Origin of the sequence: Geitlerinema sp. CS-897 (assembly GCF_028368005.1) — a bacterium.
GTDB lineage: Bacteria > Cyanobacteriota > Cyanobacteriia > Cyanobacteriales > Geitlerinemataceae > Baaleninema > Baaleninema simplex.
Map to the genome: position 1 here is coordinate 1 of NZ_JAQNCQ010000177.1, position 52,332 is coordinate 52,332.

The 52,332-nt window shown below is 52.1% G+C and carries 39 protein-coding genes and 1 tRNA gene; 26 read left to right on the forward strand and 14 right to left on the reverse strand.

The window, feature by feature from the left end:
* Positions 1-167: 167 nt before the first annotated feature.
* A complete protein-coding gene (locus POG22_RS10925) occupies positions 168-2,462 on the reverse strand; it encodes a putative PEP-binding protein (protein WP_498905234.1) in 2,295 nt (764 codons plus the stop codon).
* A 277-nt stretch (positions 2,463-2,739) separates the two neighbouring features.
* Between POG22_RS10925 and POG22_RS10930 the strand changes: the two genes are divergently transcribed.
* Positions 2,740-3,567, forward strand: coding sequence for a DUF4114 domain-containing protein (locus POG22_RS10930; RefSeq protein ID WP_498905236.1), 828 nt, complete (start codon positions 2,740-2,742; stop codon positions 3,565-3,567).
* Between the two features lie 188 nt (positions 3,568-3,755).
* A complete protein-coding gene (locus POG22_RS10935) occupies positions 3,756-4,430 on the forward strand; it encodes a ComF family protein (protein ID WP_498905238.1) in 675 nt (224 codons plus the stop codon).
* 318 nt (positions 4,431-4,748) lie between these two features.
* Here the strand turns inward: POG22_RS10935 and POG22_RS10940 are convergent, their stop codons facing one another.
* The 4 genes from POG22_RS10940 to POG22_RS10955 all read right to left on the reverse strand — a co-directional run bounded on the left by POG22_RS10940 (position 4,749) and on the right by POG22_RS10955 (position 8,448).
* On the reverse strand, positions 4,749-4,877 hold the full coding sequence (locus tag POG22_RS10940) for a hypothetical protein (RefSeq protein ID WP_498905239.1): 129 nt from the start codon (positions 4,875-4,877) through the stop codon (positions 4,749-4,751).
* 364 nt (positions 4,878-5,241) lie between these two features.
* The gene (locus POG22_RS10945) at positions 5,242-5,712 is read right to left on the reverse strand and encodes an AAA family ATPase (RefSeq protein WP_498905240.1); all 471 of its coding nucleotides are present in this window, start codon (positions 5,710-5,712) and stop codon (positions 5,242-5,244) included.
* 258 nt (positions 5,713-5,970) lie between these two features.
* A complete protein-coding gene (locus POG22_RS10950; RefSeq protein WP_498905242.1) occupies positions 5,971-8,019 on the reverse strand; it encodes an SUMF1/EgtB/PvdO family nonheme iron enzyme in 2,049 nt (682 codons plus the stop codon).
* Between the two features lie 18 nt (positions 8,020-8,037).
* Positions 8,038-8,448: a Pepco domain-containing protein gene (locus POG22_RS10955; RefSeq protein WP_498905244.1), complete on the reverse strand. Its 411-nt coding sequence runs from the start codon at positions 8,446-8,448 to the stop codon at positions 8,038-8,040.
* Positions 8,449-8,835: 387 nt separating this feature from the next.
* On the opposite strand from POG22_RS10955, the gene POG22_RS10960 reads away from it, so the two are divergent.
* The 8 genes from POG22_RS10960 to POG22_RS10995 all read left to right on the forward strand — a co-directional run bounded on the left by POG22_RS10960 (position 8,836) and on the right by POG22_RS10995 (position 19,420).
* Positions 8,836-10,131, forward strand: coding sequence for a YcjF family protein (locus POG22_RS10960; protein WP_498905245.1), 1,296 nt, complete (start codon positions 8,836-8,838; stop codon positions 10,129-10,131).
* Positions 10,132-10,181: 50 nt separating this feature from the next.
* Positions 10,182-10,799: a Uma2 family endonuclease gene (locus tag POG22_RS10965; RefSeq protein WP_498905247.1), complete on the forward strand. Its 618-nt coding sequence runs from the start codon at positions 10,182-10,184 to the stop codon at positions 10,797-10,799.
* 812 nt (positions 10,800-11,611) lie between these two features.
* A complete protein-coding gene (locus POG22_RS10970) occupies positions 11,612-13,705 on the forward strand; it encodes a hybrid sensor histidine kinase/response regulator (RefSeq protein ID WP_498905249.1) in 2,094 nt (697 codons plus the stop codon).
* A 170-nt stretch (positions 13,706-13,875) separates the two neighbouring features.
* Entirely contained in the window at positions 13,876-14,718 is an 843-nt protein-coding gene (lgt, locus tag POG22_RS10975) for a prolipoprotein diacylglyceryl transferase (RefSeq protein ID WP_498905251.1), read from the forward strand.
* Positions 14,719-14,857: 139 nt separating this feature from the next.
* On the forward strand, positions 14,858-16,339 hold the full coding sequence (locus POG22_RS10980) for an ATPase domain-containing protein (RefSeq protein WP_498905253.1): 1,482 nt from the start codon (positions 14,858-14,860) through the stop codon (positions 16,337-16,339).
* A 228-nt stretch (positions 16,340-16,567) separates the two neighbouring features.
* Positions 16,568-17,782, forward strand: a complete 1,215-nt coding sequence (locus tag POG22_RS10985; RefSeq protein ID WP_498905255.1) for an EAL domain-containing protein — start codon at positions 16,568-16,570, stop codon at positions 17,780-17,782.
* Positions 17,783-17,903: 121 nt separating this feature from the next.
* Complete coding sequence (gene der, locus POG22_RS10990) at positions 17,904-19,265, forward strand: ribosome biogenesis GTPase Der (RefSeq protein ID WP_498905257.1); 1,362 nt, start codon at positions 17,904-17,906, stop codon at positions 19,263-19,265.
* Between the two features lie 68 nt (positions 19,266-19,333).
* A tRNA-Ser gene (locus tag POG22_RS10995) sits at positions 19,334-19,420 on the forward strand.
* Positions 19,421-19,652: 232 nt separating this feature from the next.
* Here the strand turns inward: POG22_RS10995 and POG22_RS11000 are convergent.
* Entirely contained in the window at positions 19,653-19,853 is a 201-nt protein-coding gene (locus tag POG22_RS11000; RefSeq protein ID WP_017661045.1) for an RNA-binding S4 domain-containing protein, read from the reverse strand.
* Positions 19,854-19,860: 7 nt separating this feature from the next.
* Positions 19,861-20,649 (reverse strand): carbonic anhydrase, encoded by a 789-nt coding sequence (locus POG22_RS11005; RefSeq protein WP_063714826.1) that lies wholly within the window; start codon positions 20,647-20,649, stop codon positions 19,861-19,863.
* Between the two features lie 211 nt (positions 20,650-20,860).
* On the opposite strand from POG22_RS11005, the gene POG22_RS11010 reads away from it, so the two are divergent.
* The 3 genes from POG22_RS11010 to POG22_RS11020 all read left to right on the forward strand — a co-directional run bounded on the left by POG22_RS11010 (position 20,861) and on the right by POG22_RS11020 (position 27,418).
* Entirely contained in the window at positions 20,861-21,895 is a 1,035-nt protein-coding gene (locus POG22_RS11010; RefSeq protein ID WP_498905259.1) for a DUF4351 domain-containing protein, read from the forward strand.
* Positions 21,896-22,180: 285 nt separating this feature from the next.
* A complete protein-coding gene (locus POG22_RS11015) occupies positions 22,181-26,089 on the forward strand; it encodes a response regulator (RefSeq protein WP_498905262.1) in 3,909 nt (1,302 codons plus the stop codon).
* Between the two features lie 60 nt (positions 26,090-26,149).
* A complete protein-coding gene (locus POG22_RS11020) occupies positions 26,150-27,418 on the forward strand; it encodes a sensor histidine kinase (RefSeq protein ID WP_063714829.1) in 1,269 nt (422 codons plus the stop codon).
* 131 nt (positions 27,419-27,549) lie between these two features.
* Here the strand turns inward: POG22_RS11020 and POG22_RS11025 are convergent, their stop codons facing one another.
* Positions 27,550-27,858 (reverse strand): hypothetical protein, encoded by a 309-nt coding sequence (locus tag POG22_RS11025; RefSeq protein WP_063714830.1) that lies wholly within the window; start codon positions 27,856-27,858, stop codon positions 27,550-27,552.
* Between the two features lie 255 nt (positions 27,859-28,113).
* Positions 28,114-29,340, reverse strand: coding sequence for a hormogonium polysaccharide biosynthesis glycosyltransferase HpsP (gene hpsP, locus POG22_RS11030; protein ID WP_498905263.1), 1,227 nt, complete (start codon positions 29,338-29,340; stop codon positions 28,114-28,116).
* Positions 29,341-29,543: 203 nt separating this feature from the next.
* Between hpsP and POG22_RS11035 the strand changes: the two genes are divergently transcribed.
* The 12 genes from POG22_RS11035 (at position 29,544) to POG22_RS11090 (ending at position 45,015) form a co-directional block, all read left to right on the forward strand.
* On the forward strand, positions 29,544-30,653 hold the full coding sequence (locus POG22_RS11035; RefSeq protein ID WP_223307313.1) for a metallophosphoesterase family protein: 1,110 nt from the start codon (positions 29,544-29,546) through the stop codon (positions 30,651-30,653).
* Between the two features lie 368 nt (positions 30,654-31,021).
* A complete protein-coding gene (locus POG22_RS11040) occupies positions 31,022-32,332 on the forward strand; it encodes a S8 family peptidase (RefSeq protein ID WP_498905264.1) in 1,311 nt (436 codons plus the stop codon).
* 15 nt (positions 32,333-32,347) lie between these two features.
* Entirely contained in the window at positions 32,348-33,286 is a 939-nt protein-coding gene (locus tag POG22_RS11045) for a hypothetical protein (protein WP_150128175.1), read from the forward strand.
* 89 nt (positions 33,287-33,375) lie between these two features.
* Entirely contained in the window at positions 33,376-35,109 is a 1,734-nt protein-coding gene (locus tag POG22_RS11050) for a hypothetical protein (protein ID WP_063714835.1), read from the forward strand.
* Between the two features lie 37 nt (positions 35,110-35,146).
* On the forward strand, positions 35,147-36,184 hold the full coding sequence (locus POG22_RS11055; protein WP_063714836.1) for a hypothetical protein: 1,038 nt from the start codon (positions 35,147-35,149) through the stop codon (positions 36,182-36,184).
* 77 nt (positions 36,185-36,261) lie between these two features.
* Positions 36,262-38,247, forward strand: a complete 1,986-nt coding sequence (locus POG22_RS11060; protein WP_498905266.1) for a hypothetical protein — start codon at positions 36,262-36,264, stop codon at positions 38,245-38,247.
* Between the two features lie 15 nt (positions 38,248-38,262).
* Positions 38,263-39,558, forward strand: a complete 1,296-nt coding sequence (locus POG22_RS11065) for a hypothetical protein (protein WP_150128176.1) — start codon at positions 38,263-38,265, stop codon at positions 39,556-39,558.
* 8 nt (positions 39,559-39,566) lie between these two features.
* The gene (locus POG22_RS11070) at positions 39,567-39,869 is read left to right on the forward strand and encodes a hypothetical protein (protein ID WP_150128177.1); all 303 of its coding nucleotides are present in this window, start codon (positions 39,567-39,569) and stop codon (positions 39,867-39,869) included.
* Positions 39,859-40,599 (forward strand): hypothetical protein, encoded by a 741-nt coding sequence (locus POG22_RS11075; protein ID WP_063714840.1) that lies wholly within the window; start codon positions 39,859-39,861, stop codon positions 40,597-40,599. The genes POG22_RS11070 and POG22_RS11075 overlap by 11 nt, the downstream gene beginning before the upstream one ends.
* Positions 40,600-40,639: 40 nt before the next feature.
* Positions 40,640-41,923, forward strand: a complete 1,284-nt coding sequence (locus POG22_RS11080; protein ID WP_498905268.1) for a hypothetical protein — start codon at positions 40,640-40,642, stop codon at positions 41,921-41,923.
* 91 nt (positions 41,924-42,014) lie between these two features.
* Positions 42,015-43,355 (forward strand): hypothetical protein, encoded by a 1,341-nt coding sequence (locus tag POG22_RS11085; protein ID WP_498905269.1) that lies wholly within the window; start codon positions 42,015-42,017, stop codon positions 43,353-43,355.
* Between the two features lie 58 nt (positions 43,356-43,413).
* Positions 43,414-45,015 carry a hypothetical protein gene (locus POG22_RS11090; RefSeq protein WP_498905271.1) on the forward strand — a complete coding sequence of 534 codons (1,602 nt, stop codon included), beginning with the start codon at positions 43,414-43,416 and terminating at the stop codon, positions 45,013-45,015.
* 319 nt (positions 45,016-45,334) lie between these two features.
* On the opposite strand, the gene POG22_RS11095 is transcribed toward POG22_RS11090, so the two are convergent.
* From POG22_RS11095 to POG22_RS11110, 4 genes are all read right to left on the reverse strand, one after another.
* A complete protein-coding gene (locus POG22_RS11095) occupies positions 45,335-46,291 on the reverse strand; it encodes a putative 2-dehydropantoate 2-reductase (protein ID WP_498905272.1) in 957 nt (318 codons plus the stop codon).
* Positions 46,292-46,297: 6 nt separating this feature from the next.
* Positions 46,298-46,915, reverse strand: coding sequence for a hypothetical protein (locus tag POG22_RS11100; protein WP_498905274.1), 618 nt, complete (start codon positions 46,913-46,915; stop codon positions 46,298-46,300).
* A 493-nt stretch (positions 46,916-47,408) separates the two neighbouring features.
* Complete coding sequence (locus POG22_RS11105; protein WP_202804404.1) at positions 47,409-47,675, reverse strand: hypothetical protein; 267 nt, start codon at positions 47,673-47,675, stop codon at positions 47,409-47,411.
* Positions 47,676-47,722: 47 nt separating this feature from the next.
* Positions 47,723-49,984: an HAD family hydrolase gene (locus tag POG22_RS11110; RefSeq protein WP_498905275.1), complete on the reverse strand. Its 2,262-nt coding sequence runs from the start codon at positions 49,982-49,984 to the stop codon at positions 47,723-47,725.
* Positions 49,985-50,500: 516 nt separating this feature from the next.
* Here POG22_RS11110 and POG22_RS11115 point away from each other — a divergent pair.
* Complete coding sequence (locus POG22_RS11115) at positions 50,501-51,091, forward strand: hypothetical protein (RefSeq protein WP_063716087.1); 591 nt, start codon at positions 50,501-50,503, stop codon at positions 51,089-51,091.
* A 31-nt stretch (positions 51,092-51,122) separates the two neighbouring features.
* Here POG22_RS11115 and POG22_RS11120 read toward each other — a convergent pair whose 3' ends face one another.
* The gene (locus tag POG22_RS11120) at positions 51,123-52,067 is read right to left on the reverse strand and encodes a spermine/spermidine synthase domain-containing protein (RefSeq protein ID WP_063716088.1); all 945 of its coding nucleotides are present in this window, start codon (positions 52,065-52,067) and stop codon (positions 51,123-51,125) included.
* Between the last annotated feature and the right edge of the window lie 265 nt (positions 52,068-52,332).

The window sequence follows — 52,332 nt, forward strand, 5'->3', positions numbered from 1 at the left end:
CTGGAGACTGGTGACTGGTGACTGGAGACTGTTTTCACTGTTCCCTGTTAACTGTCTTCACTGGAGACTGGAGACTGGAGACTGGAGACTGTTTTCACTGTTCCCTGTTAACTGTCTTCACTGGAGACTGGAGACTGGAGACTGGTGACTGAAACACTGTTCACTGCTCACTGTTGACTGTTCGCTGTAAAAGCTAAGTCTAACAACACCCGTCGTTCGGCGCGGACGATGGCGTCGTGCGATCGCGCGATCGCGTCGCGGCGTACTGAAATTCCGGTAACGCCACAGCGAACGAAACGCTCGAGAACGTCGGGTTCGACCGAAACAGTATCGGCACAAACCGTACAGGGAATTCCCAAGCGGCGAGCTGTTTTGGCCAACTGAGCGATCGCCTTCAACACCGCCGGACGGCGCAACTCGAACGACTGCGCCATCGAACTGTCTTCGCGATCGACTCCTAATAGTAACTGTGTCAGATCGTTGGTGCCGATGGCAATTCCCGAGACGCCCGCCTCGACGTAGGCATCTAACAAAAACAGCACGGACGGTACTTCCGCCATGATCCAACATTGAAACGCCGGTCGATCGGTCAACCCAACGCGATCGCAACGTTGGCGACAAAACCGAAATTCCTCGAGCGATCGCACGAACGGTAACATCAACTGTACGTTGGTACATCCCGCTTCCCAGACCCGTGCCAGTGCTGCTAACTCGCAATCGAACGCTCTGGGATCTTTCACGTAGGCGAGAGTTCCTCGGAGACCCAAAGGCGACCCCGCCATACTATCGAACGTCCGATAGTACACCGGACGCGGGGCGAAGGCTCGCGCGAATTCTAACATTCCTTCCGTCAAGCGATCGACCAATGCCGCAGTCCGACCGTCGCGCACCCACTGTACTGGGGAATCGCCGTTTAGTACTTCGACTGCCATCAACTCCGATCGCACGAGTCCTACGCCGTCAACGAGTCTCATCGCCTCAGACGATATCGTTTTCACAGAACTCGGCTGGCTCAACATCACCATTAACTGCGTTCCCCGTACCTCAGACCGTTCTGCCAACGGCGGTACGGAGGGTTTCAGTGTATCCGAGATAGGGATTCGGACGTCCGAGGTTAACTCACCGCAATCGCCGTCGAGACGCATCGATCGCCCCGTTTGCAGTCGATCGGTAGCAGCCGTCACGCCAACGATCGCCGGAATTCCCAACTCTCGAGCTAAAATTGCGCCGTGACTGGTCAAACTTCCCGTTTCAGTCACTAACCCCACAGCTTGCTTTAACAAGGGAAAATCCGTCGGTTCCAAACTCGACACGACGATAATGCGATCGGGAGGAGGTACGATCTGAGTTCGATTGGAGGAGCGCACCACGAAAACAGGCGCGATCGCTTGTCCCGAGGAGGCGGGAAGACCTCGCAGCGTCAGCAGATCGGCTGTCGAATCTGGGGGACTGGCCGCTGGCGACGACTTCGGTTCTTGGGCTATTTCGACCGTCCAATCGTCTCGCCAGAGCCGTTCGTCAGGATAAACTTGGCTCAAATACAGTTCCGTTCCGTTTTCAGTCTGTACGAACTGCCATTGAGCCGAAAACGAGCGATCGAAGGTTTCGCAGAGTTTGCGTCCCCAATGCTTTAAGGTGTCGAGTTGCGCGTCGTCGAGAACGGCCTCGCGTTGTCGTTCGGGGGGAATGCCGACGACTCGCACTTCTGCCGTTGCCGGATCGAAGTCGTAGCGACAGAGGCGAACTCCCACCCGTCGCACGATCGGGGTGTCGCGATCGCTAGCGAGACGGTAGAGATCGGGAACGACGACCCCTTCGACGAGGCTCTCGATCTGTCCCGAGGTGGCAGCGATATCGAAGCCAGTTTTGCCACCGCGTAGAACACCCGTGACCGCGATGCGATCGAGCGGTTGTACGAGAACTGAGAGATAGAGGCGATCGAGGGAAATGCGAGACTGTTGCCAGCATAGGAGACTGCGGGCCCGAAACAGTTCGGCCCAGGTGCGTTTCAAGGCGAGGGCGATCGAGGAGGGGTCGTTGAGGCTCGTTTGGCTGTCGAGGAAGTCAGCATAGTCGAAGCTGTTGCGATCGCCGTCTATATATAAGGAGGGGTACAAAACGACTCCCGCACTCGAGAGGGAGGAGACCGCCTCAGTCAGTCGATCGAACCAGGGGGCGGGGAGTTCGGCCGCGAGGAGGGCTTCGCGAATTTGTCGGGCGATCGATTGCAGTTGGTGGGCGTCGTCAGCTTGTAAGTGAAGTGCTGTGTGAGAAATTTCAGCCAAAAGCGGATTATTCCAGGTGTTACTTTGCCAAAATTCTCGAAAAACGCGCGATGAAACCACAATTCCCCATAAAACGGGGTAATTTTCCCGTGCGAGTTGCCCCAAATAAAACCCACGCTCTCCGATCCAAGGGGATTCGATCGCATCAAATCGATCGATAGGAAACACTTCTGTCACGATACTTTGCGCCCCTCAATCGCACTATACCCGGATTTTATCGTTCTCAGCGAGCTGACGCGACAAACCGACCCACCTCTCGAAGATACGGCGATCGATGTTCCCCAGCGCGAGCGAGTTTTGAGAACTCTACATATTATCGGTAAAAAAACGGTACTTATTTAAAGAAGACGTGAAGTTTTACGTGAAAGTACCCAGTGGTTTGAAGAAAATGTCTATACTAAACACAAGGAAATAACCAAGTATATTTACGTAAAATCAAGGCAAGGGCAACCGTATGAAGATGCATTTTTCCAGCAACACCTTAACGGCGGCCGCGGGTACTGCACTCTTGCTCGGAAGTGCGATGTTGAGTTCGTCACCCGCATCCGCCGTAACCTTTGGCACGTCGCTCGATTGCGACCCCGCTTTATCGGGCGATCCCCTCGATCAAACCTGTTCGTTGCAAAGTCTGCTCGACGACATCACAGTGAGTGGTGGCATCGATACAACGAACGATACGGGATTCGAGTACTTCACCAACACCGCCACCGGTGGCTCGCTCGCTCGCTTTATGTTTGAAGTCGCGGGATTTGCCTCCGGTAACAAGTTTGGACTGTTCAACAAAGACGGCGTTAAAGCCGAACTGTTCGACGGTTCGAACGACGACGCCGATCGCGCGATCGTCGATTTCCTCGACAATGGCGATATCTCGATTTCGACGAAAGCCTTCGATCCCATCGGCTCGACGGTCGATAACCTCATTTCCGATTTTGGCAACGTCTTCGGATTCTATCTCGAAAACCCCGCCGGACATACGTTCTTCTCCGATGCGTCTCTCAACTTTGACGGACGACAACACAGTGCGATTTATCAAGGCGATAACTCGACGGTCTTAGATTTACCTGGCGTTCAGCCCGGTGTTTTTACGGATAACGAATTTATCATCGCCTTTGAAGACTTACCTGAAGGACATCCTTACGAAGATTTCGACTATAACGATCTCGTCGTCATGATGGAATCGATCGAACCGACAGATATTCCCGAACCCTCTACGTTACTCGGTTTGGGGGTCGTCGTAGGTGCTGCTCTGGCTACTCGTCGTCGCCAAAGACGTTCTAACTAACCTAGAAAACTATGTTCGTTCGGTTCGAACGAGGGGTTGAAAGCCTGACGATTCTACCGATTTTTTTCTGTATACAAGTGAAGGAGGCGTGCGATCGCCTAGCGAAACTCAGTTTTTCGTCCGGTCGCACGCCTCTTTTATCGTTATTTTTTCTACAATAAAGGTCGTTGCTTCACGTCAGCGAAAAAGTGCGTCTACTCGCTCGATTCCTCGACCTCTTTTTAAATCCCAATTGTCCCCTGTGCGATCGCCCCACAGATCGCGAACTCTGTCCCGCCTGTTTCCAACAACTTCGACACTGTCGCCGCTCTCATCCCCAAAATTTACGGTGTGGGAGCTTACCCGTTTTCGCCTGGGGCAATTACGGCGGAACGCTCAAACGTGCGATCGCCGCTCTCAAGTACGAAAACCACCCCCAACTGGCTCGACCCCTCGGACACCATATCGGACGAGCCTGGCAGAAAAAGCCCCTTCTCTCGGACGTGCAACTTACCGTCGTTCCCGTTCCCATGCACCCCGACAAACAACGCAAACGGGGATTTAACCAAGCCGAACTCCTGGCGCAACACTTCTGCAAGATCGCGCGTTTTCCCTTACAAGCGCGGGGTTTAGCACGAATCAAAAATACTCAAGCCTTGTTCGACCTCAACCCCGAACAACGGCGTCGAACCCTCGATGGCGCGATCGACCTCGGAAAAGCCTTCCGCCGTAGCCCTCCCAAACATCCAGTGTTGCTTTTCGACGACATCTACACCACTGGAACCACCGTCCGCGAAGCGACTCGTACCTTGAACAACGCGGGAATTCCCGTCGTCGGTATAGCCGTTTTGGCCAAAGCAGGCGGGAACGAGGTGAGGCGTTGACAGTCAAAACCGTTAGATTGGACGAGAACCGTGGGTTTCGTCCAATTCCCTCTCCGCCTCGATCCCCCGCTCCCATCTTCCGTTGTCGCAGTTCTCACAACACCCGCTGAATATTGGCGCGATCGGGTTTGGTGCGATCGTTGTTAGCATTGTCGCACAGCAGCCAAATCTGCTCGAAATCCGCCTCTTTGCGAAAAAACGTCGCCATGCCCTGGCGTCTCGTCGCGCACATCTCAACGGTTGTAAAAAGCGATAGCGATCGATCCCGATACAGATTGCAAAATTTCTCGCTTTCGCCATCTCGCTACAGTTCTCGCGTTACTGGGATTTGGGCTTGAATTTCAGCTTAAAACTCGTCGTTCCGGCAATGCCAGCGCCCCACCCCACGATATCCATTTTACTGTTAGCAAACATGGCCGGGGACACTTCCACTTCCGACAGTTCCATCAATTGCAACTCCGCTTTGTTTTACGGCACGATTCAGCGATCGATCCATCTGTCGCACCAACTTCGTTAATTCCTGTTCGAGAATCGCCACGGGGACTTCATGAGATTTCACGGTTCCAGCTTTCGGGGATTCTTCGTCAGTGTCGCCCTCAAAGCTAGAACTGTCTATCCAGCTCGATAACGGAGTCCGTAAAGGACTTAGCCTGGTCAACTCTCGGGCTTTTCAAGCCCGCGCCGTACCCGTTAGGGTCGGCGTCGGGTCGTTGACTGTTGCGTTTCGTCATCGGTGGCGAGTTTCGCGGTTCTCAGGGCTTGTTGAAACAGACAGGGAACGCATTCGGGATGGAGTTTCATTGGTGGTAATTTAGTATGACGAGCTGTCGTTGAAATTGGGGTTTTTGGGGATTTCGCTAATTTTAAAGATATCATCTTGTAGGGTAACGGAGAAGAGGCGATCGAACCCTTCGGAATAGTCGGGAATTTCGAGTTTTTTGTAGGTCGATCGCACGCCGATTTCGGGGATTTTGGCTTTTCCGCTGCGTTGGTTGTTGCGATGTAAGCATTCTGGTAAGGAAGACTCGAAGTAGTAGCCGATAACGCTGAATTTGTAGGCTTTCAGGTGAGGGATATATCGAGCGCGATCGCGTTTTGTGGGGTTGGTGTTGTCGATGACGAGGGGTTGTTTGGCGTCTAAGCAGGCTTCAAATATCAGGTTTTCTCGATGTCGCGTTTTCAGCATATCGAGGTTGATGCGGATGTGGGTGTTAGCGAAGTTTTGGAAGTAAAAGGTCGATTTTCCTGAACCTTGGATTCCTGTAAATATAATTCCTTGCATATAGCAGTCCTAAATCACTTGTGGAGTCTCGATCTAGCTATAGCAAGGGTTTAGGGAGCCGATCTTTCCACGATTCATCTAGGATTGCTATAGATAGATTTTATATCTATAGCAATCCCATTTGATTTGCGGAAAAACACCGGCTGAAAGACTGGGATCCTGTCCCAATCGGGGTTTTCCATGTCTGGGATTTTGCAACTGATTTAGGATTGCTATATTATCTTGAACTCCGAATACCCAATATTTTTTGGTTATGAGTTATATACTCAATAATCTAAAACCAATGAAATTTTTTCTTTGCCTATCATCTCCATATCCACAATCTGCCGATCGACACTGTTCTCGTGCCGCACTCCAAGACCCTCCTCGTAGTATCCAATAATTTTCATTAGCATATATGTATTTGTCTTGACACCATTCTCGAACATTGCCATGCATATCATATAAACCAAATTTATTGGGACAAAAAATACCAACATGAGTAGTTTTCCTTCTACCCCCTTCTCTAGGATTGTTTGGGTTAGGGGAATTTGCATAGCTTGACTCTCCATTATAATTAACATAATCTAGTGTTATAGTTTCTCCGAAGTAAAATGGAGTAGTTGTTCCAGCTCTACAAGCATATTCCCACTCCCTTTCACTAGGCAGCCTATACTCTCTACCTGTTGCTCTAGAAATTCGTTTGCAAAACTCTTGTGTTTCACTCCATAAAACTTGTTCTATTGGTAAATTTTCACCTTTAAAATACGAAATTTCAATATCGAGATCCATGTCAATTTTAGGCATTAATGCTACAGCCTTCCACTGTGCTTGTGTCACGGGATATTTACTCATAAAAAATGGAGGTAAAGTGATATATTCTTGACGCTTGTCACAATTTGAATGCGGAGATATGATATAATCCTCTGGGTTTCCTATTATGATAGAGCCACCGGGAATTTCAACCATTTCCAGTGTGACACCATTCCCCAAATCTTCTGTAAAATATCGGGCTGAGTGTTGCTCTCGCTTCACTTCCTCACCCCGTCGGTTCAGCGTAACCGTTTCAAAGGACCATGACTCTAAACCGCCATCAGGAGAGGGGGTTGGCATGGGTTCGGTTTCCTCTGGAGAGGGTGTTGGTGTCGGTTCTTCCTCTGGCGGAGGAGATTCAGACACGACAGGAACAGGTGTTTCCGTGGGTTTTGGAATAGGTCTTCGAGGAGTCTCTATATCGGGTTCCGACGGCCCAAACATCCCACGACTGGCGAACGCAACTCCCAATCCTACCCCTCCTAAGCTAAGCCACCGTAACACCTGTCTTCTCGGCACGGGTATCCGATCGCTCCAGCTTACCGAGGCGCGAGAACCATAACCCGTTTTCCGAGATCCAGATGTTGACCCTTGAGATGCAGCTTGTCCGCTGTATCCTGTCGCCAAACGTTCGAGGGCTTCGATCGCTTCGATATCGCTTCCCATCGCCGCCGCATTCACCCGAATCCACAACTGCCGTGCCAGCAACCGATCTCGCTTCACTTCAGCTCGAAGTGCTTCCTGTTTCAAGCGATCGATATCTTCCGGTCTAGCGTACCTCGGCAGCAAAATCAAATGAGATTTCAAGAGCGGTTCTGCAATAACATAGGGTCTTTGAGAATACCCCTCGCCTCGATACTCCCTCAACAACTCTGGAACGCGATGCCGGAGATACTCGTTCAAACGCGCCACTGTCGCACATTGTCCCTGAATTCCCAATCCGTCCAACACCGCACGAGTAAACGCCCCTTGTTGCAAGGATTCCAGTTCGTAAGAATACTCGTTGGGACTACAGGAAAAGAGCGTAACAACTCCTGTTTGTCGGGCTTTCTCCTCCGTCTCTTTACCAATTCCCTCTCCCCCTTTATCCGCTTGGTTGCGACAGGCATCGAGGAACAAAATGACGTTATCTGCGCCGCACTCCCGTAGCATATCCGCAACGTAACTTGTCAGGAGTGCCGTCGATTCCACATCTTCACGATCGCCCTCCAACGGCATCAAATAATCCCGTCCCCCGTGGCGCATTCCATGACCGCTGAAGCAAAACCACAGATTATCGCCCGCTCCCATCTTCCGTTGTCGAAGTTCTCGCAACACCCGCCGAATATTGGCGCGATCGGGTTTGGTGCGATCGTTGTTAGCATCGTCGCACAACAGCCAAATCTGCTCGAAGTCCGCCTCGTCGCGAAAAAACGCCGCCATTGCCCGTGCGTCGCATCGCGCACATCTCAACGGTTGTAAAAAGCGATAGCGATCGATCCCGATACAGATTGCAAAATTTCTCGCCTTCGCCATCTCGCTACAGTTCTCGCGTTACTCGGATTTGGGCTTGAATTTCAACTTAAAACTCGTCGTTCCGGCAATGCCAGCGCCCCACCCCACGATATCCACTTTACCGTTAGCAGACATGGCCAGGGACACTTCCACTTCCGACAGTTCTACCGATCGCAACTCCGCTTGTTTTACGGCACGATTCAGCGATCGATCCATCTGTCGCACCAACTTCGTCAATTCCTGTTCGAGAACCGCCACCGGAACTTCATGAGATTTCACGGTTCCAGCTTTCGGGGATTCTTCGTCAGTGTCGCCCTCAAAGTGAGAACTCTCCAGAATACTCGACGCCAAAGCGATCGGATCTTTCGCTCCCGTATAGTTTTCCGCTGTCTCAGCTTCTGGTTCCTGTGCGATCGAATACGCCAACACGCGAATCGTTTCGTCAGACATGGTTTGTTGGGCTAATGTTCGGGCAATTTCCCCCATGATTGCAGATTCGAGAAGACAGATCGTAGGGTGCGTCTTGAAAAATCGGGTGTCGAACCTGAGACCGAGAAATCGTCACGCACCGCCAACGTACGCCGCCCACATACCCGGACAAATCGGGTGTCGAACACCAGACCGAGAAATCGTCACGCACCGCCAACGTACACCGCCCACATACCTCGACAAATCAGGTGTCGAACACCAAACCGAGAAATCGTCACGCACCGCCAACGTACACCGTTCCCAGATCCGGCGTTCCCTATTCCCTTACTCCCCAAAAACGGTTTTCCCCAATTGCAAAGGTCTCCACCCCTTCCTAAAATCAAAGCGATATCGAGTACTTCTCGACCCATGACCGACCCCCAAACCCCCGAACCCGAAACACCCCAATCCACAGAGGACAAAGACACCTCATCCAATCCCGTAGCCAAACTGTGGAACACCACCACCTCGCGGGTCAAACACCTCCACCCCATCGAAACCGTTCGTAAAACCGTCCTCGAGTGGTTCAGCGTCAGCGACGATCGCCTCACGGAAATCCTCGCCAGAGTCCGCGAAGAACTCCCCACCACAGAAGCCTTACTGGTGGGAAAACCGCAATCGGGGAAAAGTTCCATCGTTCGCGGCTTAACCGGCGTTTCCGCTGAAATTGTCGGCCAGGGATTTCGTCCCCACACCCAAAACACCGAACGCTACGCCTACCCCTCGGAAGATTTACCCCTCCTCATCTTCACCGATACTGTGGGATTGGGAGACACCCACCGCGACACGGACGAACTGATTGCAGAACTCATCGGCGACTTGGAACGGGAAACCCATCGCGCCAGGGTGCTGATTCTTACGGTTAAAATCAACGATTTCGCCACCGACACCCTGCGCCAAATCGCCCAGGAGTTGCGCCGCAAATATCCCAACATCCCCTGTTTGCTGGCGGTGACTTGTCTGCACGAACTCTATCCCCCCGCGATGGAGGATCATCCTAAATATCCCCCAGAACTCGAGGCGATCGCCCGTGCGTTTGCTGCGATTCGAGAGGACTTTTCGGGACTGTTCGATCGCGCGGTTCTCATCGACTTCACCTTAGAAGAAGACGGCTACACCCCAGTTTTCTACGGCTTAGACGCCTTCAGTAACAACCTGGCCGAACTCCTCCCGGAAGCGGAATCTCGCGCCATTTACGACCTTCTCGACAAGGGCGCCAGCGAACAAATTGGCAATCTCTATCGAGACGTAGGACGCCGTTACATCCTCGCTTTTTCTCTCATCGCCGCCACCCTCGCCGCCGTTCCCCTCCCCTTCGCCACGATGCCCGTTTTGACGACGCTGCAAGTGTCGATGGTGGGGGTTCTCGGACAGCTTTACGGACAAACGCTTTCGCCGTCGCAAGCCGGAGGCGTCGCCAGTGCGATCGCGGGAGGGTTTCTCGCGCAAATGGTGGGACGAGAGTTAATTAAGTTTATCCCCGGTTTGGGCAGTGCGATCGCGGCATCTTGGGCGGCGGCGTATACGTGGGCGTTAGGTGAGGGGGCTTGCGTGTATTTTGGCGATTTGATGGGCGGTAAAAAACCCGATCCGAAGAAGATTCAAGCGGCGATGAAAGAGGCGTTTGAGTCGGCCAAGCAACGGTTTAAAAAGGTCGATCGTTAGAACTTTCGAGGCAGTCTACAATCGACTTGTGGGGTCGTGGCTGAGAAATAATGACAGAACTGAATTTACTGGCATCTCAACCTTCGCCGCCGAATTACCCCTCGCTGTATCGCTTTGATGTGAGGGCATATCGCCAACTGCTTGAAACTGGGGTGGTGGCGGCGGACGATCGCCTCGAACTGATTCAAGGGACGATTTTAAGAATGTCGCCGATCGGAACGAAGCATCAAGCTTGTGTGGCATTGTTGAATCGGCTGTTTGTGCGTCAACTCGGCGATCGCGCGGTAGTTTGGCCGCAAAATGCGATCGAACTCAGCGATCGCTCTCAACCGCAACCGGATTTGGCATTGTTGAAACCCCGAGAGGATTTCTATAGCGATCGCTATCCCACCCCCGACGATACGGTATTGGTTGTGGAGATCGCAGATAGTACGGTATCGTTCGACCGAGATGTCAAAATGCCGCTGTATGCCTCGGCGGGAATTCCAGAAATGTGGTTGGTGGATTTGACGCGCGGTTGTGTGGAAGTCTATCGAGAACCCAGCGACGTGGGGTATCAGATGAAGCGAACCGCTAGTTTAGACGCGGAAATTGCCCCCGCGACGTTCCCCGATTGTCGGTTAGCTGTGGCTGAGTTTGTCCGCGTGTCGGGGCGATCTTCGAGTTAGGTGAGAGGGCTTGCGTATATTTTGGTAATTTGATGGGGGGGCAAGAAACCCGATCCCCAGAAGATTCGAGCGGCGATGAAAGAGGCGTTCGAGTCGGACAAGCAACGGTTTAAAGACTGTCAGGGATCGGAGCGATCGCTTCTGTTTTTTTGAGAATCTCGCCTTTGAAAACGTTCGTTGTCTGTATAAATATCGTTGAAAACTCGAGCTGTGCTTCTCTATGCGCCTTCAAACGGCTCGATATGCAATTTTTCGATATTTAACAACAAATTTTAATATTTCGTTCGCTCGTGAAATATACAACCCATGTAAAGCTATCGATCGTTGACGTTTGAGCGAGAAACATCTAAAATGAGAAAAACTCACGTTTTAACATTCGTTTGATTTTTCATATTTTTTGAATTTCCTGTAAACTGGTTTGGCGTACGGCGATCGCGATCGCAAAAAATGTCAGAAACCTAACGAAAAATACTTTTCTAAACGATAAAAAACAGAAGTTAGTTTCTTCGCAATTTCGATCGCCCGCTCGACAGATCGAATTCAAGTATGGTTCCATAGAACCTCCCACCGATCGGTTGTCCCGAACCAGACCGGCCGACAGACAAGAATCAGCAAAACTGAGCGACGGTCAGCTCGATGGCGAGGCGGTTTCGTTTTGCCGTCAGAGATAGCACGATCGCGATTGTCGGTTAGATTAGAGATAAAATCGGGGTCTGAGGGCAGCTAGGGGCGATCGGATCGGCTCGAACGATTTCCCCAGCAGAGATCTTCTCCCCGATCGTGCAGGTTTTGGCAAGGTTGGTGTAGACCTTATGTCCCTACAACGCGAAAACGACGAACTGCGTCGAAAAGTTGCAGATCTCGAACGACAACTTCAACGGTTAACCCGTCCGTCTGTCGCTCGATGTTCTCACCAACCCCGAGATTCGAGCGTACCGCCCGAACCTTCCGAGACCCTCTGTCACGAACCGTGCGATCGATGGGATCTCAACGACGCCAACGAAATGGCGTTCGCGACCGATCTCGAGTTTCGCCTCACCTTCCTCAACCCGTTCGGACAAACCCTGCTGCGATGTACGGCCATCTCTTGGCAAGGGCGATCGGTCTTCGACTTCGTTGCCGCAGGCGATCGCGACATAGCCCGCCGCGCCTTCGAGACGATCGCCCCCCACAGCCGACTCAACAGCTTAGAAATACGCCTGCAACCCCTCGTCGGCGATCCGATCGAAGTCGAAATCAACGCCAGCCTACAATACCGCAACGGCCGACCCATCGGCATTCTAGTATTCGTGCGCGACGCGAGCGAACGCAAACAGTTCGAGCGACAGTTGCAACTGTTCCGCCGTGCCATCGACGCCGCGAGCGAAAGTGCCATCCTCGTCGATCGCAACGGTACGATCGTCTACGCCAACGCGGCCACCACCCGAACCTTCGGCTACGACACCAACGCCCTCTGCGGACGAAGTGCCAATCTGTTCTATCCCCCCGACGCCGACACTCACATCGACGACTTACTCCAAAAAGCCCTGCGATGCCATCCCTACGGTTGGACTGGCGAAGCGATCTGCCAACACGATAACGGAACTCGCTTCCCCGCGTTAGTATCCGCTAACGCCGTTCCCGACGACACCGGCCGCGTCAGTCACGTATTCGTCTTGTCTCGCGACATTAGCTGCCAAAAAGCCTCTCAAGTGGCACTGGCCGACAAAAACCACGAACTCGAACGAGCCAGTCAGCTCAAATCGGCGTTTCTGGCCAATATGTCCCACGAACTCCGTACCCCTCTCACCTCAATTTTGGGCTTTGCCAACCTCCTGCTCCAAGAAATCTACGGCGCCCTCAACGACAAACAACACCTTTACCTCGAACGCATTCACGAAAGCGGCGAACACCTCCTGCGACTCATCGGCGATATCCTCGACCTCTCCAAAGTCGAAGCGGGAAAACTCGAACTCGCCTCGAGCCAAGTGCCGATCGCCCACCTCTGTACCGATGCCATCGCCCTCGTCAGCGCACTGGCCTGCTCCCGTCAAATCCGACTCCACACCAACATCGACCCACAAATCGAGACCCTCGAAGGCGACGAACTGCGCCTACGACAAATGCTCGTCAACCTGCTCTCGAACGCGATAAAATTTTCTCATCCCGGCGGCGATGCGGGCATCGACATTCGCTCTCGGGGCGATCGCGTCGAAATGAGCGTTTGGGACGAAGGCATCGGTATTCCCCAAGAGCAACAATCTCTGCTGTTCCAACCCTTCCAACAACTCGACAGTTCCCTCTCTCGCCAACACGAAGGGACGGGGTTGGGTTTAGCTCTCACGCGCAAACTCGCCGAACTCCACGGCGGAACCGTCACCTGTCAGTCTCAACTGGGGAGGGGTAGTCGCTTTACCATCGAGCTGCCCCTTCGCCGACGTTCTAGCCTGTCTAGCCGACAATCTGCCCCGACTTCCACTGACGTTCGCGTTCGAGGGACTTCGAGCCGCTTGCTCCTCGTTGAAGACCACGACGGAAACGCCCTACTGCTCAAAGACATTCTCGAATTTTGGGGGTTCGCCGTCGATCGCGTGAGTTACGGACGCGACGTGCTAGCGTATCTCGAGCGAGTTCGCCCCGACTGCATTCTCATGGACGTTCACCTTCCCGACGCCGACGGCTTGGAACTCACCCGCCACATCAAACGCCATCCCCGCTGGAACACGATTCCCGTGATCGCAACGACGGCTCTGGCAATGGTGGGCGATCGCGATCGCTGTTTGGACGCTGGATGTGACGACTACCTCAGCAAACCCATCGGGTGCGATCGCCTCGCTCGCATCCTCAGTCAATATTTACCGCTGTCCTCAGTTGCGCCGGAAGTCCGCACCGTCTCGCACCCCATCTCTCAACCGCGATCGGAATGACGCCGAACCTCCCGCAACGAACGAACTCCGATCGGCCTCGGAGTTCGTTTTATGATGAAACAGCCCGTTTGCCATCTCGAACGTTTCGCAGCATCCCCAATTTGCGACCTCCCCCGTTCGGGATTTAGCATCTCAGGTTTCCCCTTGTCGTTTTCGCGATATCCACGATCGTGTCTTTATCCCTGCTTGCGTTTACCTTTACTTCCCCCGGCCCGACGTTATTCGAGCTAGGTCCTCTTTCCGTGCGCTGGTACGGCTTCCTCATCGCCAGTGCTGTCCTCATCGGCGTCACCTTAGCCCAGTACCTCGCCCAACGTCGGGGAGTCGATCCCGAACTCATCGGCGACTTCGCCATTTGGGGCGTGTTAGCTGCCATTCCCTTCGCCCGTCTCTACTACGTCCTGTTTCAATGGGACGTTTACAGTCAGCATCCCGAACAAATTATCGCCATTTGGCGCGGCGGCATTGCCATTCACGGAGCAGTCATCGGCGGTATCCTAGCCGGATTGATTTTCTCGCGCCTCAACAAACTCCCCTTTTGGCAACTGGCCGATTTAGTCTCGCCGTCGTTGATTTTAGGTCAGGCGATCGGGCGCTGGGGCAACTTTTTTAACTCCGAAGCCTTTGGAACGCCGACGGATTTACCCTGGAAACTCTATATTTCCCCGGAACGGCGTCCTCAAAACTACATTGATTTCGAGTATTTTCATCCGACGTTTCTCTACGAATCGATTTGGAATCTCTTCGTTTTTGCAGTGTTGATGGTGTTGTTTTTTAGAGGAGAGCGAGAACGCAATCTCAAACCCGGAACGCTGTTTCTAACCTATTTGGCAGCCTATAGTTTCGGTCGGTTTTGGATTGAAGGTTTGCGAACGGATAGTTTGATGCTAGGTCCTTTGCGAATTGCCCAAGTGGTGAGTTTAGTCGGTATTGTTCTGGGAACCCTCGGTCTCGTTTGGCTCTATCGCTTTAATCGCCGTCTTCCGGATATCGTACCGCAAGAATCCGACTGAGCTTCGAGTTTTCTCGTACTTTTCTCGTACAAAGTGTCACACACCCGGACTAACCTCGGTTTTACTGAAATATTCGCGCTAAGCTAGACGCGTAGCTCGAGGAAACAGAAGCAACTTGCTATTCATTTAATATCAGATAATGTCAGAACCGCGCCTTTCAATTGGAATTCCGGGTCTCGATCGCATTCTCCACGGCGGACTGATTCCGGGGGGGGCGTATTTAGTACGAGGGGGACCCGGTTGTGGAAAAACAACTCTCGGCTTGCACTTTTTGCTGGCCGGACAAGCCGACGGCGATCGCCCGCTCTATATTACGTTGGGCGAGTCAGAGGTTCAAATTCGCCGTAACGGAGGTTTGATGGGCTTCGATCTTAGTGGGATCGAGTTTCTCGATCTCAGCCCCCGTCCCGAGTTCTTCACGGAATTTCAAACCTACGATATTTTCTCAACGGCTGAAGTCGAACGCGATCCCATCGCTCGGTCGATCGTCGAACGGATCGAAGCTTTCCAACCTCGTCGTGTTTTCGTCGATTCGATGACGCAATTTCGCTACCTCGCCAGCGACGGATTTCAATTCCGCAAGCAAGTTTTATCGTTTCTGCGATTTTTACAGGAACGGGGCGCGACGGTATTATTTGTATCTGAAAGTAGTTCGGAGTTTCCCGACAACGATTTACAGTTTATGAGCGATGGCATTATCAATCTCGAGTTTCAAGGTCGAGAACGCTTTGTTTCGATTCAAAAGTTCCGGGGTTCGGATTTTCACAGAGGTTCGCATACCCTGAAGTTAAAGGCAAACTGCGGGATTGAGGTATATCCTCGCCTCGTATCTGGCAATTACAGTCAGGAGTTCGTCTCGGAATCGATTCCGTCGGGAATTCCCGAAATTGACGAACTGCTGCACGGAGGAATCGAACGGGGGACGGTGACGATCGTGACCGGACCGAGTGGCGTGGGAAAAACCACGTTAGCCTCGCAGTTTATGAAGGAAGCGGCCGGACGAGGCGAGCGATCGGTGGTGTATTTGTTTGACGAAGCTGAAGAGACGTTTCTCAATCGGTGCGAGTCGATTAATATTCCCGTTCTGGCGATGAAACAGCGTGGGACGCTGTCGGTCGTGTCGATCGAACCGCTCATAGTATCTCCAGACGAGTTTACGGAAATCGTTCGTCGAGAAGTCGAACAGTTGTCAGCACAAATTGTCACGATCGACAGTATTTCTGGATATCGCCTTTCGATTCCATCGGGAGATTTAGTCCGACGCTTACACGTTCTCTGTCAGTACTTGAGAAATATGGGCGTTACAGTTATTTTAGTCAACGAAACAGAAGCGATTACAGGAGATTTTCGTGCGACAGAAATCGGAATTTCTTATATTGCCGATAATATTATATTTTTGAAATATATAGAGATCGAACATGAAATTCGTAAAGCGATCGGTATTCTTAAAAAACGAATGGGAGACTTTGAAAAAATACTCAGAGAATTCCAAGTAACTCGCTATGGAATTAAGGTGGGTAATCCTTTACGGCATCTTCACGGTCTTTTGTCTGGAGAAATTTCTAAAGCTAAACGTAAAACCCGAAAAACGTCATTTCCACAAAATTCAACCGAGTCGTAACAAAAGTTACTAAATAACTTTAAGCTTTGGTGCATTTCACTTTTGTATAATTGTGAGGAGTAATGCTACTTTGTTTTTTGAAGCCTTGCCACAAAAGGATTATGACTGACTCGCATCATTAGAGTACCGCACTACCCAAAATAAAAAACCAAAAGAGATAGGAAATCTATGTAAAATAAAAGGATATCTCTAAATCCCGATCGCTTTTCTTACAAAAACGAGAGAACGATGCCACGAATCTTACTGCTCGTCGATCGCCAAGAAAACCTTCGTTTGTTAGTCGAATGGCTCAGTCCGCGTTACGAAGTTTGCACGTCGCCAGACGACAGTGCGATCGCCCAACGGTTCGACCTTTGTATTGTAGACAGTTTAGCGTTCCAACGGTGCTGGCAACACTTGCAAGCGCGACAGGATCGAGAACATCCGGTGTTCGTCCCGATCGTACTCGTCTCTGCCCGTCCGAAACTTCAGTCTCAACAACCTCAGTTGTGGAAGATCGTCGATGAAATCGTCGTCACGCCGATTCCGAAAACAGAACTCCAGGCGCGAATCGACAGATTGCTTCGCAAACGCCAACAGTCTTTGCAACTGAAACTCGGTTCGATCGAAGGACTCGAAACTCAAGGCTCGCAAGCCGATCGCCTGTTGGTACTGCTAGAGTTAGAAGCGGACTTACACCACGCTATCGAACGCAACGAACTGCAAGCCTACTACCAACCCATTATCGAACTGGCCACCGATCGCCTGGTAGGATTTGAAGCCTTAGTTCGCTGGAAACATCCCCAACGGGGGTTAGTCTCTCCCGTGACGTTTATTCCTCTAGCCGAACGGACGAATCAAATTTTCGAGATCGATCGCTGGATGTTGAAAACCGCCTGCACGCAACTCCAACAGTGGCAATCGCGATCGCCAGACAGACCCACGCTACAAATGGGAGTCAACTTTACCAGTTGTCAGTTTCACGACGAGACGCTCTGCGAAACGATCGCAACCCTTCTCGATCGCCTGAACTTACACCCCCAACAACTCAAACTCGAAATTACCGAACGCAGTCTTCTCGAACCGACAGACACCACGCACGAGCAAATTGCTCGACTGCGATCGCTCGGTGTGGAATTTTATCTCGACGATTTCGGCATCGGCTACTCGTCCTTAAACTATCTCAATTCCTTTCCGGTAGACGGTTTAAAACTCGATCGCTCCTTCATCAACAAAATTGGCATCAACACCAACACCTCCGAAATCGTACAATCGGCGATCGCCTTAGCGTGCAAACTCAACATCGCCGTCGTCGCCGAAGGTATCGAAACGATCGCGCAACAGACACAATTGAGACAGTGGGGATGTCAGTACGGTCAGGGCTATTTATTTTCCAAACCTCTCGACGCTCGGGCGATCGCACCGCTAATCCATCGTTTTTCGGGCGATCGCACCTCTGGCTGACCGTAGTGTTTTCAGCAATTTCTCTATCTTAAAAAAACAGGCTATAATAATGTGTTTGGTGTTGCGATCGCGCAACCCCTCAAACAAAGTTTCCTTTCACAAATATTTCTAGCTCCGCACCATGTCTCTTCCTATAGTTGCCATTATCGGCCGTCCCAACGTCGGCAAATCCACCATCGTCAACCGTCTCGCCGGACGCAAAGAAGCCATCGTCCACGACGAACCCGGAATTACGCGCGATCGCACCTACAAACAAGCCTTTTGGCAAGACCGCGAGTTTCAAGTGGTCGATACCGGCGGTTTAGTCTTCGACGACGACAGCGAATTTCTCCCCGAAATCCGCGAACAAGCGATGTACGCTCTCGCCGAAGCCAGCGTCGCCATTTTCATCGTAGACGGTCAACTGGGGCCCACCTCGGCTGATGCCGAAATCGCCGACTGGTTGCGCCAGCAAAACGTCCCGGTTCTCCTGGCGGTGAACAAATGCGAATCTCCCGAACAGGGACTCATGCAAGCGGCGCAGTTTTGGGAATTGGGACTCGGCGAACCCTACGCCATCTCGGGGATTCACGGAAGCGGACTGGGAGATTTGCTCGATGCAGCGATCGCCTACCTTCCCGCGATCGACGAACTCCCCGAAACTGACGAAATCAAAGTGGCGATCGTCGGTCGTCCCAACGTGGGTAAATCCAGTCTCCTCAACGCCTTCGTCGGACAAACGCGGGCGATCGTCAGTCCCATTTCCGGCACCACCCGCGACACCATCGACACCCTCATCGAACGCAACGACACCCGCTATCGCCTCATCGACACCGCCGGAATCCGCAAAAAGAAAAACGTCGAATACGGGGCGGAATTCTTCAGCATTAACCGCGCCTTCAAAGCCATTCGTCGCGCCGACGTGGTGTTGCTGGTTATCGATGCGATCGACGGCGTGACCGAACAAGACCAAAAACTCATCGGCCGCGTCGTCGATGAAGGTCGCGCCTGCGTCTTAGTGGTGAACAAATGGGACGCCGTGGATAAAGACTCCCATACCATCTACGACTACGATCGCCACCTGGACGATCGCCTCTATTACATGAGTTGGGCCGAACGGGTGTACGTCAGCGCCAAAACCGGCCAGCGAGTTCACAAAATCCTCGATTTGGTGGACGCGGCCGCCTCGGAACACCAACGCCGCGTTGCAACTTCCGTGATTAACGAAGTTCTCGAAGAAGCGATCGCCTGGAAGTCCCCGCCGACGAACCGCCAAGGTCGCCAAGGTAAGATTTACTACGGAACGCAAGTGCGAACCCAACCGCCGACCATTACCTTATTTGTCAACGACCCGAAGCGCTTTAACGACAACTATCGCCGCTACATCGAACGGCAAATCCGCGAACAACTCGGGTTTACCGGAACGCCGATGCGTCTGATTTGGCGCGGGAAGAAAGCGCGAGACGTGGAAGATCGCGGTGTCAACCGTGCGGCGAAGGTGTAGGCAGTGAAGTGATTTTGTCAAGCCCTTGAAAAAAACACCAAATTTGTGCTAGGATGGGGTTCGCACCTGGAGAGGTGGCAGAGCGGTTGAATGCGGCGGACTCGAAATCCGTTATGGGGTCAAACTCATCGGGGGTTCGAATCCCCCCCTCTCCGTTTTACAGTGAACAGTGAAAGGCGCACCGACGATGCGCCTTTTGCAGTTATCCACGTAGGGTGTGTGACGCGGGGGAAGAAATCGGGTCGAAGTCAGGTTAATGTTGTTCCCGCGTCACGCACCGACCCTACAGTTCCACCCGATCGTGAGTTATCCGCGTAGGGTGTGTGACGCGGAGGAAGAAATCGGGTCGAAGTCAGGTTAACGTTGTTCCCGCGTCACGCACCGACCCTACAGTTCCACCTGGTAGCTGCGTCCTTGGGTGAAGACGACATCACCGTCAACGAGTTTTCGTCCTCGTCGCGTTTCGACTTCGCCGTTGACGGCCACTTCCCCGTACTGAATCAGGATTTTGGCTTCGCCGCCGGTGCTGACAGCTCCCATCCATTTTAGGAATTGGTCGAGTTTGATGGTTTTAACTGCATCGGTCATCGTCTTGCTAACCGCCGTAAATTCGAGACGTTTGTTCGGCGGACAGCCAGGGCATTGCCGGATCTTTGCGATGGTCTTCAACGGCTTCGAGTTGGTGCAGTTTGTGCGGCGATAATTCGTCGATCGAATCGGGAAGCGACAAGATACATTGCATCGGCGAGGCTTCGACGTTGGTGTTTTCGTCCGGCATAACGAAGGCGTGGCGCATGGCGTCGTATTCTAAAACGTCTCCCGTTTCGATGTGGTATACCCAGGCGTGAAGGTGCAGCTTCTGTTGGTGCAGCTTGGCGTGAATCACGGGGTAGGTTCGCAGGTTGTCGATTTGCGTCAAGACGTTTTCGGCGATCGCCACGTCGAGGAGGGGTTCGCCTTCGAGGGTCGAATAGTTTTCTTTCAGCAGGCGGCGGGTGGCTTCGGCGTGTTTGAGCCACTCGTACACTAACGGCATTTCTTCTTCTAAGCTACTGCGTTTGAGCAGTCCTTTCATCGCCCCGCAATGGGAATGTCCGCAGACGATAATGTGTTCGATCCCCAAGGCTTGCACGGCGTATTCGACGGCCGCCCCTTCTCCCCCGTTGGCCGCCCCAAAAGGCGGGATAATGTTTCCAGCGTTGCGAATGACGAACAGTTCTCCCACCTGCGCGTTCGTGATCAGGTTGGGGTCGATACGCGAGTCCGAACAAGTGACGAACAGGATACGGGGCTTTTGACCGTGGGAGAGTTCTTCAAACAGCTCGCGGTGGGTGCTGAAGTAGGTCGATTGAAATTCCCGCAGACCTTTGAGGAGTTTTTTCATCGTTGTTCGGGCGCGTGTCAGTCAGAGCTAGGGGTCGGACGAAGGTATTTTATCACTGTTTCCGCCGATTATTTTGGAGATCGATTGGATTTGCTTATCGTTGACTTCACCAACTTTGTCGGTGTCTGGGGGCGATCGTCAATGGATTCGGTATCGATGGGGTCTGCCCTAAAAAATCGTACAATTCTTACAATTCGTACCGAACACTGTCATGAGCGAGCCGAGTACTGAATTCGACAGCCCTTGGAAACAACTGCTCGAAGCCTATTTTGAAGCCTTTATCGCCTTTTTCTTTCCCCAAGCGAGCGATCGCATCGACTGGACGCGCCCCATCGAATTCTTGGACAAAGAACTGCAACAGGTGGTGCGCGATGCCGATTCGGGCAAGCGTTTAGCCGACAAACTGGTGAAGGTCTATCTCGCCGACGGTTCGGAAGCCTGGGTATTGGTTCACGTCGAAATTCAAAGCCAGCCCGAACGGGATTTTGCCGAACGGATGTTTCAATACCACTACCGTATCCGCGATCGCTATTCTCGCCAAGTAGCCAGCTTTGCCGTCTTGGGGGACGATCGCGCTTCTTGGCGCCCCCAAACCTTCGACGACGAACTGTTTGGCTGTCGCATCAGCTTTGTTTTCCCTGTTGTCAAACTACTCGACTATCGATCGCGCTGGCCAGAACTCGAACGCAGCACCAACCCCTTTGCCACTGTGGTCATGGCGCACCTCAAAGCTCAAGAAACCCGCCATAATAGGAGAGAGCGCCAACAATGGAAACTGTCTCTAATTCGGCGGTTGTACGAACTGGGTTACAGCGCCCAAGATATTATCAATCTGTTTCATTTCATTGACTGGTTGATGAGTTTGCCCGAGGCGTTAGAACAGGAATTTTGGCAACAAGTGCGTCAAATCGAGGAGGAAAAGCGTATGCAGTACGTCACCAGTGTCGAACGTCGTGCCAAACAAGAAGGGATTGAGGAAGGCATCCAACAGGGTCTTCAGCAGGGTCTACAACAGGGTCTCCAGCAGGGTCTCCAACAGGGTCTCCAGCAAGAGCTTTCTTTGGTTCTGCGTTTGCTCGAACGTCGCTTGGGAGCGATCGCGCCTGAGTTGGTAGAGCGGGTGCGCCGTTTGCCCCTCGAGGGCGTGGAAGAGTTGGGGGTGAACCTGTTGGACTTTGACAGCGAAGCGGATTTGCGGCACTGGCTCGATACTCAGAGGTTGGGGGCGAGCGATCGCAATATTTGAGCATCGAAGATAGAGGTCGAAACGAACGAGCCATCGCCCACTGTAGTCCCAATTCGATATTGGCGATACGCCCTAGCGATGCGTAACAGCCAACCTGACTTGAGAATTCAGGATCGGAGTGTTAAGCTAAGTAAAGATAAAAAAAGTATTAAGATATTAACTCAACTCAATTTTATTTTAAACAGCCGTTTCGACGCTCTAGCGGCTGTTCTTTAGCCATTTCTGCCATATTTTTTAGATTCAGTGGCTAGAGCGCCATCGTCAAGCGAAAAGAAAGGAGATACGGTGTTTAGCTCTTCTAAGCTGTCTCAAATCGATCTCAAACAACTGTGGCATCGCTGGACGAAGCGCCACCAATCGGGATGGCGTCCTCGCCATCTTCTGGTTTATCTGATTTTAGGGAGTTTAGCCCTCGGCGTCAGTCTGACCGCTTGGCTGAGCTATCAAGTGGTGCGAGAACTCCTCCTCGACAACCTCAAACAAAGCGCTTCGACAGCGCTCCAAGAAGGTGCTAACGAAATCGACGATTGGTTTGCCACCCAAAAAACCTACATCGAAGCAATTTCGAGTACGCCGACGGCACGCAGTCTCGACTGGGAACGAATCCAACCCTATCTCCAACAAGAAACCCAACGCCTCGATAACTTTCTGACTCTATCGCTGGTCTTGCCCGACGGCTCGTTTCGCAACCAGTGGGGACAAACGGGCAGCCTCGCCGATCGCGAACACTTCCAAAAAGCGATCGACGGACAAATTCACGTCAGCAAGCCCCTGATGGCCCGGATCTCCAACATTCCCATTATTGCCGTAAGCGCACCGATTTGGAACGATCCCAACGCGGCTGACCGCCAACCGATCGGCGTGGTGACCGGGGCGATCGAAATCCAGCAGTTCGCGAAAGTCGTCAACCGTCTCAACTACGGCCCGGGCAGCTATGCCTTCGCCATCGACGATCGCGGAGACCCGATCGCCTACCTCGAACCCAAAGAACCCACCTTAACGGGCGAACCGACCCTAAACTACCTCGACAAGGTGGCTGAAGCCGAAGTGCAAATCGCGCGTCAGCTCAAAGATAGCAATCGCAGCATCGAACGCACCGAAATCGACGGTCGAGTCGTCTACGTGGCGCACCAACCCCTCGACGATTGGTCGATCGCCCTGGTCATCCCCCGCGAAAATATCGAAAACCAACTGCGATCGCTCAACATCCTGACGGGCGTTCTCGGGGTCATCCTCACCGTGGCGACCCTCTTAGCCGGACGGCAAATCCAAGACTCCGAACGGACTCGGGCGGGAGCCGCCCGAGAATCGCTCCTCAACAGTCTGACGAGCCGCCTGCACGCCTCCCTCGACCTCGACAAAACCTTACCGCCGACCCTCAAAGAACTCACCGACCTGCTGGTGTTCGATTGTATCGCCTTCGCATGGTACGATCGCCACGACCAAACCCTACAAATCGTTTCTCAATACTGCCAAGTCGAACGTCCCCAGTGGAACGGACAGCTACGATCGATCGATCCCAATACCGATCTCGACGTGCAGTTGCGACAGGGCGAAGCCCTGACCCTCCGGGTCGAACCCTCCGGCGAACTCCTCGAACTGACCCCCGACTGTTACTCGGCCTTTCCCATCCCCACCCGCTTGGGATCGCCGGGATATCTCCTCTGTCGCCACAGCCTCCCCTTCAAACTCAACCGCGAAGAACTCGAACTGATGCGCCGAGTCGTCGCCCAACTCGGCATCGCCGTCAACCAAGCTCACCTGTACGCCGAAACCCAACGGGCGATCGCCTCTCTCGAACGAGAACAACAACAGTTGCGCCAAGTGGTCACGAACGCCCCCGTGGCCATGGCTATGTTCGATGCAGAAATGCGCTACCTGGCCTTTAGCGACAAGTGGATCGACGATTACAACCTCGACGGCGAAAACTTACTCGGCCGCCATCATTACGAAATCTTCCCCGATTTAACCGAAGACCGCAAAAACGACCATCGCCAAGCCCTTTCGGGGCAAGTCATCTCGAATCCCGAAATGGTATGGGAGCGATCGGACGGAAGCCACGTCTACCTGCGATCGGCCATTCACCCCTGGTACTGTCCCGAAGGTAACATCGGCGGTATCATCATCGTGACCGAACGGATCGACGATCTCGTCAACGCTCGCGTGGAAGCCGAACGCGCTGCCCAATTCAAAGCGGACTTTTTGGCCAACATGAGTCACGAAATCCGTACCCCCATGAACGGCGTGCTGGGAATGACCAGTTTGCTGTCCCGTACCGCCCTCAAGCCGCAACAACGGGAGTACGTCCAAGCCATTCAGCGCAGCGCCCAACACCTCCTGACGTTGATTAACGATATTCTCGACTTTTCTAAGCTCGAAGCTGGGGAAATGGAACTCGAGGCGATCGACTTCGACCTCGATCGCCTCATCGAAGACGTTCTCGACGTAATGGCCACCCAAGCCGAAGAAAAAAACTTGGAGTTGGCGACGCTGCTCGATCGCGACGTTCCCCGCCACCTGCGCGGCGATCCGGCACGATTGCGACAAATTCTCTTGAACCTCGTCGGTAACGCCATTAAGTTTACCGCTCAGGGAGAAGTCGTCGTCCAGGCCGCTGTCAAAGACGAAACGCCCGAAGCAGCGACGATTCGCTTTGCCGTGCGCGATACGGGAATCGGGATCTCTAAGGAAGGTCAGACAAAACTGTTCCAGTCGTTTTCCCAAGTCGATACCTCCACCACCCGAGAGTATGGCGGTACGGGGTTGGGACTGGCGATCGCCAAGCAACTGGTGCAGTTGATGGACGGTGAAATCGGCGTCGAAAGCGTTGAAGGTATCGGGTCGATTTTCTGGTTTACCGTACCCCTAGAACTGGCTGACTCGGTACCCTCCTCGGCGTTGCCGATGTTGCCCTTGAATATGAGCCGCTTGCGGTTACTCGTGGCTGCCGACAACGCCACTACCTGCCAGTCCGTAGCCTATTTGGTACAGTCTTGGGGCATGGACGATATTACGAACGTGGGGAACTGCGAAGAGGCTCTCGAGCATCTCGAGAAGGCGGCCCAAACGTCTCGTCCCTTCAATATTTTGATTCTCGACCTACAGCTGTCGGACATCGATCTCGAACATTTCCTCGACACTATCAACAACCGTCCAGCACTGACGAAGACGAAAGTGGTGGTGATGAGCAATATTAAAGACCAGCGTACTGCCGAAGCTCTCCTCGATCGCGGTGCTGCCAGTTACTTTCTCAAACCCGTTCGCGCGTCGCGGCTGTTCGATGCGTTGATCGCGGCGATCGCACCCAAAATCGGGGACAGCGAAGAACTGACCACCTCCAAACCGCCGAAACCCCTCTCTTCTATCGATTTTTCCAACTTAAGGTTGCTCGTCGTCGAAGACCATCCCACCAACCAACAGGTGATTTTGTCTCAACTCGAGGAACTCGGCTGTCACGCTGACTGTGCCTCGAACGGTCAAGAAGCCTTGGAACGATTGGGCAAAACGCAGTACGATATCGTACTGATGGACTGTCAGATGCCCGTTCTCGATGGTTACGCAGCCACCCGCGAACTGCGCCGACGTGAAGGGAACGTGCGGCACACCACGACCATCGCGCTGACCGCTCACGCGATGCCCGCCGATCGCGAGAAGTGCTTGGCGGCCGGAATGGACGATTACATTCCCAAACCCGTGGATTTGGAGGTTCTCGTTAAAACCCTCGAACGCTGGACGGGGAGCGCTCCCCAGAAAGACGATCCCGAACGCGAGACCGATCGCGCGAACGTCCACAACGGAACGTCAGCCAACGCTAATGCAGCGGCCGAGGTCTCGAGTCCCGAAACGCAGGAGTTTCCTCTCGATCTCGATCGCCTGAACAAAGTTTCGCGAGGGAAAGTCAGCTTGCAAAAGCGGTTGCTCGATGCGTTCGTGCAGGCGACGCAAACGGATCTCGAGGAATTTGAGAACGCCTTGGAAGCCAGCGATCGCGATCGCGTTATCGCCAAAGCACATCGCCTGAAAGGAGCCGCAGCCAACGTGGGAGCGCAGGGAATGTCCGACCGGGCCGCTGCGTTGGAAAAGCTGGCGCGAACCGATTGCTTGGGGGAGGCCGGCGCGATCGTCGAGGTGTTGGCCGCCGATCTCGAACGGGTTCGAGCCTTCGTCGCCAGCCAACAGGAAGAAACCTCGTAAGGCGGCACGAGGTCTATCTCAATTGCAGATTGATATTATGCCGCAAGGATCGACTCAGGTATGACACGCATCTTAGCGATCGACGATGAAATCACCACTCAACTTCTATTGCAGGACTTGCTCGAAAGTGAAGGACACGAAGTCTTAATTGCAGAGGACGGACAGCAAGGCTGGGAACTCACCCTTACACATCGTCCGAACTTAATTGTTTGTGATTGGATGATGCCGCAAATCGACGGGTTGGAACTCTGTCGCCGTATTAAGGCAGAACCGGAGTTAGAAGCCGTGTTTTTTATTTTGCTGACAGCTCGAGAAAACCTCGACGATCGCGTTCGAGGTTTGGATGCCGGGGCTGACGATTTTATTTCTAAACCCATCGAAACGGAAGAGTTGCTGGCACGCGTTCGGGCGGGGCTTCGTCTGAACCATCTCAACAACCAATTGAGCCGTTCTTTGCAAGAGTTACAAGCCGCTCAAGCTCAATTGGTTCACAGTGAAAAAATGTCGAGTTTGGGGCGTTTGGTTGCGGGAATCGCCCACGAAATCAACAACCCAATTAGCTTTATCTACGGAAATTTAACTTACGTCAACGAATATACTAGCACGCTATCTTCTTTAGTTCGAGATGTTGCTGAAAATCCCAATTTTTCACGAGAACACTTTCTCGAACAGCTAGAAGATCTCGATATTAACTTTATCGTTAAAGATATTAAAAATGTCGTATCTTCGATGAAAGACGGTGCGGAACGAATTCGAGAAATTGTCGTATCGTTGCAAGAGTTTTCGAGCAACGATCGCGCTGGACTGCAAAAAATTGATGTCTGCCACTCGCTCGATTTAGCTTTATCCATTCTCGAACATCGCTGTCGAGATAAAGTGAGTGACTTTACGCTGGAAATCGTTAAAAATTACGTAGAACTTCCTAAAATTGAAGGCTATGCCAGTTCGCTCAATCAAGTCTTTTTAGGATTGATCGATAACGCGATCGATGCTGTCACAGAAGCTGCAAAAACCCGAGGCGATCGCTGGCAGCCTAAAGTTTTAATTCAAACTTGTCAAACCCAAGACAATTGGGTAGAAGTCATAATTTCAGACAATGGGAACGGCATTCAAGATCGAATTCGAGACAAAATTTTCGATCCGTTTTTTACGACCAAGCCAGTCGGAAAAGGTAAAGGTCTCGGTTTGTCGATCGGCTATCAAATTGTCGTGCAACAGCACGGCGGACAGCTAGAATACCGTTCGCAACCGGAGTTGGGAACTCAATTTTTCGTGCGTCTTCCCCTCAAACCCAACATTGTAGAAGCCAAGCCGATCTCGACGCGTTAAAACACTCTCTCTTCAAGCTCGGACTTCACGATCGCCAGCCGTTTCCCAACGAGCCAACCCCCCGATCGCCTTTGAGAAATTGGGGGGTGTTTTGTACGGACTTTCAGTCGTCACTGAAGTTTTAACCCGGTTTACTTCGGACGTTTGAAATAACAGGCGGTCATTGACTCGTCGCGATCGCGATCGGGAGCGTACAAACACGCGACCATTTCAAACCCCAAATCTCCCAAATCCCGAATCTCTTGTACGAACCGTTCTCCACCCGGATCGGTTTCTTCTGTCGTCGAGACCGAGCGATATTCCCATTTTACCGGTCGCGCTTGCCGGTCGGAAGGCGAAAACTGTGCCGATGCCGGACTGACGAACTGCAACGTCGCCACGAGTCCCAACACCGCCAACGTTACGAGGTTTAACACCACACTCCAATTCCATCGTTTCATCTCGATATTTCTCCTCATCTCTTCGATTGCATCATCTCTCGGTTGGGGCGGTGCGTATCAGTGAAGAGTCTAGAGGGAAGAGGGAAGAGTGAAGACAGGGAAACGTTCACAGTTTCTCCACTGCTCCCTCTTTCCCTTGCGCCCCGGAATTAACACTCTCGACTCTACACTCTGCACTCTACACTGATAAACACGCACCCTTGTATATGGGCGGTGTACATTGGCGGTGCGTGACCGATCGATCGGTCTCACGATCTACACCCCGTTCTTTAAGTCACGCACCCTACGGGTGACGGGTGACGGGTGACGGGTGACTGAACCATAGGCTTCGATCGCCTGCTGCGCGATCGCGTCCCAACTGTAATATTGAGAAGCATAGAGGCGAGCGTTGTTCCCCCGTCTGCGACAATCCTCGAGATCGGACAACGCCTCCGAGAGACCCTCAAATACCGAATCCACCCTACACGACGATATCCATCCCGATTCCGACCCCTGTACCGCTTCCCAAATCTGCACGCGATCGGAAATTAAAACCGGCGTTCCCACCGCCATCGCCTCCGCGACCGCAATTCCGAAATTCTCGTAATAGGAGGGGAGAACGAACAAATCCGCCCCATACAACAACGCCGCTTTTACCTCGCCACCGACGAATCCCGTTACGATCGCCCGGTTTTTCAACGACGACACGACGCGATCGACGATCGTTTTCTCGTATCGAGGATCTTGCGGGTTGCTTCCCGCCAACACGAACTGAAAGTCAACCCCCCTATCCGCCAACCGTTCCAACGCCGGAATCAGTAAATCCAATCCCTTCTTCGGTTCGATGCGGGACATAAACAAGACCAGCGGACGGGTGGGTTCGATTCCCCACTTCTGCAAAATCTCCTCGGCGTTGTCGGGATCGTCTGGCGGCGTCACGCCCAACGGAATTACCCAATCGGTGGTTTTGACCCCAAACCGTTCGGAAATCTTGGCTTCCTCGGGACTGGTGAAGTGAATCGCCGCCGCCTTCGCCAAATTTTCCCGTTCCAGCAACGCCGCGTAAAGTCGTTTGAGTTGCTGTTTCTTCCGTAAATCCGCCGGATCGAGAGTTCCCAGAGGACGCAACACGTAAGGAAGTCCTCGATGTCTCGCCACCCACGCCGAGAAACTACTCAAGGGCGAAAACAAAGCGTGAATGTGGGCGATGTCGTAGTCGCTGGCGTGCGTCCACAGCCACCGCAGCAGCCCCAACGAAAACTTGTAGCGGCGAAACGGCGAACAACGAAAATACAAAACAGTGTAACCGTCTTGCGAAACGGGTTGGTTAAGGGGAACCTCGAGGGGCGGTTGTCCCGCATCGCCGTTAGAGTCGGTGGTAATCACTGTCACTTCAGCCCCCTGACGGGCTAACGCCTCGGAAAACCCGCGAACCATCTGACTCGGACCGCCATATACTAGGGAAATCGAGGGAACGATCTGCAATATCTTTAAATTTTTCATGGGAAACGTTCGATAATTGACGGTTGATAGTCGATCGTGTTTTTCCTGGCTCCCCTATCCCCTTACCTCTTCATCCCCTCAACGATAATCGAAAATTTTGCCGTCGCCTAGAAGCGAGCGATCGAGTCTCGCTACACTGTTGAAGTGGACTGATAAGGCAATCCAACGACGGCCCACTTCAAGAGCGAGCCAAGATATATATAATGCGAAATTTTAGATTTGCGATCGTCAGCGACCTACACATCGCCCTACCTGAGACAGTATGGGACAATCCCAGTCGCTTTCACCTCGTCGAAATTTCCATTCCCGTTTTAGAAACGATTTTCGATCGCCTGCGAGACGCCGATCTCGATTTTCTGCTGATTCCCGGCGATCTCACCCAACACGGCGAACCGGAAAACCACCGTTGGCTGGCTTCCCGACTGGCGAAACTTCCCTATCCGGCGTTTGTCATTCCAGGAAATCACGATGTTCCCGTTCCTGTCGCCGACGATCGCTCCATCGGACTTGGCGATTTCACTCATTATTACGGTGATTTCGGATACGACGATCGCGATCGCCTCTACTATACTCGCGAACTATTGCCGGGGTTGCACCTCATCGGCTTAAATTCCAATCAGTTCGACGCCGAAGGACGACAACTCGGAGTTCTCGACAGTCCACAACTTCAGTGGTTGGAGGAGGTTCTCGACAAACTGCAAAACGAAACGGTGTTGGTGATGGTTCACCACAACATCATCGAACATCTTCCGGGTCAGTCGCAGAACAAACTCGGTCGGCGATATATGTTGGATAACGCCCCAGTTTTACGGGAGATGTTGCGATCGCACAATGTCCAATTGGTGTTTACAGGACATCTCCACGTCCAAGATGTCGCTGGTTTTAATGGCGTTTACGACATCACCACAGGTTCGACAGTGACGTATCCCCATCCCTACCGCATTTTGGAATACTACACCGATCTCCACGGCAATTCTTGGCTGCAAATCGAATCGGGACGAGTCGAAGGTGTGGAAGGATGGAACGATTTACCTCGCATTTCTCGAACTTGGATGGGCGATCGATCGCGTCCGTTCATGTTGCGCTTGCTGACGGGCGAACCCTTAAATTTATCTCAGGAAGAAGCCGAACCCCTCGTTCCCAGTCTTCGTTATTTTTGGGCGAACATCGCCGATGGAGACGCGCAATTCGACTTCGCACATTTTCCCCCGAAACCCCGTCGTTTTTTTGAATCGTTTAGTGCGACGTTAGACGATGGAAGTTTGGCTTTAATTGACAATCACGTCGCGCTCAAACTGGGAGATTGCGGTTAAATTTTCTCGACTCGAACGGTCTTCGAGCGGTTTGGTTCGGTGGGTGTAGTTTGTCTACGAGTTGGCGATCGCCCTCTGGCTCGCTTTATTTTTTGTTAGCTTTTATTAACTTAAATATCGAATCACTGTAAATCGATAAATAAATCAAAACGAATTTTAGCATTTGTGAAGTCTTGATAAGTTTAAATAGTATCCCAAAAGCGATCGAATCTTCAAAACACTGATTGGGCAAGCTTTTCGTCTATTTTTCGATCGAGATCGTCCGAAAAACGAGCATGAAGTTTTGTAGATTAAGTTTAAATATTCCAAACAACTCTTGGCCGTTGGGGACTTTGTTGTGACATCCTAACAACAACCGATCGGGGTAAATGCGTCTGATGAAATGGCACGTTCGGCTCAAACTGAATCGTTCGTTGGCATCAGCCAAGGTTCTTCCTCACTGGCAAGTATTAAGTCCCGACAAGAAATTTCGACCCACGCAGCTGCATCCCGACATCGATGGTATTTTTGCCAAATATCAGCGACCCGTTTGGGTTGCCCGAGAATATACCAGTGCCGATCGCACCTGGAGTCGAGCTGAAATCGACAGCGGCCTCGATCGTATTTACCGCCTCGTTCTCCAACACGATCGATCCGTTCCCCCAGAACTGATCCGCGAGTTACGCCAACTTTCCTTCGTCGAAGCGGCCAGCATTGGAGAGATCGGGTACGCCGATCTCCCCGAAATGCGATCGCGTGCGGCCAGTCTCCAAACCGATTGGCGTTCCCGTAACGCCATCGGCTTACCCGAAGCGCACCAACTGTACGCGCGTGGAGACGCCAGCATTACCGTGGCGGTACTCGATACCGGCATCGATCTCGATCACCCGGAACTGGCAGACGTTCTCGTCCCCGGATACGATTTCGTCAACATCATCGACGGTGCAGGTCAGTTCGTCGGGGACTATCTCGGCTACGACGAAGATCCTGAAGACGAAGTGGGACACGGAACCCACGTCGCCGGAATTATCGCAGCCAAAGGTACGAACATCCCCCCTGGCGTCGTTCCCAACTGCAAAATCCTACCGGTGCGCGTTCTCGGGGCGATGCAAAAGGGGACGAAGCGGGTGGGATCGGGACTCGTCGATAACATCAACTCGGGGATTAAATGGGCGATCGATCGCGGTGCCGATGTCATCAACATGAGCTTGGGGGTTAAAAATTCAGGTGGCGGACTGCCCCATCAAGAAGTGGTGGACTACGCCCAACGCAAAGGCGTTACCATCGTTGCCGCCTCGGGAAACGACGGAAAAGAAGAACTGTACTATCCGGGGGCGTTACCTCACGTCATTACTGTCGGCGCGATCGACGAACTCGGGGGGATCGCGCCCTTTTCAACCTACGGCAGACAAGTCGATTTCGTCGCACCCGGCACCGATATCTATAGCACCTACGTTAAAAACGATTATGCCTTTTCCACGGGAACCTCGCACGCCGCCCCTTTCGTAACGGGAGCCGTTGCGTTGTTGAAATCTTACGCCCGAGTCAAACGAGGCGTCAATTTACTCGATCGGCAAATTAAATATTTACTCCAACAAACTGCCGATAAAGTCGACCGACGCTTCAAACATCAAAAAGCCGGGTTTGGCAAGTTAAACTTGCTCGACGCGCTGCGATTACTAGACACCAAACTCAGTTAACGGAGGGACGATCGCGTGGCACGAACTGAAAACTGGAACGCCCTAAGCCAACTGTTTGATTTGAGTCAAACCGATGCAGATTCGATAACACCGACACCTTCGATCGCACCAACCGCTTCGACGGAAAATTGGAACGCTCTGAGCCAACTGTTCGGTCTTGAAGAAGGCGAAACGACTGAAGGAACGGGTCTCGAACCACCGATGGTTCTACGTCACGGTCAGTTCGTTGTAGAAGCGGTTAGCGAAGCGGGTGCGTCCTTTGTAAATCCGCTCGATCGCACCGTTCAAGTCACCGTCGTTCCCGATAAAACGGCTCAATGGACGCTGAGTAAGAACAGCCTCGAAAAGTGGCCGTGGGTGAATATCCTCACCGGCATGAATCGAGCTTACGGTTCGACGATCGCACCGAAACTGTATGGAGCGGCCTTAATTTTTAAAACGGGGAGTTCTTCAGAATACGCCCTCGTCGGAGCGCAAAAAACGATCGCGTTACAACCCGGAGAAAGTGCCAATTTTTTCTGTAACGACGGTCATTTTAAAGATAACGACGGTAGCGTGACGGTATTTTGGTTTCTCGAAGCCTGTTCCGGTATTGTCACGCGAGATAACTTCAGCGTCGAAGCGGCTGGCGAACAGACCTTTACCAATCCGTTCGATCGCACCGTAACCCTCCATTTCGTCCCCGACGGCGAATGGAAAACGCACTTTAACGCAAACGCCATTTCCCCTATTGGCTCGGACGCTCCGGCGGGTGCGGGCTATCGCGACAGTCAAGCGGCGATCGGCTGTCTGCTCGTGAAAATTAACGGAAAATGGCAAGCGATCGGATCGGCGACGAGTTTGACGTTACAACCGACTCAAAGTCTCGTGTTTGCCTGTAATATTATTCCCGAAAAAGCGAACGAAGCTCGAGAATCGATAACTGTAAATTGGGTTTTAGAAGCCGTTTTATGAGGTCGAAAAACGCCACTTAAAATCATAAGCTCGACGCCACAAAAACAACGTATTCCTGGCAATTTCTATCGATAGATTCTTGGTAAACTATGGTTTTTACAAACATTACCACTAGCAGTTCGGCAGATGTAGCGCTAAAAATCGATCCGCCCCAGAGCGTCGATCGCGACGCCCAACTCGCCCTCAACGATACCGCGATCGAGTACGCCGAAAAATATCCCTACAGTACCTCGACTGCCGCGATCGTCGAACAGGGTCTGTCGGGGGTGGTGGCGAACGTATCCGATCGCCTCAACAGCGCCAGCGATCTCGAGGATACCGTGCGGTTGCTCCTCTCACACTCGACCGTTTACGCCGCGATGGTGAAAATCGCTATCGACAGCGAAAAAGCCACCGACGAAAGCGGCATCTATAACGCCGTACTGCGTCACGTCAGCGACAAGCCGAAAACCTTTTTTCAAGCCAAGCTGCTGCAATACGTCCTCAACGCCAAACATATTACGGTCGATGGAACAGACGTGAAATGGCAAGTGTTGCCCGAACTCGTCGCCGAAAACGGTATTCCCATCACCTCGGGAGATGTCGAACCGGCCGTCGATCGCTTGCTCGACATCGTTTACGAACGGGGCGCACTCTACTACTACCTCGATCGATACATTCAAAACGGCGATATCGACGCGATCGAATTCACGCCCAGCCTCAAAGAAAAGATGCTCGATCGCCTCGTCACCCTCAACCTCAACATCGATCCTGAAAAGTTCGGTGCGGGCGCTTACGACGAATATTTCGCCCTGGCTTATCACGAAGCCCGTACCGGCGGAACCACCACCGACGACCCCATCGACTTAGTTTACTCCCGAGGCGGACAAAGTACCTGGGATTTCGCCGTCGATCGCTTCGAGAGCGTTGAAAAACAAGGCATTAGCAAAAACAACATCCTCGCCGCCGGAGCGCTCGATTACATCTATTACATTGGCGAAATCATGCGCGTATTCGATGTCGCCAACGTTTTGGTGTTGCGCTGGGCCAGCGGTCTGCTCGATATTCCCGACGGAACCACTGCGTCGGCCTTGTATCGCTTTCACAAACGCCGCGACGAGCGATCGACCCCCGAAGAACGTGCCATGCTCTACAAGCGCGTTCTCAACAAAGGCGAGGGACAAGTCCTTTCGCGGATGTCGGTCAACTCGGACTTTACGACCCTGTGGGATCAGTTAATCGCCGAAGTGATGCAATACGTCTACAAAACCGAGCGCAAAGCCTATTGGAACAACTGGTATAACAGCGGCGTGTCCAACGCGCGGATTTACCAACTGACGCGAGACCTTCAGTACAACCTATCCGACCACATGACGGGGATGGCGCACTTGCAAGTGACGGAAGATTACAACCACCTGCAAGAAGCCATCGACATTATCAACAGCGAAGACGTTCGTAACTACTTCGGCGGTCGTCGTCAAAGTTTGTGGAATACCATCGAGCGCATTTGCAGCGAAGAATTTGGCTCGGCTCCCAATACCGAAACCATCAAAACCCTCGCGGTCGAAGGAAACACTATCTTTCAGTGGATCGCCAACTTTAACGAAAATTTAGTGACCTCGTCTCAGTTCGAGAAACTGCTCGACGCCGTTGAAGCTTGGGTGTTAGCCAAAGAAACGATCGAGGGTTCGCCGCAGAAGCGATCGCCGAAACCGCTTCCCTCGGCTGCGCCGCCTCCACGCTACGACAGCGGTGGTGGGTTTATTTACGACTACGAAAGCGTGTCGGGGAACGACAACCTCGCTGGAAGTACCGTCGGCGACGACGAATTCGATCGCTGGTAAGCCGAGAGGAACGAAGACATAGGGAGGAATTTACACGATGACCGATCGAACGCAACTGACCGAAAAAGCCAGGGCCCAGGCTCGAGAAGAACTCGGGAAAGACCCCAGCTTTCGCCAACTGTCCAAACCCGAACAATTCAGTCTTTACAAAAATCGCGTCGGCGAACTGACCGAGCAGTTTTCCCGACAGCAAGCCCTCGCCGATGCCATGGCCGCCGGGGATCTCATCGACGATCGCCGCCACCTCAACCGTCGTATCGACCAACAAGGGGCGATCGCCGGACGGACGCTGCGACAAGTCGATTTTCCGCAGTTCGTCAAAGACCTACTCAAAGGCGTCTTCGATGCGAACTTAGAGGTCACGAAGGAGCAAATGGACTCCTACGCTGATTTGGTCGATCGCATCACCCAACCGGCGAGTAAGTTTATCAACACTATCGACGACGCCACGGCTTACGCATTTCTCTCGGAAACGCAACCGAACCGCTTTCAACTCCTCGGTGCAGATAGTTTCAGCGGCGATTTATTTTCCGACTCGGGAGACCAAAGCAGTCAAATTAACCTCGGCGACGCCAGCGGCAACCCCGTCGATACCACCAGCGACGACATTCGCGGCGAAGTCCTGCAAGCGAAGCTCCAACTGGTACGACAACACCAACAGCTTCTCGAAGAAATGCTGCTCATGGGAGTCACGCGGTTGGTGGTCGATAACGGAAAAGTCAAAGCGAATATCGATTTCCAAATTCGCGCTCAAGAGCAAATTCGCAAAGCCGACGCCGGACAGCAAAACACGCAACGCCAAAAAATTCGCCGTCGGTCTATGGGCGGCTTTTTCGGGTTTTTCGGCTCCTCTCGCCAGACGACGAAGACACAAATTTCTGTATCTACCGCTCAAGTGCAAAGTGCGGCGGCGACGACTTCGAGTACGCAAGTGCGCGGCGAAGTGGAAATCAATTTCAAAACCGATTATTTCCCCTTGGAAAACTTCAGGGATATTTTGATGAACCGCGACAATCCCGGTTCGGTGAAACCGAACACCGACGGAACGCAACCGCAAAACGGCCAGACTCCTTAATTCCTCTGTGAATTAACCCGTAAATTTCTCGATCGACTCTCAAACCGCGATTCTCAAACCCTCAAACACAGCTCTCAATGGCACTGGCGATCGTCCAATTTGAAGCCAATACTGACAAAACGACCCGTTTTCGTATTGATATCGGCACGACGAATCGGTTCTACATCTACGCCATTGGCGACGATCGCAGCTTCAAGCATAACGGCTTGGCGTTTTTAGAAAACGCGCGGTTTGTCTCTCCCCTGTTGGGGCCTCTAGCTCCAGAAACCCTCGGTCGCACAGTTTTAGAAGTTCCTCGAGAGCGATTCGACCCTCGCTATCGTTACGTCCAACTGCTGAGTTACCGCACTCCCGATAAAACCGGCCCGGCCCTGTCCGACATCGTGACCGTTCCCGTCCGCTCTTATCCCATCGCTCGATCGTTGTCTACCGAGACTGCTGCCATGGAAAACCAACCTGTCGATACCGTTCCCTTCAGTTACCAAGAATCCTATTACAGCGAGAGTATGGGATTTTTTGACGGTCTGATCGAAACGGTGGGCAAAGTCGCATCGGGTGTGGTGAACGCCGTCAAATCCGTCGCCCCCGTTGCCGCACCCATTTTAACGGGGATTTTCGGCCCGGAAGCCGGAGTTGCTGTGACTGGCATTACGAGCTTGCTCGATAGTTTGATCCCTAAAACGGGAGCTGACCCGAAACAGATTAAAACGCAACTGCAAAACCCGGATACGCTCGATCGAATTGTGAGCCTAATTTCGCAGCTACAGAACCTCAAAAAAACGCCGAGTACGGCGAAAGCCATGAGTTTTAACGGCTACGCACCGCCTCCGGGTCGCACGATGATGCCGCCGGAAGTGTTCGATCGCCTACCGGCGTTAATGCCGTTGTTGGGACGTTCTCTGCACCCGGAAACGGTGCGGACGATCGCGTCGAATCCGGTGCGAACGCGGGTGTTGTTGGGGACGATCGCCCAAGGTGCGTTAGATGCGGGTAAGCATTTTCCGGGGTTCGATCGCGCGATCGAAGTAGAAATTGATGACGGCGATCGCGATTTGTTACCCCTTCGCAACGACCGTTACAGTTCGGAACCGCCCTATCATCGCCAGGAACGGGTTCGCCTCCAGTTTAACGACGTTCGCCCGCAGACGACGGGGGGGCGATCGAAGGTGCTGTATCGGATCGATCGCGATTTGGCGTTTCCGTTGGTGTTAGAAACCCCCCGTCCGATTACGCAAGGGACACTTCAATTCTTCGTTAAAAATCCCGAAACTTTAGAGGTTTTAATCGAGAAAACTTATCGCCTCGAAAACTTGCGATCGGGAGAACTCGCGGTGATGCCTCAGTTGAGCCAGCAACAGTTGCGATCGCTGCATCCGAACGAAGAGTATTTACTGTGTGCGGTGTTGACTTGGACGGCGCGATCGAGCCGCACGGGACAAACGAAACGGATGGGAACGAGTACCACTGTTTTAGTCAGTTTGGTGGGCGAGTATTTCTTCGATCGCATTGAAGGTAGCGAGCAAACCATTCCTCTCAACGATCCGACAGAATATCGTCCCTACTGGCACAAAGTTTGGCAGGGGGAATTTAGTGAAGATGAAGTGAGTATTTCTCTCGATTGCAAATACTATTACGTTCTCGAGCTAGAACGAGACAATAACGCGCGAATGGAAACGTTAATCTCGACGAACGAAGGCAGTATAACCGAGCGAAAAGCGAAACTGAAAACGGGTTTAATTTTGAGTTTAAATCGTCTCTCAGAATTACTGGATGAAGTTTCAGGGCGATCGCACTTAAGCGAAAAAGAACTTACAGCGCTTCGGTGTTGTGAATTTAAAGAAAACTTCCAAAAACTAGCTCGCACACAGGTCGAATTTGAAGGCTATACAGGCGATCGTGCCGCGCTTTGGGTCTATCCTGAAATCGAATTGCGTCGCGTCGTTCTCAAGCAGGTTGTAGATAGCGATGCGAACGGGCGAGTCTTGAATTTGAACGAGCAAACAGTTTATTTTCCCATTCTCAATATTGCTCGGTTTGTGGGTACTAGCACATCAGGTCAATAAGGAGGAATACAGATCGTGGCCAATGAATATACAACTCTTTTGAACGCACCGTTAACTCTGACGGATAATGTACCCCCATCACCAGCAGGGACAAGAGGAGAAGCAATTATTACGGAGTATAAGCGTCGCCGTAATTTGATGCATCCCGTTCCAGCATTTGACATGACACTGCTCATGGATTGCTTGCATCAGAGATTTCAAGCAGATGGTTGGCAATGGGTTCCAAATAGCGGCGCGAAAGCAGATGGAAGACAAGCACTCGAAGGCAGGAATGTCAGAAATCAAGGACAGTGCGCTGTATTAGCGGGTGCTTTGTATGCTCTCTTAATTTGTCCTCCTCCCTTTGGATGTGGCCAAGTTCCCGGACTGACTGACGAGGTTGATTCCTATAACAATGGGGGAAGGGGATTTATTTCCAATCATCCTCTCGCTGGTATTTTTGGCTTACCTGCTCATGTTTACAATACTCATGGAGTTTTGCAAGGGCGCTATCTTTGGGACAATCACTACATTGTTGAGTATCAGAACAATTGGTACGATCCTAGTTACAACGTTGTTTACAATAACTCTAAAGCTGATATGGCTGCGGAAAATTTAACCACAGTCGAGACCCAAGAGGCTTCTGGAGATTCGTGGTTTAGAACCAATGTAGGGTTGTATGTCAGGTGTTCTGAGGTCGATTATTTTGGTCCTGGGCAGGGTCAATTTAATATTACTCAAAGGTTATCAGGGCCTTGGAATCCTCCTTACAATCGCCAAAATAATAACTATGTTCGTCCTCCACAAGGGCGACCCAGACCGAGAAACGATGGTGCTTGCTACATTACGACAGCAACCTGTTTCGCATTAGGTAAAAAAGATAATTGCACCGAACTCGAAACCTTGCGGTGGTATCGAGATAACGTTCTGATTAAAAGCCAGGATGGTGCGAAGGCGGCTATTGAATATTACCGATCGGCCAAAAATGTAATCGACACGCTCAATCAACAGTCGGAACGGGAAGCGAAGGAAATCTACCAGCATATATACGACGAATATGTCGCTCCCGCAGTGAAGGCAGTTACAGATAAAGATTATCCCAAAGCTAAAGCTATCTTTTTGGAAGCTTTAGCAGACATGAAAGGTCGTTTTCCCAGTGAAACGTCTTCTGAGATGGCAGTTCGGAGTCTATCTCTAAGTTCGTCAGGGATTGCCAACGCACTGTCTACTGAGCTTGTCACCCTCAATGGTATGAAAGTTCTGTTCGATCGCCCTGTACCTGCGACTCCAGTTAATCTGATTCCTAAAGAAGAGTTTCCTCCTCAATTGTAACACAATAAATGAACACAAACGATTCTAAAACCAATAATTCTAACATCAATCTACACGCCCTTCATTCTCCCTTTGCTGAGGTGGTAGAACAACTGACGGGATGGGAAGATCTATTAGAAGATCCGGATTCTAACAGTACGATGCACGTCGAATCGATCGACATTAAAATGCCCTTAGAACTGCAAATCAATGCAGACGAATCAGGAGAAGTTTCGATCGGTGGTTCGGCTCCCACCCAAACCATAGAAACGACAGTTATGCCCGTCTTTCACCGTCTTAAACTACATCTAACGATCGATCGTGACCACTAACCGACCCTGGCACTTAAATACATTTCTCGACGCGCTGATCTACGAACTCGATCGCGCGCAAGATACGTTATCGGTCAAAGGTGCAAATCGCAAGCTAACGTATATGGTCAAAGATATGTCGTTAGACTTACAGTTATTTCCTGAATTCGACGGCGACAACGTTCACTTCACGACCGCAAAGCCAGGAGAAATAGGCGCATCGAAAATCACCTTTCAGTTGGGTTCGATTCGCGACCATCAAATTCAAGAAATTGCGAAAGATCCGCTCAGTCACGACGATATCTCGATCGACGAGATAGATTTACCGAAAGAAGCGAACAAAACTCTTAAAAAACTTGGGATTTATTCAACCAAAGACTTACAACGAACGATTGAAGAGAAAGGGATCGATTTAGACGCGCATACAGGAGAAACCCTCGATCGCGAACATCTCTCTCACATCCTCGATCGCGAACGTCGCCGCCAAAATTCACCCGTCGTCTCACACGCGAGATTCTTTCGACAAAACGGGCGAAGTATTTTGCGTTTAGAGGGACAAAACCTCATGATTTACCCCGAGGATGGTGAGTTTCCCGTGGCGGTTCTCGATGGTGTGAAAGTCCCGATTCAAACGGCTAGCGAAACTCAACTTCAACTTCTCATCGATCGCGATCGCTTAAAAACTCAACCTGGAAAGCTCGAAGTTGCCCTCGATCGCTATGCCATTATCACTTTAACCTTAAAAACTTAAGCTTGTCCGATTACACGTTATAAATAATTCAAATTATCCTATGTTCGATCGACAATCTCAGTCTAAAAACCGCCTTCTCGCCCTCGAACGCGAGCTGCTCGGCCGCGGTCGATCGAGCCAATATTCCCCAGTTCCCAAACGCCCAGTTCCCGAACCGTATAGTTCCGAAACTCAAAATATCGTTGAAGACAAGATCGTTGAAGACAATTCCGATCGTTTGGCAGCTCCGAGATCGCCCGATCGCAGCTCTCCCAAACAAAATCGTTTGCTGGAATTAGAAAATTCCCTTCAAACTCGAGAAAGAACGAGTCAAAGACCGACTCGAAGACCGACAAAACCCGATCGCGCGCAACGCTCCCCGTCTCACCCTCCACCAACCCCCCGAATACAGTTTGAATCTTACATCTTCGATACCGGAGAACCTATTATCGTCGGCGATCGCCACGTTCGGGCCCCTTCTCCTTTTGTCGATCGTCGAATCGATCGACTCGGCGATGTCGCTACCCGTCCCGAATCCGTTCCCGAACGCATAATGACAGGCGATCGACCGCTCGACTCTCAAGTAGAGAACGTAAAACTTACTGAGAACGGCCATCGCTCGAGAGTTTCAAACGACGAGATAACGGAAGTTCAGAACGACGAGAACGACATCGACCCCTCAAACAACTCCGCGAACAACGGACTTCACGAAGCCTTCGGCGACATTCGCGAAGAAATGAGTTACGCCACCGCGTTCGATTTAGGAACTGTCGAGGTCGAAATTCCCTTTGACGAATTTGACAAAGCCATCGACGACGAACACAGCGATCGAGAACGAGCGATCGCGCAATCCCACTCTCTCGATCCCCGTTTTGATGAATTTGACGAGGCCATCGCTTTGGGAAAGCCATCTAGCGATCGCCGTCGGTCGCCGCCTCCCGTCACTGCTCCGAACGCCCTCGCCTCAGTCAAAAGAGAGCCTCGATACGCGCTAACTCCGTTCTCGTCACAGACTTTACCGGCCTCTCTCGCAACTAGCGACCCCCCAAGCGACGATCTGGCCACTGTCGCGTTTGGGTTTAGCGGCGATCGCACCTTTGACCTGACCGCATTCGAGACGATCGCACGGGTCGCACGTCGAGTCGCCAACGCCTCGCTTCCCCTCATCGTCTCCTTTTTTATCTATACCTTCGGTTTTCTCGTCGTGTTCGCGCAACTGTTGGGATTGGGTTTAGCCTTTTTGGCCGCCTCAGCCAGTCAACGCGATCGAGATTTCTCGGGATTTAACGATATCCCGAGCGATCGAGAAATGCGAGCGATCGAAGCCTCGTTAGACAGCGGCTAGGACTCTCCAGTCTCGGAAAACCGCTCTCCACCTCCCTCCCCTAACTCAACCTAACGAATTCCCGATCGCACGCAACCACTCAGACACGACGATGAAAAAATCTCACTCCTCAAACCGACTGTTCGATCTCGATCGTGCGACGCACCGCTTGCGCGAACGAAAACTCACCTCGAACTCATCTCCACCCCCACTCGATCGCACGCCACCATCTGGGAAAGGGTCGATCTTCAAACTCGATCGCTCGGTGACGCGTCCCCGCGATCGGTCTCGACCGTCCTACACTGAAGCCAAATCCTTCGATAACAACGAGGCGATCGAGGTCGAAGGAAACGGTTACAACCAACGCCAAACACAAGCTCGCGCGTTTGACGCGAACGAACCGATCGCTCTCGAGTACTCGTCTCCTCACTTCGAGCCAAATTACGCCGAAGCCAGTTCCTGGAACGAAGACGCGGTCGAGCCAAACTACGCCGAAGCCAGTTCCTGGAATCAAGAAGCTGACGAAATTGTGACGGAGGCGATACCGTTTGAGGCTCAGTCTTTTGAAGTCGATACCGAGTCGAGCGAGGACACGACACCGCCAGTTGAAGCTAAAGGCGATCGCACCGACGCCTTAACCCATCAGGTCGAAGCACTTCGTCAAGAGGTGCAAGCGTTAAACACTCCCGCACCCCCTTCAACCGATTCGACCGCCGAACAACTGCGACAAATTCAACATGAAATTCGGGCGTTAGGAGACGCGCGATCGCAGCCTTCGTCAGATTCGGAAGCCTTCACGACCCAACTGCGATCGCTTCGCAGCGAACTCCAAGCCTTACGGGACAATCGAGAAGCCGAAGCACTCAGTCACGAGTACTGGGAAGCGTTGGAACTCGAACCGCATTTTCAAGAGTTCGATCGACAAATCGAGGAAACGCCATCTTCATCTCTCTCAGACGCCGCTCGATACGTTCCGGTGGAAGTGGTTCCCCCTGAGACCCCTGACTCGCCAGCGAAAGCGATGGAAGTCGAACTTTCAGACCAGTTCGCCGAATTCGATCGCATGATGGACGCTGAAGGAGACGCCACCTCGAACCTCAACGCCGTCGAGAGTTGGTCTGAAGCCGCATCGTTCGACAATGAGATGGATTATACCTGGGCTTTAGGCGATGAGGAGACATCGGAACCCGAACCTCAACTCAAACTTTGGAACGAGATGTCTTCTGGCGAGCAAAACGAAGCGGTCGAGTCTTTAATCCTCATGCAAGGCGGAAGTCACGAACCGTCATCGGCGTTGGGTGAGGGCGATCTCGATTATACCTGGGCTTTAGGCGATGAAGAGACATCGAAACCCGAATCTCAACTCAAGCTTTGGAACGAGATGTCTTCTGGCGAGCAAAACGAAGCGGTCGAGTCTTTAATTCTCATGCAAGGCGGAAGTTTGGAGTCCTAAAAAGGACAGAATAGCCATTCGCCGAAAATTTTTTTAGTAGTTTATTTGAGAACTTACGATGCCACTTACAATATTAGCTCACCAGGCCAACAACATTCCTAATGCCGCCGGAAACCGCGCAATTCTAACGGTGCGAGTGGTCGATCGTATTTACGGACAGATTCACAACAACGCTCCAGGGCCGCTACAGGGAATTAACGTCAATCTTTCTGTAAACCAGGTCGCCCCCGTCGCAGCAGTTACAGATGGTAATGGATATGCTTATTTTTCCATTGCAAGAGACGATATGACTGCGATCGCTAACGTGGGAATTCAGTACCAGAGGGCAAATCGATGGCATCGTACAGAAGCGATAAATGGGGTTGTCTTTAACCAGCGTTTGAACTACATTGCCAACGTCACACCCGCGCTAAATACATTACCGACCACTGCAAACCTTTTAAACACCGCGATCGCCAATACTCCCGAAGCAAAAGCCCAAAGTTTCGCCGAAATTATGGCAGCCGTAGAACGCGATCGCGTCGTTGCGATCGCCGCTTTACCTCCGACGGGAGTGATGGGAGCGGGGGGAGCTGCTTCATTTCGAGCCATTCTACGCGGTGCGTTACCCGATCGCGCTATTTATAATAGTGGAATTTGGTATGTCGGCGAACTTCCTACCAATTTACGAGGCATTCACGCACAAGGTTTTTCGGGGTCGCCACATCTGAATCTCATCAGTCCTTTTACCTGGAACGTTCCAGGAGGAAATGCCGCGCAAGCCATTCGAGATTTCCTCATCGGCCCGACTGTGGCAGAATGTGCGAGCGTGATTCAAGCTGCCATGTACGGAACGCTACTTCGTGCGTCAGGAGGAAATGTTAACTTCAACAACCAGTATTCTCAATTGAGGCTCGACAAAATATTTTCTCACACGGGAAACAATCCGTTAGCCACCAACGAGATAGATGTTTTATCCCTAGATTCCAATACAGCCAGCGTGTATAACAACCGGCTCATGCAAGAAGGAATTTGGTGTTATATCAAAAACGGCTTGCAATACCTCAACCATCATCCGAATGGGTTTGGAATGGGTTGGAACGTAGTTTCAATCGGCGAATCGGGATTTCTCGGATTTGGTTTGGGTGACGCTCTCAGTGAAGGGGCAATTCTCGATCGCATGGTGAACGGATATAATAGCGGGTTAGCACAAAACCTTCACATCACGCGACAAGATTTAACTTGGCAATACCAACCGCCTCAAAATCTACTTCAGCTTTTTCAAAATCGCCCCCAGAACGATATCGCAAACTGGTATGCAGATAACAACTTTCCTTATGTCATTGCGAGTCCGAAAGCTCAAGCAATGCTACGGGCGATCGTTAATGAATATCTCGCGATAATTGATTCCCGTTTACATCATCTCAGTGCTTTCTTGACTAGCAGAATAAAAACCATACACCAAACAGTCGCGCAAGGAAACGATCCGGCGAATGGAAATCTAAATGTTCCTCAGAACCTCCGGCAAAATGTTTTAGTCAACGCTCAAAATATTCGAGGTAACTTACCCGTTCGACCGAACCAACGATTATATTTTCCTCTGCCTACGGTGAATATGCTCGGAAAAAACGTCAACGGTGGTGCAGGTTTTCAGACAACCAAATGGTATCGTTTAATTTAAAATTGAAAGACTGAAAAACTTAAAACTTGGCGATCGCCGATAGAAATATCGTTCCAATGCGATCGCTTTTTTCAACGATCGGAGTCGAAGACTCAAACACGGGTTTGCCCCAGTCAGACAAGCCCCTCTCTGTGTCCTCTGTGCCTCTGGGCGTGAAGACTTCTTAAAACCCAGCTTATCGGAAACGGATAGAGTATGACCTGTTGTTGGGTTTCGACTTCGCTCCACCCCTGGACGGCAGCGTTGCCGAAGTCCAACCTACCTCAAACTCATATTTTCACAAAAATGAGATGCATCCTCGACCCTTAAATGTGAGGTATCAAGATTTCGATTTTTTCACATTTTGCTTCGTGCGATCGAGAAATTTTAACTGACGGTATAGTAGCTCGATTTGAGGCAAACGCACCCCCGCTCGATCGGCGATTCTCAAAGGATTCCCGACGATCGCTTCGACTTCCAACGGTCGCCCCGCGTTGTAATCGAGCTTCATGCTGGTCAAATAGGGGTTCATTTTCTCCGTCGTCGTTAACATATTCGACACGAACGACTCGGGAACGGTGCGATCGCACGCCGCTGCTCCCCGAACCACTTCCGCCATCAACGATTCGACGGCTTGGCGACAGTCTGCATCGAAAATCAAGCGATCGGTTTTGGCGTCCAACACGACCGATAACCCGTTAAACGGAATATTCCAAACCAGCTTTTTCCACCGAGCTAACAGCAAATCTTTGTGAAATTGAATTTCGATTCCAGCCTGTTTGAAATCCGTCCCGATCGCCTCGAGTCGCGACGTGACGCCGAGGGGTTCGTAACCGGGCGTATAATCGGCTAAGGCGATCGGTCCGTAGTCGAGATGTCGGATATGACCGGGGCCGACTTTATTCGAGCAAATAAAACACAGTCCCCCCACGACGCGATCGCCGCCGACGATTTCAGCCACCTCGTCTTCAACCCCCAACCCGTTTTGCAACACTAACACCACGCCGTCGTCCGCCAACACTGAGGGTAACAGCTTTGGTAACCAGTGGTTTTGGGTGGTTTTGAGGGCGAGAACTACCACGTCGCACTTCGGCATTTCCGACACGTCACGATAGGCGTTAACGTGGGGAAGTCGGAAGTCTCCCCCCACCGAATCGATGGTGAGTCCGTCGCGGCGAACCGTCTCGTAATCGCTTCTGAGGAGGAAATGCACCTCCGTTCCCGCTCGTTGCAAACACGCCCCGTAAAATCCTCCGATTGCTCCGGTTCCTAAAATGGCGTAGCGTCGTCCGGCCATATCTGCTCAATGTAAGTCGTCTTGCCAAATGCCAATGTAGACACGGGTTTCATTTTCCCACGCGATCGTCCCTTCGAGGGAGGGAAGTGAAAACGAGTACACTGAGATTTCTCGGGTCCAAACGCGATCGAATCCCTGGCGAATCGAGGTGTCTAATTGACAGCCGAGCATACTATCGAGCGTTGAGAGAACGAGATGGCGATCGACAGATTGGGCGAAAGAGGCTTCAGTTTGACGCAAGCGATCTGAGGTGTTATCAAACAGAAATCCCAAACTCACTTTTTTGGGAATTAAATTATAGATTAAGGCGGTCGTGTTTCCCCAATACCCCGGCTGCACTTGCATGGGTGCGCCGACCATTTCTTCGACGTGCGATCGCAGCGTTCCGGGTTGAAAGCCAGGAAATCCAAACCCACTTGGTTCTGACGAACAAGGGGTCAGATCGCCGGTTTCGGAGATGGGAGACAGGGGCGAGGCGAGTTTAAAGGGAGAGGCAAGAGGATTCAGAATCCCAGCAAATGCAGATTTTGCGGATAAAAAAACGACGCTAAAAATAATTAGCGATCGCCCTAAAATAACGGCGAAACAATGCAAATTATAAGCGGGAGAAAATAGATTTTCCATTGCCTTAGATAATGGAAAGGCTCAGCATTTATACATAGACGTTTAGACACGCCAAATTGACTATTTTTATTGTATTTTATTTTTTCGATCTGGCAAGCGCTAGAGTGGAGGCGGACGAACTCACTCACGCGATCGCCTCTCGGGTCAGTTGCAGCTTCGGCGAAGCTAACCCTTATCCAGCCATAACTTACGCATTCACTCCATGTGTAGGGTGGGCAATGCCCACCGACCTCTACATTTAGTGTGGGTAAGGCTTAATTGCGTAAGTCCAGCCAGCAACAGTTTTCCTGAAAAGGGGTTTGAGAGACGAAAAGACACCGATCGCAGTCAATACATATTTTGCGTCTTTTGTCAACCCAAAATTGAAATAAGCTTTCTGTCCCACAGCGAGCGTGAAAAAATACTCGCGACAGGGACGAGTCAGGATTCGTCCCTGCCATAGTCGTCTACTTCGGGGCGATCGCGACTCGCTCAGCCGCAAGCGCCCGATTTTTCAGGCTTCGGGTGGAGCTTCCACCAGTTCGGCTTTCGCTTCAGACACGAGTGCCTTGCTGCCTTCATAAACCGTCATGCCTCCCTTAATCGTCGCTTTAGCAACCGATTTACCAACTTTCTTAACGGCGGGAACCACCACGGGAGCGAGCAATAGAGCGCCAGCCGTCCCGAGAAGCAAAACGGCCGTACTGGGTAGAAGACAGCGAAAACCAAACGGACAGTTTTTCGCAATTTCTTTACCGATTTCGTATTCCAACTTCATCATCAATTTCCTCCTGAATGGATGGCATTTTGACCCGTTAGTCCTGAGTGCTACTCAGCCTTACTCATTAAAGGTCGAAGTCCGTTAACTCCGGCAGCGATCGCCGAACCGTTGTGAACCACCGCCGCCAGAAGGGGGTGCAGTCCAACCGTCGTGGCGAAAGAAAGCGCGGCCACGTTGGGAATCACCGAGAGGCGCGTATTTTCCCCAATCAGTTGTTGGGTTTGTTTGGCCAGAGCGATCGCCTTGACCAAGCTTTCGAGATCGTTTTCCATCAACACCACGTCTGCCGTTTCCCGTGCCACTTCCGAACCGTCACCAAAGGAAACGGAAACGTCGGCGTAAGCCAGAGCTGCGGAGTCGTTAATCCCATCTCCGACAAACGCAACCGTTTTACCGTCTTCGTGCAACTGGCGGACAACCGTTGCCTTTTGCTCTGGGAAAGCGTCGGCGTGAATCTTATCGGGGTCGATGCCCAATTCTTTCGCAACGGTTAAGGCGCGGTGGCGACGATCGCCCGTGAGAATATGAATTTCTACCCCTCGAGCTTGTAGAGCTTCGATCGTGGCTTGGGTTTCGGGACGCAGGGGATCGGTGTATTGAATCGCCCCGAGAAGCCGACCGTTACTGGCAACATAGATCGAAGACGTGCCTTGAATGTCGGGATGTTCTCGTTCGAGCGGTTCGAGGCTAATTCCCTCCCCTCGCAAGAAGCGATCGCTACCGACCCGCACGTCCTCGCCATCAATATCTGCTCGCACGCCGAGACCGACTTGATACTCCCATTCGCCGCGTTCTAAATCTGCCACATCTTGCGATCGGGCGTAACGCACGACAGCAGAGGCAACCGGATGCGTCAGACGCTTCTCGGCGGTTGCCGCCAATTCTAACAATCGTTGAGGATCGGCGCCGTTTACGGTTCGGACTCCCGTGACGATCGCGTCTCCCTGCGTGAGAGTGCCAGTCTTATCAAATACGACGGCATCCACTCGGGCCAACTGTTCTAAACTGTGTCCGCTGCGGATGAGGATACCGCGTCGTGCGGCGGCGGTCATCGAGGCGAGAACGGTTGTGGGAACGGAAACGCGAATACCCGTCATAAAGTCGAGGGTGAGGATAGCCGCCGCCCGTGCCATACTGCCCGTTACGAGCAAGACGCCAGTTGAGACACATAACGCCGGTAAAATCGCCTTCTCCGCTAAGCGAGCCGCGTGGTCTTCCATGCGAGTATCGCCGACGGGGGCATTTTGTACGAGTTTGACGCTCTGTCCGGCGCGAGTATCGGCTCCTGTCTGTTCGGTGAGGATATATAACTGTCCTTCTCGCACTAAGGTCGAAGCATAGACCGTTTGACCGACCTCTCGCATGACGGGCATCGATTCGCCGGTGAGTTTTTGTTGGTCGATCGAAGCTCGACCGCGCAGGATCTTGCCGTCGACGGGAATCTGTTCCCCTGGATAAACAATGACCGTGTCGCCGGGGTTGACCCGATCGAGAGGAATTTGGTCTTTAGAACCGTCGCGTTCGACCCAAACGAAGCGATCGAGCGAATCGATCAGTTCTAACGCTTGGCGGGTCGAGGTGCGAGCGGTGCGATCGCGGATCAGATCTCCGAGTTTGTGCAGCAATAGGATTGTCGATGGGGTGAGCGGATTTCCCTGAAGGGTTGTCAGAACCAACGCCATTAAGTCGAGGCAGTCGATATTGAGCCGCTTGTCTTGCCAAATACTCGATAGGGCGTTTTTGGCGATGGGAAGGCTGCCTGCGGCGATCGTTCCGATGATGGCAGCAGTCGGAACAGACCAGCCAACAGGACCGGCCAGCAGGGCGAGGAGAGTTGCAAAAGCAGGAAGCTTCAGTTGAGACCAACCGCTTTCTGAGGCGGATTCGGCGTTGGGACTCGGGGCGGGCGTAATGGCTGTCGCGGCAAGCTGAATCAGACCGATCGTATAGAAGCGCATTCGATCGTCGGATACCCGGTCGGTGTGATAGTTCACGGAAACCGACATGGCTGCGGCTTTTATGCGGACTCGAGCGACGCACTCGTCAGCCTCGAGCAATACTTGTAGGCGATGGAGGTAGTGGGAATCGCAGGCGAGGCGAGGTACCCGCAACCGCAACCGCCCCGGTGTACTGTGGACGATCGCGTAGGGGACAAACGCTCGGTTGTTGACGTTTGAGTGCGTTGAGCGTCGGGCGATCGGGGGGGACAGCTCGCGATCGTTGTGAATGGGCTGGACTACGGTGAATCGCTGGCTCGGTTTAACAGCTTTCTGCCGAGCAGTTGAATGGAGTTTTAGCGCTACTACCACGATCGATTCCCCCTAAGCTCTACGCCGTTTTGCTGAGGTTAATTCAAGGTTAACTTTTCTCTGTCTTTAGTTTAATTCTTTAGTTCAAAAAAAATAAGTTTGTAATATTTTTTAAGCTTTTTGTTTGTTGAAAACTATTTGCATAAAGACGTAAAGTCTTGATTATAAAGGCATTTCGAGGCAAGTTCCTATTAAACTTTACTATTGAGTTAAATAAGAAGAGTTGTCATTAGGTAGGATAAAGAACGCCTTAAGCGCCTGAGAGACTGCCTCGATTGAGTTATTTAGAACCTACGTTTAGGTTGTCTCATAAGGTCGTCACAGGATTTCATTTATTTTGGGGTTGAGATGTCGGGACTGAAGGACAGCCCTTGCTAATTTGTCCAGACCTTCTCAAAATTCTGATGTGGGCTATCTCAATTCGACGAGTTTGCGATCGCCAGTTCGATGAGATCGCCCCAATCTGCTAAAATTGATACATTGAACTAAAAATCAACCAATACCGCCCCCCGATCCGTGTCCAAAGGAATCGTCAGCTATCTGATCGTCGATAATCTCGAAACTCCTCCACGGTTGCGAGAAGGGGTTATCGTACGGTTGTTCGCCCGTCGAGACAGTCCCCGAACTCGGGAAGCGGCGATCGATCTCGTCCGCAGCCTGTGGGAAGAAGACCGTCTTCCAGCCGAACGCTTTGCCAACGGAATCACAGAGGAATCGATTATGGCAGTTTCCGAACCCACCCCCAACACCGACTTACTCCCCGTCGAACGGGGCGCTCGAGAACTCTGTCACCTGCTGAATTTGCAAGTGGCACACCAACAAGCTTGTCACGACGCTCGCCCTCTCGTATCTGTCGTGCGAGCCGTTCTCGAAGAACAGCGCCCCCTCAGCCCAGAAGAACTCGAAATCGCAGGCGATCGCAAAACCGCCAAAATCTTACAAAAAGTCGCGTCCACCTGCGCCGAACTCACGCGATGTCGCGAGTCCACGAGCGGCGACGCAAAACTCGTCCTCGACATCATCCGAGCCGACGTCGAAGGTGACGTTCAGGTGGTTTCCCCCCAAGACATCACCAACGGCGCAGCCAAGGTGAAAGAGAAATCGTGATGAAGAGATGAGGAGTCACATCATCTCCTCATTACTGCTTCACCACCCCTTTTCCAAAGAACTTGGGCGGATGGGCTTTCGTGTAGACTTCCGTTTCCCGAGCGATCGCATCGCGGAGGTGGCGAGGAAGGTTCGTCATCCCCAACAGCGTCGTTCCGTCGAACATTCGCAAGCCGCCTGTGGTGTTTTCCGCCAGGATGCGATCGATCGACTCGGGATCGGGGCGCGTTGAAAGCTCCTGCGTCGAAGCCAACGCAAACCCCCAAGGCGCGGCATAGGTGGGAACGTAAGAACTGTAAGACTGGACGTGAGGAAACACCGCCTTGAGAGTGTTAACGATGCGGGCGTGAAGTTGTAACTCCGCCGGTGCCACCGGCCCCGCCTGCACCACAAAATGACCTCGGGGCGATAAAACGCCGCGAATTTGCTCGAAATACTCTTTCGTAAATAACTGGAACGACGGCCCTTCCTCAATGGGATCGGAGAGATCGGAAATAACCACGTCCCACGCGATCGTCGTATCGTCGAGATACTTCAGGGCGTCACCGATAACTAGCTCGCTTCGGGGATCGTCGAACGCATTTTGGTGCATTTCCGGCAGATGCTGGCGACAGGCTTCGACCACCGCATTGTCGATGTCCACCATCACCGCCCGTTCGACCGTGTTCCACCGCAGCACTTCCCGCAGCGTCGCCCCTTCGCCGCCACCGAGAATCAAGACGTTGCGAGGTGCGCCGTGACCGATGCAGGACGGATGAACCAGAGGTTCGTGGTAGAGAAACTCATCTCCCGTGCAGGACTGCCATTTTCCATCGAGAACCAGAGCTTTTCCGTAAGCCCCCGTTTCGACGATGTACATTTCCTGAAATTCCGTTTGTTGAAATGCCAATAAGCGCGTCGCCCCGTGGAGGTAGACGTCCCAGGGCGTAATGTATTCAGTAATCCACAGATCTGCTTTAACTTCGCTGCCCGCCATCGTCCGGTTTTACTCCCCTAATCAAATTTGACGATCGGCAATTCTACCATTTAAGGAAGACCAAACGGCAATCAAAAATCAAAAAATAGAGACGTTACCGACAACGTCTCTACGGGTAACTTTTATTGACGCTCTCCCCCCAACCCTAGCGGGTATGGTCGGAGATTCCTGTTTCACTGGCTCATGCCTAGATAAACGAGCCAGCCCGAATACCCCCGGTCAGAACGCCTTCACAGGCTGTTTGTTTAACGTCCACGATGCGCCC

Excerpts from the sequence above, each read along its gene's own strand:
- POG22_RS10930 (WP_498905236.1), top strand. The coding sequence starts at position 2,740 with ATGAAGATGCATTTTTCCAGCAACACCTTAACGGCGGCCGCGGGTACT.
- POG22_RS10940 (WP_498905239.1), bottom strand. The coding sequence starts at position 4,877 with ATGGAACTGTCGGAAGTGGAAGTGTCCCCGGCCATGTTTGCTAACAGT.
- POG22_RS10945 (WP_498905240.1), bottom strand. The coding sequence starts at position 5,712 with ATGCAAGGAATTATATTTACAGGAATCCAAGGTTCAGGAAAATCGACC.
- POG22_RS10950 (WP_498905242.1), bottom strand. The coding sequence starts at position 8,019 with ATGGCGAAGGCGAGAAATTTTGCAATCTGTATCGGGATCGATCGCTAT.
- POG22_RS10955 (WP_498905244.1), bottom strand. The coding sequence starts at position 8,448 with ATGTCTGACGAAACGATTCGCGTGTTGGCGTATTCGATCGCACAGGAA.
- POG22_RS10960 (WP_498905245.1), top strand. The coding sequence starts at position 8,836 with ATGACCGACCCCCAAACCCCCGAACCCGAAACACCCCAATCCACAGAG.
- POG22_RS10965 (WP_498905247.1), top strand. The coding sequence starts at position 10,182 with ATGACAGAACTGAATTTACTGGCATCTCAACCTTCGCCGCCGAATTAC.
- POG22_RS10970 (WP_498905249.1), top strand. The coding sequence starts at position 11,612 with ATGTCCCTACAACGCGAAAACGACGAACTGCGTCGAAAAGTTGCAGAT.
- POG22_RS10980 (WP_498905253.1), top strand. The coding sequence starts at position 14,858 with ATGTCAGAACCGCGCCTTTCAATTGGAATTCCGGGTCTCGATCGCATT.
- POG22_RS10985 (WP_498905255.1), top strand. The coding sequence starts at position 16,568 with ATGCCACGAATCTTACTGCTCGTCGATCGCCAAGAAAACCTTCGTTTG.
- der (WP_498905257.1), top strand. The coding sequence starts at position 17,904 with ATGTCTCTTCCTATAGTTGCCATTATCGGCCGTCCCAACGTCGGCAAA.
- POG22_RS11000 (WP_017661045.1), bottom strand. The coding sequence starts at position 19,853 with ATGACCGATGCAGTTAAAACCATCAAACTCGACCAATTCCTAAAATGG.
- POG22_RS11005 (WP_063714826.1), bottom strand. The coding sequence starts at position 20,649 with ATGAAAAAACTCCTCAAAGGTCTGCGGGAATTTCAATCGACCTACTTC.
- POG22_RS11010 (WP_498905259.1), top strand. The coding sequence starts at position 20,861 with ATGAGCGAGCCGAGTACTGAATTCGACAGCCCTTGGAAACAACTGCTC.
- POG22_RS11020 (WP_063714829.1), top strand. The coding sequence starts at position 26,150 with ATGACACGCATCTTAGCGATCGACGATGAAATCACCACTCAACTTCTA.
- POG22_RS11025 (WP_063714830.1), bottom strand. The coding sequence starts at position 27,858 with ATGAAACGATGGAATTGGAGTGTGGTGTTAAACCTCGTAACGTTGGCG.
- hpsP (WP_498905263.1), bottom strand. The coding sequence starts at position 29,340 with ATGAAAAATTTAAAGATATTGCAGATCGTTCCCTCGATTTCCCTAGTA.
- POG22_RS11035 (WP_223307313.1), top strand. The coding sequence starts at position 29,544 with ATGCGAAATTTTAGATTTGCGATCGTCAGCGACCTACACATCGCCCTA.
- POG22_RS11040 (WP_498905264.1), top strand. The coding sequence starts at position 31,022 with ATGCGTCTGATGAAATGGCACGTTCGGCTCAAACTGAATCGTTCGTTG.
- POG22_RS11050 (WP_063714835.1), top strand. The coding sequence starts at position 33,376 with ATGGTTTTTACAAACATTACCACTAGCAGTTCGGCAGATGTAGCGCTA.
- POG22_RS11055 (WP_063714836.1), top strand. The coding sequence starts at position 35,147 with ATGACCGATCGAACGCAACTGACCGAAAAAGCCAGGGCCCAGGCTCGA.
- POG22_RS11060 (WP_498905266.1), top strand. The coding sequence starts at position 36,262 with ATGGCACTGGCGATCGTCCAATTTGAAGCCAATACTGACAAAACGACC.
- POG22_RS11070 (WP_150128177.1), top strand. The coding sequence starts at position 39,567 with ATGAACACAAACGATTCTAAAACCAATAATTCTAACATCAATCTACAC.
- POG22_RS11080 (WP_498905268.1), top strand. The coding sequence starts at position 40,640 with ATGTTCGATCGACAATCTCAGTCTAAAAACCGCCTTCTCGCCCTCGAA.
- POG22_RS11085 (WP_498905269.1), top strand. The coding sequence starts at position 42,015 with ATGAAAAAATCTCACTCCTCAAACCGACTGTTCGATCTCGATCGTGCG.
- POG22_RS11090 (WP_498905271.1), top strand. The coding sequence starts at position 43,414 with ATGCCACTTACAATATTAGCTCACCAGGCCAACAACATTCCTAATGCC.
- POG22_RS11095 (WP_498905272.1), bottom strand. The coding sequence starts at position 46,291 with ATGGCCGGACGACGCTACGCCATTTTAGGAACCGGAGCAATCGGAGGA.
- POG22_RS11100 (WP_498905274.1), bottom strand. The coding sequence starts at position 46,915 with ATGGAAAATCTATTTTCTCCCGCTTATAATTTGCATTGTTTCGCCGTT.
- POG22_RS11105 (WP_202804404.1), bottom strand. The coding sequence starts at position 47,675 with ATGATGAAGTTGGAATACGAAATCGGTAAAGAAATTGCGAAAAACTGT.
- POG22_RS11120 (WP_063716088.1), bottom strand. The coding sequence starts at position 52,067 with ATGGCGGGCAGCGAAGTTAAAGCAGATCTGTGGATTACTGAATACATT.